Source organism: Burkholderiales bacterium (genome assembly GCA_036262035.1).
Lineage (GTDB): Bacteria > Pseudomonadota > Gammaproteobacteria > Burkholderiales > SG8-41 > JAQGMV01.
Map to the genome: position 1 here is coordinate 111917 of DATAJS010000018.1, position 57671 is coordinate 169587.

Below are 57671 nucleotides of genomic sequence, written 5' to 3' on the forward strand. Positions count from 1 at the left end.
CGCTCGGCTGCGTAGAGGTCGAGCAGGTTGACCGCGTCGAGATGAGGGCCCGGCATCGCAAGGTCGGCTCCGACCATCACCGCGGTGAACGGCAGGCCCCATGCCATGACATGGAACATCGGCACGACGGGCGTCACGGTGTCGCGGTTGGCGAGGCCGAGGTAATCGGCGAGGCCGGTCGCCAGCGAGTGCAGCACGATCGAGCGATGGCTGTACACCACGCCCTTGGGCCGCCCCGTGGTGCCCGAGGTGTAGCACATGCCTGCGGCGTCGTTCTCGGCGAGCGGCGGCGGCTCGAAAGGCGCGCGCTCGTCGAGCAGCGCTTCGTAGTCGAGCGCGCCCGCCACGCGCCGTCCCGTCAGCGGCACGACGATGACGCGCTCGAAATTCGTCTGCGCCCTGAATTTCTCGTACAAAGGCAGCAGGGCATCGTCGACGATCAGGAAGCGGTCTTTAGCGTGGTTCGCGATGAACGCGATGTCGTCGGGCGCCAGCCGCAGGTTCAGCGTGTGCAGCACCCCGCCTGCACACGGCACCGCGAAATACGCTTCGAGGTGCGCGTAGTGGTTCCACATCAGCGTCGCGACGCGGTCGCCTTTCCGCAGGCCGAGCTTCTGCAGCGCGCCCGCGAGGGCGTGGGTCCGGCGGTGGAAGTCGGCGTAGGTGCAGCGGTGCAGCGATCTGTCCGGCAGGCGCGAGACGACGCGCGACGCGCCGAAGAGACGCCCGGCGCGCTCGAGCAGGTGCGCGAGCGTCAGCGGGACCTGCATCATGGTCGCTGCGATCATGTGTTCCTCCGGTCGACGCTCGATGCGTTGTTCGATAAGAGCCAGATGACATGCGCCCGCTGCAGATAATAAAGCCACCCTCCGAACAGACCGGCGGCGACCAGCAGCACCCCTCGCGCCGCCGACGCGCCGTGCAGATCGAAGCCTCGCGCCGCCTCGACGGCGATCGCCAGGCCGACGCCCCACGCGATGAGACGCGGGAAGGCATCGCGGTAGCCCTTCACGTCGCGGCCTCGCAGCTCGGTGGCGATATAGCCGAGCAGCGTGAAAGCGGCGCACAACTCGAGCACCTGCGCGGTTTCCACCCGCGACGGAGCGACGGCGGGAAAACCGATTCCGCCCCGCCACGCGCCCATCACCCCGAAGAGGGGCGCGATGGCGAGGACGACGAGGTACACCGCGAACAGCGGCAGCGCCGAGCGCAGCAGCGGAACTTCGAAGCGCCGGTTCGATCCGGCATCGTGCAGCGGCCGCCGCCCCTGCCACCAGCATAGGGCTGCGACGCCGAGCGTACCGGCCGCGAGCCCGAGCGGCTGCCACACCAGCAGCGCGAACGCGCCGGCCACGAACCACAGCGCCGCGAAAGCCGCCGTATGGTGCGGCTCGGCCGCTCTGGAAGGTCCGAAGTAATGTCGCTGGAGCCCGCCCAGAAGCATGGCGCCGAAAGCGCCTATGAGAAACGTCGTGCCGATCGGCACCCACTCCCCGCGCGCCGCCAGGGAGTTCGCCCAGCGAAGGGGCACCAGCAGATACACGAGCGCCATGAGCGGCATCTCGAGCCCCAGCCAGCCGATGGCGCGTCCGGCGAGGCCCGCCGAGCGCGCGATGCGTTCGAAGGCCAGCGCACCGATACCCGCGCCGAGCGTATTGCCGACGACGTCGAGGATCGCCGAGACGCGCGTCGGATCGAAAAGCTGCAGCGCTTCGATCATGACGCTGATGAGCGTCGCGGTCCAGATCGACACCGCGACCGACTCCGGCCGTCCCCGCGGCGTCGCGAACCTGAGCAGGAATCCGAGCGGAATGAACAGCACCACGCTGACCGCGAAGTCGTAGGCATCGCCGCCGACGGTCACCTCCCACTGCTCGGGCCACACGAAGTGGAAAGGCAGCAGCGTGACGATCAGCATCACGCCGATCATGTAGAGCAGCAGTGCGGTGCCGAGGCGTGCGCCGGTATCCACCGGCCGGGGTGGGGAATGCCCGTCGTCTTCAGCGCTCATCCAGGGCCAGCCGACGTGTATCGTCGGCGCTCATCTCTTGCAGCAGGTTGATTCCGGCGGACACGAACCTTCGCGCCGCCGCCAGCGGGCGTTCGTCGCTTTCGTGCGTCAGCGCCCATTGCGCGTGACGCGCCAGCAGCGCGGCGGCGAAGCTGCGTCCTGTCGTCAGCGCGAAGCGCCGCGCGCCGGCCTCGACCAGCGCCGGCGAGCCGCTGCCGAGCCATCGGCCGGCTTCTTCGAGCGTCGACTCTATACGGGCGGAGAGGCGGATCAGATCCGGATGTTTGACCGTTTGCAGCAGGAAACCCGCTTCGCGGCGGATCGCTTCGATCCCGCGGCCGCCGGCGAGCGCGCGCAGCGCGTCGAGCGCGAGCACGTTGGTCGTGCCCTCCCAGATCGGCAGCACCTGCGCATCGCGCAGCAGCAGCGGTATACCGGTGTCTTCGACGTAGCCCGCGCCGCCGAACGCTTCCACCACCTCCGAGAGCACCGCGACGCACTGGCGCCCGGTCGTGAGCTTGGCGATCGGCGTCAGCGCGCGCAGGAGCTCGAGCTGCTGCTCGCTCGCCTCGCCGGCGTCGCTGCGCCCGAGCAGCTCCACGACGAAAAACGTGAGATGGAAAGCGGCTTCGAATTCGGCCTGCAAGCCGGCGAGCGTATCGACGTGCAGCGGCTTCGCGGCGAGCGGCGCGCCGAACGCGATGCGCTTCGCCGCGTAGTCGCGCGCGAGCGCGAGCCCGCGGCGCATCAGCGCCGTCGCGCTCACGCTGTTCCACGTGCGCGTGACGTTGAGCATGGGCGCGATGTTGCGGACACCGTCCGAGGTGCCGCACACGAGCTCGGCAGGCGCGCCTTCGAGCTCGAGCTCGGCGGTGGGCACCTTGCGCGTGCCGAGCTTGTCTTTCAGGCGATTGACGACGATGCGGTTGGGCCGCCCTTGTCCGTCGCGCGTCTCGACGTAGAACAGCGCGAGGCCCTTGCCGCCGGGCGGATTGCCTTCGGGCCGCGCGAGCGTCAGCGCCATCTGTGACGCGATCGCGGAGGTGAACCACTTGCGGCCATAGAGCCGCCAGACACCGTCTTCGTTCTTGGCGACGCTGCGCGACAAGCCCACGTCCGAGCCGCCGGTCGCTTCGGTCATCCACTGCCCGCTCGTCCAAAAGCTTGCAGGGTCGCGGCTGGTGAGATGCGGCACCGCGCGCGCGATCAGCGCTTCGTTGCCCGCCGCGATCAGCGCGCTCGCGGCGCCGTCGGTCATCGCGAGCGGACAACTGTAGATGTCGGTGGAGGGCGTGAAGAGATAGGCGAGCGCGAGCTGGTGCACGCGCGAGAGCGCGCCGTGCGCGCGCTCGTACGCGGTCGCGACCAGACCGCTGTCGGCTGCGATGCGCTCGGCCTTGCGCCACAGCGGCGTCACCTCGATGCGGTCGATGCGGCGGCCCCACGCGTCCCAGTGCGTGACGGTGGGCTCGTTCAGTCGGTCCGCGAGCTGGTCTCGATAGAGCTCGCCGCCGGCGAGCTCGCCCATGGCCGCGAGCGCCGGCTCTATCGCGGCGAGCATCTCCGGCGGCAGCGTGCGATCCAGATACGACCGCAGCACACGATCGCCGTCGTACTGGTTGCCGAGCTCGGGCGGAGTCTGGGTGAACACCGAGCCATTATGTAGCCGGCGCCGTCCGTACGAAAGCCTGCGGGTCGCTACGCCCGATGCGCGGAGCACCGATTCAAGATCACGCGCGTCAGCCGCGCAGCAGCGACAGATCGAGCGGCCCGTCGAAGAGCTTCGGCGCGGCCTTGAGGAACGCGTCGGCACGCGCCTTGTCCCAGCCGCCGAACTCGACGTTGCGACGGAACTTGTCTTCGATCTCCTCGCGCGTGAGCGGCTCGTGCGCGCCGCCGCGGATGTGCGGCTGGCGCTCTTCGACGACGGTGCCGTCCTTCAGCGTCATGCGCACGTGCCCGGTGTACGCCTTCGGATACGGGTTGTTCGGGTCGACCACGTAGCGCACCTTGCTGCTGAGCGCGAGGATGCGCGGATCGCGCACGGTCTCTTCGGTGAACGCGGCAAGGCCTGCGCCGCCGGTGATGAACGCGACCGCGATGTTGAACGGCGCGCTGAACTTCGCGCCGTAATCCGTCGCCGGCTTCTGCTTCGCCTCGAGCGGGTCCCACAGCCGGTGCACGTAACCTTCGGCGGTCTCGCAGAGCACGTCGACGACGTCGTCCGGGTTGATGCCTTTCTTCGAGAGCCGCAGCGCGCAATCGATGTACGGCTGGTTCATCGTGCCCGTCGCATACGGCTTGAACGTGATCGCGTCGATGTACCACTTCCTGCCGAAGTCCTCGAAGAGTACGTCGTAATCGCCTTCGCGGTTGTGCGCGAACGCCTGGAACACGCCGTGCGTGCCCTCGAACACCGTGCGCGGGCCGAGGAAGCCGTTCTCGCCGACCCGCACCGCCTGCACCGCCGCCTGCGCGGCCCAGCCCGCGTGCAGGCGTTTGGTCCATGCGCCTTCGGCGAGATACTCGATGATGCCCGCGGACATGCTGCCGGCGTTGCCGAGCGCGTCGACGGCCTGCCGGCGATCGAGACCCCGCGCCACCGAAGCGCCGAGGGTCGCGCCGAGGGTGCCGAGGATGCTCGTCGGATGGAAGCCCGATTTGTGGATCGCCTTGGGTATCACCATCGACATCCGGCACAGCGTCTCGATGCCGATGGCGAGACCGGCGAGCGCGGCGCGGCCGTCACGCGAGAAACGCTCGCAGATCGCGAGCACCGCGGGAGCGACCACGGCGCTGCTGTGCACCGGCCCGCCTTCGAACGTGTCGTCGAAGTCCTCGCCGTGCGCCGCGGTGCCGTTGATGAGCGCCGCCTGGTCGGGCGAGTACGTCGTCGCGTGGCCGATCGCGGTGCAGTGGCCGCTCGCGTCGACGCTGCGGGTGACGGCCTGCATGTAGTCGGTCTTGCGCGCGGCGACGCACAGGCCGACGACGTCGATGAGCAGCTCTTCGGTGCGGTTGCGCACGCTCTTCGGCAGCGCCGATGCGGCGACCTGTGCGGCCTGGTCGACCAGCTTTTCGGCGACCGAGACTTTGGGGAGGGAGGATTTATCGGCCATGTTCCGGGGTGATGAAAGTGATGAGATGAAGGTGATGAGGTGAAGGTGATGAGGTGAAGGTGAGGAAATGAAGGTGAGGAAATGACGGTGAGGCGGTGAAGGTGGGCGTCATTCCCGCCAAGGCGGGAATCCATTTTCACGCCTCATACCCGGCCTCCTTCAGCAGCGCCTTCGCTTGCTCCGTCTTGAACCGCGCCACGAAATCCTGCGCGAGTCCCGGCTCAGCCGCGCTCGCCGCGACGCCGATCGAATACGTCGCTTTCATCTGGTACTGATCCGGCAGCGGCCCCGCAAACGCGACGCCCTTGTTCGGCAGGATCTCGGTCACTTGCGTGATGCCGAGCTCGCCTTCGCCCGACGTCTGCGCGAGCCACGCCATCGCGGCGTAGCCGTTGGGAAAATACTTGAAGCGGCCGCGCACTTCGTCGAGCACGCCGAGCTTGTCCATGAGGCTCATCACGACCTTGCCCGCGGTCGCGGTGGCCGGATCGGGAAAGACGATGACGCTCGCGCTGCGGATACGCTCGCGCAACGCCGCTTCCGATACGTCAGGCACCTGCGTTCCTGCGCGCACCGCGACGCCGGTGCCGACGCGGCCGAGATCGAAGCGCGAGCCCGGCTGCACATGGCCCGATGCGCTGAGCTCGTCGATCATGGGATGCGTGAGCGTGATGACGTCGACCGGCTGTCCGCCTTCGACCCTTGCTTTCATCGCGCCGACCGCGCCGAAATCGGCGACGACATCGGCGCCGGTGTCGCGCTTGAACGCCTCGATGATGCGCTCGGTCACCGCCTGCGCCGCACCCGCGCTCAGAATTCTCAATGTAGCCAAAGGCTCTTCCTTCAAAAGCGTTTTAACCGCCAAGGACGCAAAGGACGCCAAGGAAAGCTAAACATCGCGCACGCCTGACCACGCGACGTTGATTAACCTTTGCGTCCTTGGCGTCCTTTGCGGTTCATTTGCTTCTTAAACAGCCGCAGCGACGGCGTCGCCCATCTGGCTCGTCGACGCCTTGCCGCCGAGGTCGGGGGTGAGCGTCTTGCGCTCGGCGATGACCTTCTCGATCGCTCGCTCCATGAGCTTCGCGGCTTCGACCGCTTTCGGCTCGTCGTGCTTGCGGCCCAGCCATTCGAACAACATCTGGCCGGAGACGATCATCGCGTAGGGATTGGCGATGCCTTTGCCCGCGATGTCCGGCGCCGAGCCGTGGGTCGCCTGCGCCATCGCGCGCTCGGGACCGGCGGACAGGCCGGGTGCGAGGCCGAGACCGCCGACCAGACCCGCCGCCGCGTCGGAGAGGATGTCGCCGAAGGTGTTCGTCGTGACGATCACGTCGAACTGCTGCGGCTTCATCACGAGCTTCATCGCCATCGTGTCGACGAGCACTTCGTCGTACGCGACGTCGGGATATTCCTTCGCGAGCTTGCGGCACTCCTCGGCGAACATGCCGCAGGCGAGCTTGAACACCGTGTCCTTGTGCACCGCGGTGAGCTTCTTGCGCGGACGCGTGCGCGCGAGCTCGAACGCGGCGCGCGCGACCTTGCTCGAGCCCTGGCGCGTGATGACGCGCACGCCGATCGTCATGTCGGGCGTGGGCCTGAACTCGCCGTTGCCCATGAACACGTTGCGGTCGGGCGGCATGCCTTCGTTGTTCTCGCGGACCATGATGAGATCGACGTCGTCGTAGACGCACGGCACCCCGGGCAGCGATTTGGCGGGACGGATGTTCGCGAAGAGGTCGTAATGCTTGCGCAGGATCGGATGCGGGTTGATCGCGTTGGGCTTGCCTTTCGGATAGGCCTGGTGCCCGATGGGGCCGAGCACCCAGCCGTCGTAGGTGTCGAGCTTCTCCAGCGTGCCCGGCGGCAGCGTGTAGCCGAGCTCGTCGTACGCCTTGCGCCCGATCGGCATCGGATACCAGTCGATGGCCAGGCCGACCTTCTGCGCGGCGGCCTTCATGATCTTGATCGTCTCGGGAACGACCTCGAGACCGATGTCGTCGCCTTCCAGGATTCCTATCTTCAGAGCTCGATTCACTTCGATTCCTCAAAAAACCTTTTCAACCGCCAAGGACGCAAAGGACGCAAAGGTTATTCAGCGTCGCGTCGTCATGCGTGCGCGACGTTTAGCTTTCCTTGGCGTTCTTTGCGTCCTTTGCGGTTAATTACGCAGTTAAAAAACCGGCGGCACCGGGTCGACCTTGTCCATCTCCACCCCCAGCTCGCGCTCGATCGCTTCCATCTCGGTCAGCAGCGTCGACAGGCGCAGCCGCACGTTCTCGACGTCGTACTCGGGAATTTCCAGCCCGACCGCTTTCGCCATCGCCGCGATGTCTTCGCGCGTGAGCTCCATCAGCCTGCCTCTTTCAGTCGCTGCGCGAGCGTGCGCTCGAGGTCGGGGTGCTTCGTGTGCCACTCGGTCGCCTGCTCGTATGCGTGGCCGATGCGGTAGACCGTCGCTTCGTCGAAAGGCCTTCCCGCGATCTGCAGCGACAGCGGCAGGCCGTCGCCGCTGAAGCCCATCGGCAGCGCCAGCGCGGGGACGTTCGATGCGCCGAAAGTATGCGTGCCGATGCGCCTCAGGATCAGGCGCTCGGCGACGTCGGCCTTGCTCTCGACTTTTTCTTTCGTCTCGTCGATGAGCCCCGCGGGCTTGTTGTTCGTCGGGCAGATCAGCGCGTCCCACTGCGACAAAGCGTCGAGCACCTGCTGCCGCACCACCGCCCTCGCGCGCATCGCGCGGCTGTAGACCGGCGCGGGCACCAGCAGCGCGGTGGCCATGCGCGTGCGCGTGCCGACGTCGAAGACGTCCCACTGGCTGCGCAGCGCTTCGATGTACATCGACGCCGCGTCGGCGTCCGACGTGAGCATCTGCAGCGGGATCGCGTGCTTCGCCCACGGCAGAGATACTTCGCCGATCTCGGCGCCGAGCGATCTCAGGGTCTCGACGGAACGCTCGAAAGCATCGGAGACGTCGGGATGCACGCCGTCGACGCGGGCGATCTCGCGCACGACCGCGAGACGCAGCCCGCGCAGGTCGCGCCCGAGCCCAGCGGAAAAATCGGGCACGTCGCGCGCGCTGCTCAACGGATCGCGCGCATCGCGCCCCGCGATCGCCGACAGGAAAAGCGCGTTGTCCTGCACCGTGCGCGTGACCGGCCCTATGGTGTCCGAATGCCACGCGTACATCACCGCGCCGTAGCGGCTCACGCGCCCGTAGGTCGGGCGCAAGCCCACGCAGCCGTTCGCCGCCGCGGGACCGCGGATCGAGCCGCCGGTGTCCTCGCCGATCGACGCCGAGCACAAGCCGGCCGCCGGCGCGATGCCCGATCCGCTCGACGAGCTCGACGGCGTGCGCTCGGGATTCCAGGGGTTGCGCGGCTGGCCGTACGGAAAGACGTTGGTGCCGCCCTTGCCGCACTCGTGCAGGTTCTCCTTGCCGATGAGGATCGCGCCCGCACGCTTCAGCTTCTCGACGACCGCCGCATCGATGTCTTTGACGTGGCCGGTTTCGACGCGCGTGCCGCACGTCGTGCGCACGCCGCTCGTGCAGATCTGATCTTTGGCGCCGAAGACGAGGCCGTGCAGCGGGCCGCGGTAATTGCCCGCCGCGATCTCGCGCTCGGCTTCCTGCGCCGCGGCAAGCGCCTGCTCCGCGGCGACCGTGATATAGGCGCGCAGGACAGGGTTATAGCGCTCGATGCGCTCGAGGTACGCGCGCGCGAGCTCCACGGGCGACAGCCGACGCGCGCGTATGAGCTCGCCTTGCGCGGCTGCGCTGAGAAAACAAAGCTCGGCGTCGCTCGATTTCACGTGGGGATCGGCCGTGGATGGAGGAACAGCGTGGTGAAGCTGAACGCGGTGAGTGCGCGCGATTCTAGCATTCGTTACGATGGCGCGATGAAGCTCCTCCATCCGGCGCGCCACGCGTTCGAGGCCCACATGATCCGCGGCTTTCTCGATTCACACGGTATCGAGGCCGTGGTGCGCGGCGAATACCTCACCAGCGGCTGGGGCGAGCTGCCCGCCGACGTGTGCGCGGTATGGATCACCGACGATGCGCGCTTCGACGAAGCCGACGCGCTGCTGAAGGCGTTCCTGAACGGAAGCTACGCGACCGGGCTCGGCACATGGCGCTGCGAGGCCTGCGGCGAGACGCTCGAAGGACAGTTCACGACCTGCTGGAAGTGCGGTACACCGCGTGGTCCGTAAGGTGCGTTAACGATAGCGTAACGCACCGAAAAAAGGGCCCTTCTGTCGGTGCGTTACGCCGCTATCGCGGCTAATCGAACTGTGTCATCGCGAGGCTCGCACAGCGAGCCGTGGCGATCTCGTGGCGCACGAGCCGTCCCGAGCGCCTCGGGATTGCTTCGTCGCCGCGCGCGCGGCTTCTCGCAATGACACAGTAGGACTAATGCACCCTACGAAGAACAGATCAGGAAGCGAGCTGCTTCATGACCCTGTACAGCGCCGACTTGGCCTCGAACCCCACCCCCGGCACGTCGGGCATGCGCACGTAGCTGTCCTGGACCGGCACGTTGTCGGCGAAACCGCCGAACGGCTGGAACACGTCCGGGTACGACTCGTTGCCGCCGAGCCCCAGCCCCGCGGCGATATTGAGCGACATCTGGTGGCCGCCGTGCGGGACGCACCGCCGCGCCGACCAGCCGTGCTCCTCGAGCATTCTCAGCGTGCGCAGGTATTCGACCAGACCGTACGACAGCGCGCAGTCGAACTGCAGCCAGTCGCGATCGGGGCGCAGGCCGCCGTGGCGTATCAGGTTGCGCGCGTCCTGCATCGAGAAGAGGTTCTCGCCGGTCGCCATCGGCCGCGTGTAGTGCACCGCCAGCTCGGCCTGGAGATCGTAGTCGAGCGGATCGCCCGCCTCTTCGTACCAGAAGAGGCCGTACGGCTCGAGCGCCTTGGCGTACTCGACCGCGGTGTCGAGATCGAAGCGGCCGTTGGCGTCGACGCACACGCGGTCGGGCGAGCCGACGACGTCGATCACCGCGTCGATGCGCCGCAGGTCGTCCGACAGCGGCTCGCCGCCGATCTTGAGCTTGACGACGCTGTAGCCGAGGTCGAGGTACTTGCGCATCTCGTCCTGCAGCGCCTGCACATTCTTTCCGGGGTAGTAATAGCCGCCGGCGGCGTAGACGAACACCTTGTCGTCGACCTCGCCGCCGTTATAGCGCTCGGCGAGCAGGCGGTACAGCGGCTTGCCTTCGATCTTGGCCACCGCGTCCCACACCGCCATGTCGAGCACGCCGACGGCGACCGAGCGCTCGCCGTGGCCGCCGGGCTTCTCGTTCGCCATCGCCGTCGCCCAGATTCGGTGGGGATCGAGATTGTCGCCGGCGTCGTTCAGCAGGCTCAAAGGATCGGCCTGCATGATGCGCGGAATGAAGCGCTCGGCGAGCAGCCCCGCCTGCGCGTAGCGCCCGTTCGAGTTGAACCCGTAGCCGACGACGCGCCTGCCGTCGCGCACGACGTCGGTGACGACGGCCACGACGCTCGCGGTCATCTTGGAGAAGTCGATGTACGCGTTGCGGATGGCCGAAGCGATCGGCTGGACCGTGGCGTGGATCGCGGTGATTTTCATGGGGAAGAAAGGGCGGGCGAAAGCGCGGCGATTCTAGCATGCGCCCTGTCCGGGACCCCCTGACAGCGCCGCCTGTTCCGGCTTGCCCGGCCACGCTGATACCGCGCTAGAATCGTCCGGCGCGTCACCCATAAGAACACATTCCGAGCAACCGCCAGCGCAGGAGAAAACCATGGCACGCCTCAATATCAACGGGAAGGTACACGACGTACAGGTGGAGGGCAGCACCCCCCTGCTCTGGGTCATCCGGGAACAGGTCGGGCTCACCGGAACCAAATACGGGTGTGGCGTCGCAGCATGCGGCGCATGCTCGGTGCATATCAACGGTGAGGTACGCCGGTCGTGCTCGATCCCGGTCAGCGCGGTTCAGCCGAACGACCGCATCACCACCATCGAAGGCCTCGCGCCCAATGCGTCGCACCCGATCCAGAAAGCCTGGCTCGAGCACGACGTGCCCCAGTGCGGCTATTGCCAGTCGGGCCAGATCATGGCGGCGGCGGCCCTGCTCGCCAAGAACAAGAATCCCAGCGACAAGGACATCGACGACGCGATGACCAACATCTGCCGCTGCGGGACGTATCAGCGCATCCGCGCCGCGATCCACACCGCGGCCAAGGCCAAGGCGTAAGGGGAGGACACGATGAAGACCACCGCACACAGCAACATCAAGAGCCTCTCCCGCCGCAAGTTCATCGTCAATTCGGCGCTCGTCACCGGCGGCCTCGCGATCTCTCTCAAGCTCCCGTTCGGAGGCAGCGCCCATGCGGCCGCGGCGACCGGCGGCGCTGCCGCGCAGGGCGCGGAGATCAACCACTGGGTCGTCATCAAGCCCGACGAGTCGGTCGTGATCCGCGTCGCCCGCGCCGAGATGGGCCAGGGCACGCACACCGGCCTCGCGCAGCTCCTCGCCGAAGAGCTCGAGTGCAACTGGAGCAAGGTCTCGGTCGAGCCGATCACCGCAGGCCAGAACTACGGCCGCAAGCGCGCGTGGGGCGACATGTCCACCGGCGGCAGCCGCGGCATCCGCACTTCACAGGACTACATCCGCCAGAGCGGCGCCGCCGCGCGCGGCATGCTGCTGCAGGCCGCCGCCGACGAGTGGAAGGTGCCGGTCGGCGAGGTTACCGTCGAGAACGGCGTCATCTCGCATAAAGCGTCGAACCGCACGACGACCTACGGCAAGGTCGCCGCGGCCGCGTCGAAGCTGCCCCCGCCCGATCTGAAGTCGGTCAAGCTCAAGGACCCGAAGCAGTGGAAGATCGCCGGCAAGCCGGTGAAGCGCGTCGACACCGCGCCCAAGCTCGACGGCAGCCAGATCTACGCGATCGACATCAAGCTGCCCGGGATGCTGAACGCCGCGATCATGCAGTGCCCGGTGTTCGGCGGGAAGCTCGTCTCCTTCGACGAGGCGAAGATCGCCAAGATGCCGGGCGTGGTGAAAGCGGTGAAGGTGGACGACGGCACGGTCGCGGTGGTGGCCGACACGTGGTGGCACGCCAGCACCGCGCTCAAGGCGCTGCCGATCAAATGGGACGAAGGCGAGAACGCCAAGGCCAACACCGCGTCCATCCTCGCCCACCTGAAGGAAGGTCTCACCAACGCCGACGAGAAATACGCCGACATCAACGAGGGCGACGCGATCAAGGCCTACGCCGCCGCGCCGAAGAAAGTGGAAGCGACCTACAGCGTGCCGTTCGTCGCGCACGCGTGCATGGAGCCGATGAACGCGGTGGTGCGTCTCACCGCCGACAAGGCCGAAGTGTGGGTCGCCACGCAGAACGCCGAAGCGTCGCTCGCCGCGCTCTCGACGGCATCCGGCCTTCCGCTCGCGCAGTGCGAAGCGTATCCGCAGACGCTCGGCGGCGGGTTCGGACGCCGCGGCGGCACGCAGGACTACGTGCGCCAGGCGACGCTCATCGCCAAGCAGCTCCCGCCGGGAACGCCGGTGAAGATGATCTGGAGCCGCGAAGAGGACATGACGCACGACTTCTACCGCCCGATCACGCAGTGCCTGCTGCAGGGCGGCCTCGACGAGAAGGGCAATCTGCAGAGCCTGCGCATCCGCGTCTCGGGACAGTCGATCAACGCGTACCTCAATCCGTCGGCGATCAAGGGCGGCGGGGACAAGCGCCAGCTCCAGGGCTATTACAAGGAGCCCGGTGACGCGCAGCTCGGCTATTCGGTGCCGAACCTGCGCACCGAGTACGCGATGCGCAACACCCACGTGCCGGTCGGCCCGTGGCGCGGCGTCAACACCAACCAGAACTCGATCTTCCTCGAGTGCTTCATGGACGAGCTCGCGAAGGCCGCGAACAAGGATCCGGTGGAGTTCCGCCGCGCGCTGATGAAGGAGCATCCGAAGCACCTCGGCGTGCTGAACGCGACCGCCGAAGCCGCGGGCTGGGGCAAGCCGCTGCCGAACGGTGTGTATCGCGGGGTCGCGCAGCACATGGGCTACGGCAGCTACACCGCCGCGGTCGCCGAAGTGTCGATGGTCGGCGGCAAGGTGAAGGTGCACCGTCTCGTCATGGGGACGAACTGCGGCCATGCGGTCAGCATCGACCAGATCAAGGCGCAGGTGGAAGGCTCGGTCGCCTACGGTCTGGGCGCCGCGTACTACCAGGAGCTCAACGTCGACAAGGGCCGGATCGTGGAAGACAACTTCCACACCTACAAGATGATGACGATGGCCGACTTCCCGAAAGTCGAGACGGTGATCGCGCCGACCTACGACTTCTGGGGCGGCGTCGGCGAGCCGACGATCTGCGTCGCAGCGCCGGCGGTGATGAACGCGATCTTCGCCGCCACCGGCAAGCCCGTGCGCTCGCTGCCGATGAAGAACCTGAAGCTCGTGTAAGACGGTCGGGTCTGACCCCGGCTTCATCGGGGTCTGACCCGGGTTTCGCCTTACGAGACCGGCCGCGAGGCCGGTCTTTTTTTAGGGGCACACATGGACCTGAACCTCAAAGGACTCACCGCGCTCGTCACCGGCGCCTCGCGCGGCATCGGCTTCGCGATCGCACAAGGCCTTGCGCGCGAGGGCTGTCACCTGCATCTCGCCGCGCGCACCGCGGCGGACCTCGAAGCGGCCCGCAAGAAGATCCTCGACGAATGCGAGGTGCGGGTCGGCTGCCACGCGCTCGATCTCTCCGAAAGCGCGAGCATCGCCAAGCTCGCCGAGCGCTGCGGCCAGGTCGACATCCTCGTCAACAACGCCGGCGGCATTCCCGCGGCGCGCCTGTCCGAGATCGACGATGCGCGCTGGCGCAAGGCCTGGGACCTGAAGGTCTTCGGCTACATCAACCTCACGCGCGAGATCTACAACGCGATGAAGGCGAAGCGCCGCGGCGCGATCGTCAACGTCATCGGCATCTCGGGCGAGCGGCTGCGCCAGGACTACATCGCGGGCTCGACCGGCAACGCCGCGCTGATGGCGTTCACCAGGACGCTCGGCGGCGAGAGCGTCGATCACGGCGTGCGAGTGGTCGGCGTGAATCCCGGACAGATCGACACCGACCGCCTGCGCTCGCGCTACGAGGGGCGCGCGAAAGCCGAGCTCGGCGACGGCAATCGCTGGCGCGAGCTCATCAGGAACGCGCCTTTCGGCCGCCTCGCGCGCGCCGACGAGATCGCCGACGCGGTCGTGTGGCTGGCGTCGTCGCGGGCGTCGTACGTGAGCGGGACGATACTCACCGTCGACGGCGGACGCGCGGTGAGGAATACGTGATGGGACCGTCATTGCGAGGAGCGATAGCGACGAAGCAATCCCGAGACGCTCGGTGGTTTTCGTTCGCAACGAGATCGCCGCGTCGCGCTTACGCGCTCCTCGCGATGACCGTTTGGGGTTTCTGCGCGCCCGCGCTTGCGCAGACGCCCTACCCCGCCAAACCCCTGCGCATCGTCGTCCCCTTCCCGCCCGGCGGCGGAGTCGATCTGCTCGCGCGCATCGTCGGCGGGAAAGTCGCGGAGACCTGGGGCCAGCCGCTCGTCGTCGATCATCGTCCCGGCGCGTCGGCGACGCTGGGCGCCGATCTCGTGGCGAAGTCGCCGCCCGACGGCCACACGCTGGTGCTCGTCACCACGAGCTTCGCCATGACGCCGGGCTTGCAGAAAGTGCCTTACGACCCGGTGCGCGACTTCACGCCGCTCACGCTGATCGCGGTCGTGCCGAACATCGTCATGATCCATCCGTCGCTGCCGGCGCGGAACCTGAAGGAGCTCGTGGCCCTCGCGCGCGCCAGGCCGGGACAGCTCACCTACGCCTCGTCGGGCTACGCGAGCGTGCCGCACCTCGTGATGGAGATGCTGCGCATGACCGTGCGGGGGCTCGATCTGACGCACGTGCCGTACAAAGGCAATTCGCAGGCGCTGACCGCGCTGCTCACCGGCGAGGTCACCATCGCCGGCACCGCGCTGCCTTCGGCGATGCCGCATATCGTCAACGGCAGGCTCAAGCCCATCGCGATCACGAGCGCGAAGCGCTCGGGCGCGGTGCCGCAGGTGCCCACGCTCGCCGAGTCGGGCGCGCAAGGGTACGAGTACGCCTCCGACTTCGGCCTGCTGCTGCCCGCGCGCGTGCCGCCCGAGGTCGTCGCCAAGCTGCACAACGAGATCGCACGCACGCTCAGGATGACCGACGTCGCCGACAAGCTGAACGCGCAGGGTTACGAGATCTCGGGCGCAGGGCCGGAAGAATACGCCGCGAAGATCCGCGCGGACCTCGTGAAATGGGCGAAGGTCATACGCGCGGCGAAGCTGCGGCAGGAGTGAGCCGGCGGTCTAGCGATCGGGCCGCGCCCCGGACGCGACGACCGCCTCGCGCATCTTCTTCATCTGTACAGCGAGATACGCCGCGAGCTCTTGCGGCGTGCTCGTCTGCGGCTCGATGCCGATGTTGGCGAAGTGCTCGCGCATGTCAGCCGGCTGCAGCGCCTTGACGATCTCGTCGTGCAGCCGGGCCACGGTCGCCTGTGGGGTGCGTGCGGGAGCGAAGATGCTGTACCAGCCGATGAACTCGTAACCGGGCACCGTCTCGCCGATCGGCGGTACGTCCGGCGCCAGCGGGGAACGCTGGGCGCTGGTGATGCCGAGCGCGCGCAAGCGGCCCGCACGTACCGAAGGCAGCACCGCCGGCACGACCGAGATGAGGGCGTGCACCTGTCCGGCGATCGTATCGGTCATCGCCGCGGTCACGCCCTTGTACGGCACGTGCTGAAGGTCGATGCCGGTCATGCTTTTCAATATCTCGAACGACAGGTGCGGCGGCGACCCCGAGCCGCCCGAGCCGTAACGGAGCTGGCGCGGCTTCGATCTGGCGACCGCGATCAGCTCCTTCACCGAGTTGGCAGGGACACCGGGATGGACCACGAGCAGGAACGGCGTCGTGCCGACCATCGTGATCGGCGCGAAGTCTTTCGCGAGGTCGTAGCGGAGCTTGTCGTACATCTGGGACACGATGACGGCCTGCGACGTGATGATGACCAGCGTGTAGCCGTCGGGCGCGGCGCGCGCCGCGATCTCCGAGCCGATGATGCCGCTCGCGCCCGGCCGCGTGTCGACGATGACCTGCTGGCCCAGCGCGTCGGTGAGCTTGCCGCCGACGAGGCGCCCCACGATGTCGGGACCGGAGCCCGGTGAGCTCAGCGCGATGAGCCGGATCGGTTTTTCGGGATAAGCGCCCGCGGAAGACTTCTGCGCATGAGCGGCGCAGGCGAGTAGCGTTCCCGCGCAAGCCGTCATCGCGAGGCGCCGAAGGCGCCGTGGCGATCCCGTGGCGCACGGAAATCCTCTACGGACGCTCCGGGATTGCTTCGTCGCTTCGCTCCTCGCAATGACGGCAGTTACTGTTACCGCTTCAGCCCGCGCCGCCCGGTCTCGCGCGCGCGATAGAGACCGCCGTCCGCAGCCGTGACGTACAGGCTTGCGAGGTCCGCATCGCCGAACGCGCAGCGCATCGGCGCATCCGCGGGGGCGGGATGCGTCTGCAGTATCGTCCCGCCCGGCGATATGACGACGACCGCAGGCGCCGTGCCGCTCTTCTTCCAGCCCATGCACGCGACGATGTTGCCTTCGCTGTCGAGGCACATGCCTTCGATGCCGCGTTCGTTCGCCTGGAGATTGAGCAGCACCTTGCGCGGTCCCACGACGCCGTGCGGGTCGAGCGGATACGCGAAGAGCTGGCACACATCGCCGCGCTCGACGTCGCCGTCCGCCACGTACAGCGTTTTCTCGTCCGCCGAGAGCAGCACCGCACGCGGCGCCGCGGTGTCGTGCGTGACGCGCGACAGGCGATACAGGCCCGGGCCGTAGCCGTCCATGCGCAGCACCGAAGCGTGCGGCAGGAACGGATAAGCCGGCGGTCCGTACGGCGGCTGAGAGTTATAGGGATCGGCGATCCACAGACGGCCTTTGCTGTCGATGGCGAGATCGACGGGCTGGTTGTGATGCGCGCCGTCGAGCAGCTCCTGGGTCGGCGCGGTCGAGCCGTCCTCGAGAAAGTGAATCACGCGGCGGCCGCCTTCCTGCGCGCCGAACACGGTGCCGTCCTTCGCCACCGCGAGCCCGTTGGTGCGGCCCGTGAACCAGCGGAACAGCTCGGTTTTCCCGGTCGACGGGTCGTAGCGCAGGATGCGCTCTTCGGCGACCGCGCTGAACAGCATTCCCTTGCCGTCCCACGCGAGGCCTCCCGTTCTGCCTTTGCAGGGTCCCGCCACCAATTCGAATGTCCAGTCCATCCTCTTCTCCTCAGCGCGACGGAACGCCGGCGATGTTGATGCGCGTGCGCACCACCGAGCCGATCATCGTGATGTACAGCGATTTCCAGTCATCGTCGCCGAACGCGAGGTTCGTCGGATGGTGTCCTTCGGTCTTGATGCGAACGATGGGTTTGCCCGAAGGGTCGTGCACCCAGATGCCGCCCGGAGCGGTGCACCACACGTTGCCGGCGGTGTCGCACTTCATGCCGTCGGGGACGCCGCGCTCCGGACCGGTGTAGCGATAGAACTCGCGCGACTTGCCGACGGTGCCGTCGGCCTTCACGTCGTAGGCGCGGATCACGCGCTCGCGGCTGCAGTTCACGTAGAGGATCTTCTCGTCGGGAGAGAAGCACAGGCCGTTCGGATAGACGTTGTCCTCGGCGACGGCGGTCATCTCGCTGCCGTCAGCCGAGATGCGGAAGACGGGCTGCGTCTCGAGATAGCGCTGGAGATCGTGACCGACCATGCCGACGTTGAGCAGGCCGCCCGGCGGATCGGTGAACCAGATCGAGCCGTCCGACTTCACGACGATGTCGTTGGGGCTGTTGAGCTTCTTGCCCTGCCATTTATCGGCGAGCGTTTTCCACGCCCCGTTCTTTTCCTGGCGGAACACCGTGCGCCCGCCCCAGCCCGCGACGACGAGCCGGTTCTCGAGGTCGAGGCAGGTGCCGTTCGCCTTGACCGAGTTGCTCATCACCACTTCCTGGCCGGTGCCCGGCTTCCACTTCCAGATGGTGTCGCCGATGATGTCGGTGAAGAAGAGCTGTTTCCCCTTCGCGTCCCAGGTCGGGCCTTCGCCGAAGATGATGTCGCGCGCGAGAACCTCTATCGGCGGGCTCGGATCGATGATCTTCTGCCACCCCGGTGCGCACAAGTCGACTTCCACGCCTATCGTTTCCAGTGATCCGTGCATAGGTTTGTCTCTCTTATGATGCTCGGCGGGTCTCGAGCCCCGCCCAATATACTAAACCGTCCCTCCTTACGTCTTGATCGACCTCGTCCGCACCGACGGACGGCCTCTCGCGAGCCGCTCGTACTCGGAGATCACCTGCGCGCCCAGCAGCAGCGCGGTCGCGGCGATCTCGAGGCTGAACAGCACGACGATCGACGTGGTGAGCGAGCCGTAGACGCGGCCGACCTGCGACAGCGTCGCGAAGTACCACACCAGGATGTGCCGCGTGACCTCCCACAGGAACGCCGCGGTGACCGCGCCGATCAGCGCATGCCGCAGCGAGAGCCTGCCCACCGGCATGACGAGGTAGATCGAGGTCAGCAGGAAGATCTCGCCGGCCACGCCCACGAGGTAGAGCAGCACGCCCGACACGCCCGACAGCGACCAGAGGTGTCCGAACAGGCGCACCTGCTCCTCGCCCACCGTCTGCAGCCCCGCCGATACGAACGTCACGACGAGCAGGCCGGCGCCCAGCAGCAGGATGTAGCAGTACGGCAGCAGCGCCGACACCAGGAAGTGCCGGTGCCTCACGCCGAAGCGGTGCAGGAAGATCACGCTCATCGCTTTTTCGAGCATCGAGAACGCGAGCGAGCTGAAGAAGACCATCGTCAGCAGCAGCACCCAGCCGAGCACCTGCGGGTTGGCGAGAAAGCTCGAGAGCTCGCGCAGGATCGCGCGCGACTGTCCGGGCACGAGCCATTCGAGGTAGTGCCCGAGCGTGTGCAGCAGCTCCTCCTGGCCGATGAGGTGGGAGAGCGCGATGACGATCAGGATGAGCAGCGGGATGAGCGACAGCAGCGTGTAGTACGCCACCGCCCCCGCGAGCAGCAGTCCCTGGTTGGCCTGGAACGCCTTCAGCGTCTGCTTGATGAACGTCCAGGGATGCTGGAGCACGTACGCCGCGGGGCTGCCCGCGACCGGGCGCTCTTCCGCGGCGTGGTCCGCGCTCATTCGGCGCGTATGCCCGCGGCGCGGATCACCTCCGCCCACGTCCTGCGCTCGTCGCGGATGCGCGCGGCGAGCGCCTGCGGAGTGCTCGTCTCGCTTTCCAGGCCCTGCGTCGCCATCACCTGCTGCACGTCCGGCCTTTGCAGCGCTCGCCCCGTCTCGTCACGGAGGCGGTTGACGATGGCCTGCGGCGTGCCGGCCGGGACGAGCAAGGCGTACCAGCTCGTCACGTCGAAGCCCGGAAAGCCCGACTCGGCCATCGTCGGCACCTCCGGCGCCACTTTCGAGCGCTGGAGACCCGTCGTGGCGAGCGCCCTCAGCTTCCCCGCTTTCACGTGCGGCAGCGACGACGCGACGCTGCCGAAGATGAGCTGCGCTTCGCCCGCGAGCACCGCCGCGGCCGCAGGACCGCCCCCCTTGTAAGGCACGTGGGTGAGCCGTATGCCGGCACGCTTCTGGAACAGCTCGCCGGCGAGGTGCAGCGGGCTGCCCACCCCGGCGGAGGCGAAGTTGAGCGCGTCGGGCTTCTGCTTCGCCAGCGCGACCAGCTCCTTGACCGAGGCCGCGGCGACGCTCGGGTGGACGACGAGCAGGTACTGCGCGGTCGCGAGCAGCGTCACCGGCGCGAGGTCGCGGCTCACGTCGAACGGCAGCTTGTACAGCGTCGGATTCACGGTGAGGACGGTCGAGAAGCCCATCAGCACGGTGTGCCCGTCGGGCGCGGCGCGCGCGGTGGTCTCGGCGGAGATGTTGCCCGCCGCGCCCGCGCGGTTATCGACCACCCACTGCTGGCCCATCGCCTCGGTCAGCTTGGGCGTGATGATCCGCGCCAGGGTGTCCGCGCCGCCGCCGGGCGCGAAAGGCACGAGGAGCCGTATCGGCTTGCTCGGATAGTCGGCAGCGTAGGCACCCACCGCCAACCACCACGCTGCGAGCACCCACGCCACTTTTTTCGTCACCGCTTTATCCGTCACCGCCTCACCCGTCACCGTTTCATCCGTCACTTCTCAACCCGGCCTGGGTCAGCCTAACGACCTCTCCCGCATCCGGCATCTCCTCCAGCCGCCACAGCGCCGCGAGCAGGCGGGTCGTCTGCGCCTCGTCCAGGACCTCGCGCGCGAGCTTGCGGAATTTGTTTTCCAGCTCGCCGTCCGACATCGGGTTCTTCCAGTGGCCCTTGTGATATTCGACCACCGCTTCATGACGTTCGCCGCCGGTCGTGACCAGCGTCATGCGGCAGAGCATGGCTTCGGGCATGCGGCGGTCGGCTTCCTCGGTCGCGGTCGCTTTCACCCGCCGCGTCAGCGCGCGCAGCTTCGGGTCGTTCAGGTAGCGCTCGCCGAAATGCTTCTGCTCCACTTCACCATGCATCAGGGCGACCGCGACGGTGTACGGCATGCTGTGATCGGCCGATTCGCGCGTCTTCGGTTCCCACTTGTCGGGGTCGCCGGCCATGAGCCGGATCGCGGTGGTCACCGTTTCGATCTCGACCGCGGCGATCTCCTCCGGACCGCCGACCTTGCTCCGGAGCTGAAGCGCGGCCTCGACCACGGTCTGCGAATACTGCCCGAGCGGAAAGCGCTTCACGCTGCATTCCATGATCTTGAAGGAGTGCCCTGCCTCGCCGCCCAGGGTTCGCAGCTCGAAAGGCTGGCGGGTCACCGCCTTGAAGTATCCGCCCACGCCTTCGAAGACCGGCGAAGGGCCGGTCATGCCGCGCGACGCCAGCATCGCGGCGAACACCGCATTGCGGCTCGCGTTGGCGTAGGCGCAGCCTTTCCACATCGACACGTGGCCGATGCGCGTCTGGTAGAGCGCGACGTTGGGGGCGATGCCGAGGTTGAACGCCTGCGCGATCTCGGGCTCGGACAACCCCAGGAGCCGTGCCGCGGCCGCGGTGCTCGCCATACCGCCGACGGTGACATGGTCGAAGCCGAGCGGCTTCAGGTCGACTTCGTCGCAGACCCGGCAGAACACTTCGTAGGCGAGCACGGTCGCGACGATGGCGTCCCGGCCGCTGCGGCGCCTGAGCTCGGACGTCGTCAGCACTGCCGCGATGCTGTCGCTCGGATGGCCCGATTCGCCGGTGCTGGTGTAACCGTCGTTGTAATCGAGGAAGCGGATCATCACCCCGTTGGCGAAGGTCGCGAGGTCGAGGCTGGTGTGCTCGCCGCTGCCGATGAGCGTCACCGGCTCGCTGCTGCGCACGGTCGCCGCGAGCTCGCGCGCGATGCGTGCCGGCTCGCTCCAGTAACCGCCGAGCGCGCAGCCGATCGTATCGACGATGAGCCGCTTGGCCTGGTGCACCACTTCGGGAGGCAGCGCCTCGAAAGTAAGGCCGCTCGCGTAGCGGCTCAATCGTTCGACGAGTGTCATTGCAGCCTTCAGTCGATGGGAATGCGTCTATGTTAATCGCGGACCGAGGCTTTTCGCACACCTCGAGGATGTCGCCTGTATGTTTTGCGCAACCGTTCGTGGATTGCGCTCGTTATTTGCCAAAGATTCCGCGCGGTTTCACGTAAGCCGTGGGTAGAATGAAAAACAGATATGTCTTGCACATGAGGCAGTACCCAGAATGTCGCAGACGCACGCGCCGGGTGGGCTGAGGCGCTCTGCGCCGTCGCCCGCAGCGAAGCCGCCGGCCCAGCCGCCGGCTCGTGGATCGAAGCTCTTCTATTGGGTTTTGATCGTCCTGGCGTTTCTGGTGTTCGGGTACGCCGTCTACAGCGAATTCCAGGCGTCCCGCCTGCAGGCGCGCTACTTCTCCGGCCTGGCGCGCGACATGAAGTTCGTCGTCGAGCCCGGCGCCAGCGCCTCGATCCGCTTTCCCCAGCACGGCCCGTACGACCAGCGCCTCGGTTACAGCGAGATGCCGGGGTTCATCAAGCGCCTGACCGCCAAAGGCTACGAGATCGACGCGCAGGCGCGGGTCACGCACAAGCTGGCGCACCTCATCGAATCGGGCTACGCGCCGCCATACGGCGAGAAGACCCAGGCCGGCCTTGCGGTGCTCGACTGCCGCGGCGAGCCGCTCTTCAACTTCAGCTACCCCGAGCGCGCTTACAAGGATTTCGAGTCCATTCCCGGACCGGTCGTCCACAGCCTGCTCTTCATCGAGAACCGCGAGCTCCTCGACGCGACCTATCCCACGCGCAACCCCGCGATCGAATGGACGCGCTTCGGGCGCGCGATCGGCGCGCAGTTCATGAAGATCGTCGACCGCGATTACGACGCGCCCGGCGGCAGCACGCTCGCCACCCAGATCGAGAAATACCGCCACTCGCCCGGCGGCATCACGGCCTCGGCGATGGAGAAGCTGCGGCAGATGTACTCGGCAACCCTGCGCGCCTACTCCGCCGGGCCGGACACGTCCGGCGCGCGCCGCCGCATCGTCCTCGAGTACCTCAACACCGTGCCGTTCGCCGCGGCGCCCGAATACGGCGAAGTCACCGGCATCGGCGACGGCCTGTGGGCGTGGTTCGGCGCGGATTTCCGACGCGTGAACGCGCTCCTGTCCAAGCCCGCCGTCGCGGGCTCGAGCGAGCTCGCCGAGCAGGGCCGGGCGTACCGCCAGGTGCTCTCGCTGCTCATCTCGCAGCGGCGCCCGACGTGGTTCCTCGGACCGGGCCGCGAGCAGCTCAACGGGCTGACCGAGAGCTACATCCGCCTCGCCGCGCTCAACAACGTCATCACGCCGGAGCTGCGCGACGCGGCGCTCGACAGCAAGCTCACCTTCCGCACCGAAGGCACCCAGCCGCGCGCCTTCGTGCGCTCGTGGAAAGGCGCGACCGCGATCCGCAACCGGCTCGCCGCGACGCTGGATACACCGCGGCTCTACGACGTCGACCGGCTCGACGTGCAGGTCGCGAGCACGCTCGACGCCGAGATGCAGGACGCGGTCACCGACGTGCTGAAGCGCCTCGGGGACCGCGCGTACGTGAAGTCCGCGAACCTCGCGGGCGAGCGCCTCCTCGGCGCGGCCGATCCGGGCTCGGTGCTCTACACCTTCACGCTCTACGAGCGCGGCAAGGACGCCAACTTCGTCCGCATCCAGACCGACAACTCCAGCCAGCCGTTCGACACCAACGAGCAGGCCAAGCTCGAGCTCGGCTCGACCGCCAAGCTGCGCACGCTCGCGACGTACCTCGAGATCGTCTCGAACCTGCACGAGCAGTTGTCCGAGAAGCCGGCGAAGGAGCTGCGCGCGATGGAGGTCGACCCGCGCGACCACATGACGCGCTGGGCGATCGAGTACCTGGCGAGCGGCCGCGACAAGAGCCTGGAAGCGATGCTCGACGCGGCGCTCGAGCGGCGCTACTCGGCGAGCCCGGGCGAGACCTTCTTCACCGGCGCCGGCGCGCACACCTTCTCCAACTTCAAGCGCGAGGACGACTTCAAGCAGCCGAGCGTGAAAGAAGCGCTGCGCGAATCGATCAACCTCGCGTTCATCCGCATCATGCGGGACGTGGCGTATCACTTCATCTACCGCGGCCCCGATTCCAGCGGCAAGGTGCTCCAGGACCCGCGCCACCCCGAGCGCGCGGTGTATCTCTCGCGCTTCGCCGACCACGAAGGGCGCGTCTTCATGCGCCACTTCTACCGCAAGTACCAGGGGCTCGCGCGCGACGACATCCTCCCCGAGTTCCTCGACAACGTCCGCCCCGCACCGCATCGCTACGCGGTGATCTACCGGACGGTGGTGCCGGAAGGCAATCTCCAGCAGTTCGCGCAGTTCATGCGCGCCCAGATGCCGGGCTCGACGCTGACCGACGGCGACCTCGCTGCGCTGTACGAGAAGTACGGCATCGACAAGTTCAGCCTCCAGGACCGCGGCTACCTCGCGCGCGTGCATCCGCTCGAGCTGTGGCTGGTCGCGTACATGCGGCAGAACCCCGACGCGAAGTTCGACAAGATCGTGGAAGCGAGCCGCGACGAGCGCCAGGCGGTCTACCAGTGGCTCTTCAAGAGCAAGGCCAAAGCGGCGCAGAACACGCGCATCCGCACCTTGCTCGAAATGGAAGCCTTTACCGAGATCCACAAGCACTGGAAGCGCCTCGGCTACCCGTTCAACTCGCTGGTGCCCTCCTACGCCACCGCGATCGGCGTGTCCGGCGATCGTCCCGCCGCACTCGCCGAATTGATGGGCATCATCCTCAACAACGGCGTGCGTCTGCCGACCTCGCGCATCGAGGAGCTGCACTTTGCCGCCGACACGCCGTACGAGACCATCGTCCGGCGCGGCGGAGTGAAGCCGGAGCAGGTGATGAAGCCCGAGGTCGCCGCGGCGCTGAAGAAAGCGGTGACCGACGTCGTCGAGAACGGCACCGCGCGCCGCGTGAAAGGCGCGTTCAAGCTGAGCGACAAGACCGAGCTCACGGTCGGCGGCAAGACCGGCACCGGCGACAACCGCGTCGAGGTCTTCGGCGCCGGCGGCCATCTCATCAAGTCCAAGGCGGTGAGCCGCACCGCGACGTTCGCCTTCTTCATCGGCGACCGCTGGTTCGGCGTGATCACGGCCTACGTGCCCGGCGCGACCGCGCAGAACTACAACTTCACCAGCGCGCTGCCGGTGCAGATCCTCAAGAACCTCGCGCCCGAGCTCAACCCCTACCTCGATCCGGCGACCGCCAGGGGCTGCGGCATGAACCCCAGCGCCGCCCGCCTCGGTGAGAAGAACCGCAAGCAGGCGGCGAACATCCCGCCGCCCCAGCCCGCGCCCACCGTCGGCGCCTCCGCCGCATCGAACTGACGCGCGCCAGCGCGTCATCCCGGACCTGTGCGCGGCAGCGCACGCGATCCGGGATCCAATTCGACCTTAACTCAGGCATGGCGGGTGCTATCCTCGCTCGTCGATGACGACGGGATAGCAGGAGGCTCGCCATGCAGCGCTACATCGCGGAATTCGTAGGTACCTTCGTCCTCGTCTTCGCGAGCTGCGGCGCGGCGGTCATCGCGGGGGAAGTGATCGGCTTCGTCGGCGTCTCGTTCGCCTTCGGGCTGTCGCTGATGGCGATGATCTACGCGATCGGTCCGATCTCGGGCTGCCACATCAACCCCGCGGTGACGCTCGGCATCATCCTGTGCAAGAAGATGGACGCGAAGTACGCGCCGGGCTACATGCTCGCGCAGGTGCTCGGCGCGATCGCCGGCGCGGCGGTGCTGATGGCGATCGTGCAGGGCGCGCCGGGCGGCTACGACGCGGCGAGCGCCGGATTCGCGGCCAACGGCTACGGCGAATACTCGCCGGGGCGCTACAGCCTCACCGCCGCGCTGATCACCGAGATCGTGCTCACCTTCATCCTCGTCTACACCGTGCTCGCCGCGACCGACCTGCGCGCGCCGGTGGGCTTCGCGGGTGTGGCGATCGGCTTCGTGCTGACCCTGGTCCATCTCGTCGGAATCCCGATCGACAACACCTCGGTCAATCCCGCGCGCAGCATCGGCCCCGCCCTCTTCGTCGGCGGCTGGGCGCTCGAGCAGCTCTGGCTCTTCATCGTCGCACCCTTCGTCGGCGCCACCCTCGCCGCGATCGTCTACCGCACGACCCACACGCCGGGCGAAGTGATCCCGGTGCGCGAAGCCGAGCAGGCGTTGAAGTCCGAGCAGGCGGAACGACTTTCGTAACGCGTGACGCCTGAACCGTAGGCTGCGTGCAAACGCACCGCGCCTTTTAACCGTCATTCCCGACCCGCGATAGCGGAAGCGCCTTTGTCACCGTCATTCCCGACCCGCGACAGCGGAAGGGATCGGGAATCCATTTTGACTTTCTAAGCGACGACCGTCGCGAACGCCACGCCGCGCGATCGGGCACGGCCTTTTCGCCCGACCCAGGCGCCGCTACTGCGCTACGCTGCGTAGCGGTTGGCGCGCACGCGTGCGCGTGCGCGACCCTGCGGTGCTCGCCGAGGGCGGCTCCTGCGGAACCGACGCGACGCAATGTCGCGTCGTCCCGGACCTGTGCGCGACAGCGCACGCGATCCGGGATCCATCTTGACTTTAATTAGGGCAGCCCTCTTGAACCCCGCCCTCGGCTGCGCTCCTCGGACGCCTTCACGGGCTCAAAGCCGCCCGACCGTGCGGCTGCAATCGTGGCACGCGACAACTGTAGAGGAACTGCTGCAAGCGACCCTGAAGAGACATTCACTACGCCTACGCCGACGTCCGGTATTCGGCCGATGCTGCCATTTCACCGTGCGCTGTTCCGGTCGGCAATGCATTGGTTAGCTGCCGTTCAGCCGTGAATCGATTCGAACGGCAGCTTCTCGACCAGGCGGACGCGAACCTTCCGACCCAATATAGTCACTCCGTCCTGCATTCAGTGATACTCGTCGCAGCTGGCAGGTAGCTGTCAGCCGAACCAGGACATGTGCCTGCGGATTACGAATGAACCGACCCGAACATTCGATGTTTTCCGCTTTGGATTCGAATCTGCGGGCGCACTCGGGTTCATAAACGAATACTCAGGGCTCGCCGAGCGCCGGCTCCTATATTGGCTTCGCCGAACCCGAGGCCGCATGTTCCATTCGCGTCGGGAGGGCTCTGATGAAGCTTCAACCACACGATTCGTTCGCAGCCTACGTCGGCATCGATTGGGCCGACAAGAAGCACGACTTCTGCTTGCAGGCATCTGGTTCGAGCCGCAAAGAGGCGGGCGCGCTTATGCACACGCCGGAGGCGATCGCAGACTGGGCGAGCTCATTAAGGAAGCGCTTCCAAGGGCCGATAGCAGTCTGCCTGGAGATTGCGAAGGGTCCGCTGATCAACGCATTGCAGCGATACGACTTCTTCGTGATCTTCCCGCTCAATCCTGCGATGCTCGCTAAATACCGCGAGGCGTTTACGCCCAGCGGTGCTAAGGATGATCCATCCGACGCCGCACTTGCGCTCGAGCTGCTGCTGAGCCACCGCGACAAACTGAAGGTGCTGAAGGTGCAGAGCCCTGCCATGAGAACGCTGGCGCGGCTCGTAGAGGACCGACGGATGCTCGTGGACGATAAGACGAGAATCACCAATCGGCTCGGTAAGACTCTGAAGGAGTACTTCCCTCAAGCACTGCTCTGGTTTGAACATCGAGACACCATGGTGTTCTGCGACTTCCTGTCCCGCTGGCCGACGCTCAAGCACGCGAAGCGCGCGCGGTCAGGAACGCTGCGGTCGTTCTTCCATGACCATAACGTCAGATTCTCGACCGTGATCGACGACCGGATTCGCAGCATACGCGATGCCATGACGCTCACAGATGACGAGGCCGTGATCCAGCCTTGTCAGCTCGTGGCGCAGCTGCTCGTGGCGCAATTGCGCACAACGCTCGACGGCATCAAGCGCCTGGATGACGAAATCACCAGCGTTGCTAAGACACTGCCCGACTACAAGTTGTTCGCCGCACTGCCTGGCGCCGGTCCGATCCTCGGGCCGCGGCTGCTCGCCGCCTTCGGTGAGGAGCGCGGGCGCTATTCAAGCGCGGCTGAGGTTCAGCAGTATGTGGGCGTTGCCCCAGTGGTCGAGCGCAGCGGCAACAAGTGCTGGACACACTGGCGGTTGGCGTGTCCGACATTCCTCCGTCAGACCTTCGTCGAGTGGGCTGGAGCGACGATCCCACGGTCCTTCTGGGCAGCCGCCTATTACCGCCAGCAACTCGCCAAAGGCTGTTCTCACCGCGTCGCCATTCGCGCCTTAGCATACAAATGGATCCGCATTCTCTATCGATGCTGGAAGGACCGCGTCGCGTACGATGAAATCACCTACTTGAACGCGCTGCAGCGACGCGGCTCGCCCCTACTGAAAACTGCTTGACGGACTGGCTCAGGGCGTAAAGCGGATGTTCGCGCGAACGCTGCCGTGACGCGTTTGCTTTTTCCTTTCAGGACTTAGTGTTTCGTGCCAAACCGCTGAAACTGTGCGACGATTTCTGCTTCTTTACAATTTATACAGTCTCGACGACGCTTTAGATCGCGTCGTTTAGGACGTCTACTTGTAATGAGAGCTCAGCATGGCGAAGGCCCCGCGGCTTAAAGGTAATCCGGTGGCATGCCCTATGTGCAACGAGAAGCTTTCCCGTGTGGCTAGCGTGGTTCGAGCGCATTTTGCGGATCGTCACGGAATGCAGCCTACGTTGGCTGACGTGCATCGTCTTATCGCACCGAAGGGCTTCCGTGGCACTCCTTATTCCGAAGGCGTGCCCAAACATCGACGCGAGGTCAGTGGTGGATTACCGACCCTGGGAAAGCGACGATGACCGCTAAATCCGACGTGGCGGAACCCTGCTTCTTGTGCAATGCAAATGCTAGGTGGCAAGAATCGGAAGGTGGCCGGCGACGCCACTATTTGTGTTCCAGTCCGTCTTGTGGGGAATATGAAATCTCGTTGGGGGCGATGGAGCGCTTGAAATTCGACATTGAGTTTAGAAAACGCGCCTCAGCAAAAGCGTCGCGAATCAAAAATCCCGGGTTGATCCTTGAAATTCGAATACATCCGGGCCCCACCAGAACAGTTTCCGCCACAGCGGTGAAACGGCGCCCGTCCCTAGGAGGCACAGCTTGAGCTGTAACTCAGGTTGCAGCGGACGTCGGTTAGAGTTACGCGCTTCCTGTCGCCGCTGAACATGACTTTGGGCGTTACACGAAGGCATGCGACTATGCAACTCAGGGAGGATCGATGGCTGACCTAGCCGACAAAGTAAAAGAACTCGCTGCGATTGCTGCGCTCGTTCCGGAGAATCTGCAGGCGATATGTTTTGAGGTCCTTCTCAAAGACCACCTATCATCAGGTGCTAGCGGAACGCGGCCGTCGAATGAGGCGAAGGGGCAAGCCGCTGGAGCAGCTACCGTCGAACCAGTCGTGCCAGCGGCCAGTTTCGAGGAAGTAGCCAAGACACAGGCCGATTTGACCCTAGCGGACCTTCATGTGAAGGCGCGCAAATTCCTAGAAAAATACGGACTTTCGATCGCTGAGATCAATAATCTCTTCTACAAGGAAGGCACGGAGATCAAACCCTTGTATGAAGACCTCAAGACGACGCGGATGTCGGAGGCACAGATTCGCGTTACGCTTTTTCAGGCCCTGCGGCGGGGACTGTCCGATGGCGAGTTCACCGCCCAAATCGAGAATGTTCGAGCGGAATGTCGGGATCGCAAGGCGTTAGACGGCGCGAACTTCGCTGCCAACTACAAGAACAACAATTCGCTGTTTGATTTTGACAAATACGATAAGGACACCAAGATCCTCCGATTATCGGAGGATGGGAGGAAAGAGCTAGCGCAGCTCATTAAAGAACTACAGTAGTTACCGTGGAACAAGAGCTGACGCAACTGCTCGACGACCTTAAGGGCCTTCGCAAACTTGCGAAGGCTGAGAGAGTCGCGCAAATCGGGAAAAAAGCAATTCGAAACCGAGCCAACGACCTGGGTTCTCGGTGGCATCGCAATCTTCGTCCGAAACTGCAGTCAGCGATCCCAGCTGAGATTTGCGATCGTTACGACGCGGCGTTCACCCGGCTGATCAAACTCAGCGGGCCATATAACCTCCGTGCGAGTTATCTCGAGACGCTGAACTCGCTCATCACACCGTTTCGAGATGATCTTATTATCCCCGCCAAACAAGGCGCGCTTTCAGCTCCAAATCCAAGTGCGTTCGATAGCTTCTTTGCTGCGCTCGTGAATCCGGAAGAGAGCGACTATTTGAAGGAAGCGATCGCATGTGCAAGAGCGGGATACTTTCGTGCTGCGACTGTCCTGGGCTGGAGTGCGGCTGTCGATCGAGTTCACCGCAAGGTAGAAGCGCTCGGCTTCCGGCAGTTCAACGTTGCCTCTGCTCAGATGGCAAGTCAGCAGGCAGGACGGTATAAGAGGTTCAACCAAGTCCAGAACGTTAACAGCATCAGTGAAATGCGAGAAGTATTCGACACCATTGTGTTATGGATCATTGAAGGCATGGGGCTCATCGACTCCAATCAGCACACTCGCCTTAGAAGCTGCTTCGACATGAGGTGTCAGTGTGCGCATCCGGGAGATGCGCCCATCACGCAATTCAATCTATTATCTTTCTTCTCCGATCTCGACCAGATCATTTTCAGTAATTCCAAGTTCAAACTCTGAGACAACGGATTTCTTGGGATTTGACGACGCTGGGGAAGCTGAGGTGGTGAAGTGAAGGAAGAAGCCACAACAACAGATCCGACGCGTGGCCACAACACGTTCGAGGAATTTGCGGCGTCATTACCAGACGTATCACGTGATCAAGCCGAGGCGGTTTGGGAATTTTTCCGTTGACCGCAAGGTACCACAGCAGTCATGCACCCGGCCTCGGTAAATGCGAGCGCTAAGAAGCGTACCGGTAGTCGCTGGATGGCCGTCGCGGCTATTGCCGCGTGGATCGTCGTGGGGCTAGTCGCGAGCGTACAAAAGACACTTGCCGCGCTTCTTGGCATTGTCGCCTACGGCGTGTCAATCCACGCTGTTTACGAATACTCCAGAAGCCATTGCTCTAGTACAGCACGTGAGATCCCGACAAGAGTGTCGATCGTAATCGCGTTGTGGCTTGCTCTACATTTTTTACCGTTTGAGCTGCGCGAACGCGCGTTGCTGAGACTGTATAACCATGCCGAGACCCACGGCTGGTTTGTCGCTGTTATGTTCGCATGGGGTATTATTTGCATCGCCTTATTTCTCGACAAGACCAAAAACGCACGCGCAAAAGCAACTTCGCTGATTTTTGTTCCGCTCGTGTGTTTTCTTGCCTTCGGCGTAATCCACGGCGCTCTGCCTGAAGGCTCTGGTCCCTTCTACTTTCTTGGCGGCATTCTGGTCGCTTACGTGGCGGTATTTATCTCGAGTCACCTCGCGGAAGAACTCGAGGCGCGTTTTGTGCGTAAGCCCCCTTCTAGCGAGGATCCGACGTGACGTCCAACGATTCGTCCGGGCGGAGCGCCCGGCAGCGTTGCTGCCGCGCGCCCTCCTCGGCTCGCTCCTCGGCGCCCGCTCAACGTGATCGCTAGCGCCAGCGGAACATCCGCTTCTGGCCGGGAGCACGCGCTCGACCGCGTGCCAGAAAGCGGCCGCACGTCTTGATCGATGCGGCCGCCCCCGCAAGCCAGGTTAGATTTCGGTTTGCCCGGAAATCTTAAGCGCGTCGTCGACCTCGACTCCGAGATATCGGACAGTGCTCTCCAACTTCGTATGACCAAGCAACATGTTAACCAAAGGTAATTGGCGTAACGGCCTCGCTCCCATGGCTGGAATCAACGGCACGAAACAAACCGCACACGCCACGGGAGCCGGTGATCGCGAAGGGCGGCTTAGGGTCGGAAGTTCGGGTTCGCCTCATCGAGAAGCTTCCGTTCCGAATCGGTTGCACGGCTGACCGGCAGGTAACCAGTTCATTCCAGACCGGAACGACGCGCGGTGGAACGGCGGCACTGGCCGAGGAGCAGTCATTGCCGCAAGCGACGTTAACCGTCCGAAGTTGGCCGACAGCGGCACCTGCAAGTTTGTGCGATCGCTTTTCTCCCCCAGCACAAGCGACGGGTCGGGCACGGGCTTTGAGCCCGTGAAGGCGTCCGAGGAGCGCAGACGAGGGCGGGAATTCGACGAGGACTGTCGAGCTTCCCCGGTGGTTACAAGCGCGATGCTCTCACCGAGTTGATGGGCGGTTGATCGATAGTCGAGCCGGTGCGCGAGTTCCGCAGGAGCCGCCCTCGGCGAGCACCGCAGGGTCGCGCACGCGCATGCGTGCGCGCCAACCGCTACGCAGCGCAGCGCAGTAGCGGCGCCTGGGTCGGGCGAGAAGGCCGTGCGCGACTCGGCGCGAGGGTGTGATGATTACGGGTCACTTCAAGGCGGCGTTCACCCTTCGACTTCGGCCCCTTCGGCCTACGCTCAGGGCGAACGGTTGGCGATGCTTCGTCAGCCGGTACTTTGCATCGCCGCCGCGATCCCCATGATCGACAGCAGCATCGCGTCCTGCCACACAGCGTCAGGCTCGGCTTCCGTGTCGAGGCGCTCGAGCAGCGCGACCTGCAACATCGACAGCGGGCGCAGCGCGGGATTGCGCAGCGCGACGGTCTGACGCACGACCGGCGCGTGGCCGAGGAGCTCGTCCTGCTCGGTGATGCGCAGCACCCATACTCTCGACAGCGCGTGCTCGGCGGCGAGCGTGTCGTGGATGCGCTCGCCGAGCTCGCGCGGCTCGACGCGCGCGGCATACCATGTGGCGGTGTCGATGTCGGCGCGCAGCAGCTCGAGCTGGGCGTTGTTGACCACCATCCTGAAGAACAGCCACTCGCGGTACATGCCGGCGAGCAGCTCGACGTTGCCCGGGCTGTCTTCGGCGAACGCCTGTAAAGCGCTCCCGAGGCCGTACCAGCCGGGCACGACATAGCGGCTCTGCACCCACGCGAACACCCAGGGAATCGCGCGCAGCGCTTCTACGCTGGTGAGCTTGCGCGAGCGCGACGCGGGGCGCGAGGCGATCGGCAGGCGGCTGATGTACTTGATCGGCGTCGCCTGAGCGTAGAACTCCCAGAACTGCGGATCGTCGTGCACCAGCGCGCGATAGACCTCGAGCGAGCGCGCCGCCATCTTCTGCAGCGCATCCAGCCATTCGGGCTTCACGTCGGGTTGCGACGTGTGCTCGCTCGCCGCGAGCAGCGCCGCGCTGACGATCTGCTCCATGTGACGATGGCCGAGCGGCGGCACGCCGTAGCGGAACGAGATGACCTCGCCCTGCTCGGTGAAGCGTATGCGCCCGTCGAAGCTGCCGGGCGGCTGCGACAGGATGGCGCGGTTCGCGCGTCCGCCGCCGCGCCCCACCGTGCCGCCGCGGCCGTGGAAGAAGCGCACCGCTACACCGGCATCGGCGCACGCGCGCGCGAGCCTCGCCTGCGTGTCGTAGAGCGTGAGGTTCGCCGCGAGGAAGCCGCCGTCCTTGCTGCTGTCGGAGTAGCCGAGCATGATCTCCTGGAACGTCCCGCGCGCTGCGAGGTGCAGCCGATACGCGGGCTCCTCGAACAGCTCGCGCACGAGCTTCTCGCAGCCTTTGAGGTCGTCGATCGTCTCGAACAGGGGCACGACGTCGATATCGCTCGTCAGCAGCGGCCCGCTCTCCTCCGCTTTCCAGCGCACGAGGCCCGCTTCCTTCGCCAACAGCACCACTTCGAGGATGTCGGAGACGCCGTGCGTCATGCTGATGATGTAGGTGTCGACCGAGTCGGCGGAGAGATGGCGCTGCGCTTCGCGCACCACGCGGAAGACGTCGAGGACGCTCCTCACCTGATCGGACAGCGCCTGCTCGGGCGCGAGCAGCGGTCGCGGATTGCGGATCTCGCGCGAGAGCAGGCGGACCTTCTCGTCCTCGGGCATCTCCTCGTAGCTCGCGCCCGGCCCGATCAGCCCCGCGGCGCGCAGCATCTCCTCGAGCGCCGCGGAGTGCTCCTCGCTGTGCTGGCGGATGTCGAGCGCCGCGAGCTGGAAGCCGAAGCTCATCACCTGCGAGACCAGGCGCGCGAGCGGTCCTGCGTCCGCGAGCACCGCACCGCGGTTCTCGCGCAGGCTTCTCCGGATGAGCTGCAAGTCGTCGAGCAGCGCGCGCTCGGTCGCATACGCGGCAGCCGGCGGCACCGCGTTCGCGCGCGCGGCGTGCATGTCGGACAGCGTGTCGAGCCGCTCTACGGTCGCGATCAGCCGCGCGCCGACGTAGACGAGCTTCAGCGCGTACGGCTCCAAGCGATAGCGGCGCAGCTCTGCGGCGGTGAGCGGTACGAGGTGTCCGTCGGCTTCCAGCGATTGCAGCAGCTCGTCGCTCGCCGCGACCAGCCGCGTGCTCTGGGTAAGGTCGCGGCGCAGCGCCTCGACCTCGCCGATGTAGTGCCGCAGGATACGCGCCTTGTGACGCCGCAGCGTCTCCCACGTGATCGCCGCGGTGACGTTGGGATTGCCGTCGCGGTCGCCGCCGACCCACGAGCGATAGCGCACGAAGCGGCCGATGCGGAAAGCCTCGCCGGGATACGCGTGCGCGAGCGCGGTGCGCAGGTCCTCGTGCAGCCACGCGACGATGTCGAAGATCGACTTTTCGAAAAAATAGAGCGTGTTGGTCGCCTCGTCGACGACGGTGAGCTGCGAAGCCCGCAGCTCGTCGGTCTGCCATAACAGGGTCAGCTCGCGCGCGAGCTCGCGCTCGGCCGACGCGTGGGCAGCGAGCGGCGCGTCGAGGCGCGGCGCGTCGCGCGGCAGGGCGCGCTCGACCAGCGCGTCGCCGATGCTCTGCAGCTTGTCGAGCACCGAGCGGCGGCGCGCCTCGGTCGGGTGCGCGGTCAGCGTGGGACAGACGTCGAGCCGGTCGATGAGCGCCTGCATCTGGGGCGCCGATACGCCGGCGCCGCGCAGCGTATCGACCGCGTCGGCGATCGACTCGGTCCTCGGAGCAGCGCCGCCGCGCACCTGGCGCTCGCAGTTCACGCGCACGATCTCCTTCTGCTCCGCGGTGTTCATGAGCTGGAAGAGCAGCGTGAAGGCGCGGATCACGCGCTGGAGCAATCGCGGGTCGCCGAGCTCGGGCATGCGCTGCAAAAGCGTGCGCGGATCGCTCGCGGTGTCGGCGTACAGCCGGCGCGCGAGATCGAGCACCGCGGTCTCGTCCTGCTCGGACAGCACCTGCCCGAGCAGGGCGTCCACGAGCGCGATGTCTTCGGACAGCGGGCCCGAGAGCGCGTGACGCTGCGGCTGGAGATCGAGGAAGCCCGGGTTCAAGCTTTTTCCTTGTGGCGTGAGCGCGTAGCCGGGTGCGGCAATGCAATACCCGTGCTCACCCGCGTGCGCTATATTGCGCCCGGTTCATGACGGGAGAAATCATGGAGGCCGCCCAAACCGCAACGACCGGAAAGCGCGCGTGGGCCTTGCTGGCCGCGCTGGTGGTGCCGCTCCTCGCGCTGCCGCTGCTGCCGCCGGTCGCGCAGGACCCGCACTATCACGCTTTCGCCGACGGCCGCACCGCCTGGGGCATCGCCAACTTCCAGAACGTCGCTTCGAACGTGGGCTTCCTGCTCGTCGGCAGCGTGGGGCTCCACTTCTGCGTTCGGCGCTGCCGCGACCTGTCGTGGGTCGTGTTCTTCGCCGCCGTCGTCCTGGTCACCTTCGGTTCGGCCTACTACCACCTGCTGCCGGGCGACGACCGGCTCGTATGGGACCGCCTGCCGATCACGGTCGCGCTCATGGCGCTGTTCACCGCGCTGATGAAAGAGCACCTGACGGTGCGGCGCGAGGGCTGGCTGCTCGCCGTCTCCATCGCGACCGGCGTCGCGAGCATCGCGTGGTGGCGCATCACCGGGGATCTCAAGCTCTACGTCTGGGTGCAGGCCGCGCCGTTCCTCGCGATCGCGGTGCTGCTCGCGCTCTACCGCGGCCGCTTTACCGGCCGCTACTGGCTCGCATACGGGCTGCTCTTCTACGCGCTCGCCAAGGTCGTCGAGTTCAGCGACGCGCGCATCTACGCGATGACCTCCGAAGCGACGAGCGGCCACGCGCTGAAGCACCTGCTCGCGGCGCTCGCACCGCTGTGCGTCTACTGGATGCTCAAGACCCGCGTGCCGTCGGAACGGCGGACGCCGGCGCCCGCCGCATGAGCGGCGCATCGCTGCGCACGCGCCGCCGTCGATTCCTGCTCTCCGCCGCCGCCCTGGCGGCCTGGCCGCGGCTGGCACGCACCGCCGAAGCGCACACCGTCAACGACGTCTCGCAGCTCAATCCGGTTCGGGTCGCCGGCGAGCGGCGGCCGCGCTCCACCGAGGACGTGCAGGAGATCGTGCGCGGCTCGCGCGGTCCGATCAGCATCGGCGGCGCGCGCTACAGCATGGGCGGGCAGATCGCCGAGCCGCGCTCCGTGCACGTCGACACGCGCGCGATGAACGCGGTGCTGCGCCTCGATGCGCAGACACGAGTGATCCGCGTGCAGGCCGGCGCGACGTGGCGCGACGTGCAGGACGTCATCGATCCTCTCGGACTGTCGGTGCGGATCATGCAGAGCTACAGCAACTTCACCGTGGGCGGCTCGATCGGCGTCAACTGCCACGGGCGTTACGTCGGGCGAGGTCCGCTCGTCAACGCACTGCGCTCGCTGCGCGTGGTCACCGCCCGCGGCGAAGCGATCGAGGCGAGCCGCGGGTCGAACGCCGATCTCTTCCGGGCGGTGGTCGGCGGCTATGGCGGCCTGGGCATCGTGACCGAAGCGGAGCTCGATCTCGGCTCCAACCTGCGCATCGGGAAGATCGTGCGCGACGTGCCGCTGGACGATTATCCCGCCTGGTTTCACAGCGAGGTCGCGGCCAACCCGCACGCGGTCCTGCACAACGCCGATCTCGTCCCGCCGCGGTTCGCGACGCCGCGCGCGATCACGTGGGTGCGCAGCGACAAGCCGCTGACGCGCGAAGAACGGCTCGTGCCGCGCGGGCTCCCGTACGAGCACGAGCAAAACGCCATCTGGGCGATCACCGAGTTGCCGGGCGGCGGCTTCCTGCGTCACGCCGAAGCGCAGCGCGCGCGGCGCGAGCCCGCCGTCGTGTGGCAGAACTACGAGGCGAGCCTGGACACCGCGTCCCTGGAGCCGCGATCCCGCCGCTTCTCCACCTATCTGTTGCAGGAGTACTTCATCCCGGTCGAGCGCTTCACGGCTTTCGCCCGCGTGCTGGCGCACGTGCTTGCGGCGGCGAACGTGCAGGCGCTCAACGTTTCGATCCGCCATTCACCCGCGGACACGGTCTCGCTGCTGCGTTGGGCGCCGGGCGAGGTGTTCTCGTTCGTCCTCTATTACAAGCAGGCGACGACACGCAGCGCCGATCTCGACGCCGAACGCTGGACGCAGGCGCTCGTCTCGGCGGCGCTGCAGAACGGCGGGCGCCATTACCTGCCGTACCGCCTCCATGCGACGCGCGAGCAGTTCGCCCGCGCCTATCCCGAGCACCGCACCTTCGCGCGAATCAAGGCCGAGTACGATCCGCAGCGGCGATTCCGCAACCTGCTGTGGGACAAATACCTGCCGCGGTGATTCAGATCGCCGCGCTCTGCCTCAGCACGGCGATCTCGTCGGCGCCGTAGCCGAGGCCCCGCAGGATGACGTCGGTGTGCTCGCCGACCCTCGGGATCGGGTCCATGCGCGCTTCCACCCCTTCGAGCGTCGCGGCCGGCAGCGGGGCCGGAATCGGGCCGGCGGGCGTATCCACTTCGCGCCAGCGCTGGCGCGCTTGCAATTGCGGGTGGTTCCAGACCTCTTCGGGAGCGTTGAGCTTCGCGTTGGCGATACCCGCCGCGTCGAGCCGCGCCACGACCTCGTCTGCGCTGAGGTCGGCGAACACGCCTTCGATCAGCGCGATGACCTCCGCGCGCGCCGCATTGCGCTTGGTGTTGTTGTCGTAACGCGCATCGGCGCCGAGCGCAGGTTGCTTCAGCACGCCGGCGCAGAACGATGCCCATTCGCGCTCGTTCTGGATGCCGAACATGACGAACGTGCCGTCGCCGGCGCGAAAGCGCCCGTAGGGCACGATGGTCGCGTGGTCGGTGCCCGCGCGTTTGGGCGCCTGTCCGCCGAAGTGGGTGTAGTACAGCGGATGCCCCATCCATTCGACCATCGCGTCGAACATCGTCACTTCGATGCGCCGACCCTTGCCGGTGCGCTCGCGGTCGTAGAGCGCGGCGAGGATGGCCGCATAAGCGTGCAGGCCGGTGCCGATGTCGGTGATGGAGATGCCGACCTTGGCCGGCGCGTCCTCGGTGCCGGTCAGCGAGAGCACGCCCGCTTCGCTCTGCACCAGGAGGTCGTACGCCTTCTTCTGCGCGTACGGGCCGCTGTCGCCATAACCCGAGATGTCGCACATGACGAGCCGCGGATGCTTCGGCAGCAGCGCGTCGGCGGAGAGGCCGAGCCGCTTCGCGGCGCCGGGTGCAAGGTTCTGTATGAACACGTCCGCGGATCCGATCAACCGCGACAGGATCTCGGCCGCGCGAGGATGCTTCACGTCGAGCGTCAGGCTCTCCTTGGAACGGTTGAGCCAGACGAAGTATGCCGACTGTCCTCTCACGGTCTCGTCGTAGCCGCGCGCGAAATCGCCCGCGCCGGGGCGCTCGATCTTGATCACGCGCGCGCCGAGATCGGCAAGCTGCCGCGAAGCGAACGGCGCAGCGACGGCCTGCTCGAGCGAGACGACGGTTAAGCCGGAGAGTGGAAGCATGCTTGGATAACGTCAAAAAGCTATTTAACCGCAGAGGACGCAGAGGACGCGGAGGAATGATGCAGACGCGAATCGTCGATGCATCGCGCGCAAAACCAACACGGCTCCGACTGACACGACGCTGCAAAGCTCACCGACCGCCGACGTTTTTCCTCTGCGTCCTCTGCGTCCTCTGCGGTTCAAGCGCCTTTTTAGAAGGATCGAGGCATGCCCAACACGTGCTCGCCGACGTAGGAGAGGATCAGGTTGGTGGAGATCGGCGCGACCTGGTAGAGCCTTGTTTCGCGGAACTTGCGCTCCACGTCGTATTCCGCCGCGAAGCCGAAGCCGCCGTGGGTCTGCAGGCACGCGTTCGCCGCTTCCCACGACGCGTCCGCGCCCAGCAGCTTGGCCATGTTCGCTTCCGCGCCGCAGGGCTTGTGCGCGTCGAACAGCGCCGCGGCCTTGAAGCGCATCAGGTTGGCGGCCTCGACGCTGCAATAGGCGCGCGCGATCGGGAACTGGATGCCCTGGTTCTTCCCGATCGGCCGGTCGAACACCACGCGCTCGCTCGCGTAGGTGCGTGCGCGGTCGATGAACCAGTAGCCGTCGCCGATGCACTCGGCGGCGATCAGGATGCGCTCGGCGTTCAGCCCGTCGAGGATGTACTTGAAGCCCCGCCCTTCCTCGCCGATCAGGTTCTCCACGGGCACCTCGAGGTTGTCCATGAAGATCTGGTTGGTCTCGTGGTTGACCATGTTGCGGATCGGCTTGATGTCGAGCGCCTTGCCCGCCTGCTTCACGTCGACGATGAAGATCGACATGCCTTCGGACTTCCTCGCCACCTGCTCCAGCGGCGTGGTGCGCGCGAGCACGATCATGAGATCCGAATGCTGGAGGCGCGACGTCCACACTTTCTGCCCGTTGATGACGTAGCGGTCGCCTTTGCGCACGGCCACCGTCTTGATCTTGCTCGTGTCGGTGCCGGCGGTCGGCTCGGTCACCGCCATCGACTGCAGGCGCAGCTCGCCGGTCGCGATCTTCGGCAGGTAAGCCTTCTTCTGCGCCGCGGAGCCGTGACGCAGCACCGTGCCCATGTTGTACATCTGGCCGTGCACCGTCCCGGCGTTCGCGCCCGAGCGGTTGATCTCTTCCATGATCACCGACGCCTGCGCGAGCGTGAGGCCGGACCCGCCGTACTCCTCGGGGATCAGCGCCGAGAGCCATCCGGCCCCGGTGAGCGCGTCGACGAACGCTTCGGGATAGCCGCGCTCTTCGTCGATCTTCTGCCAGTACGCGCTGTCGAACTGCGCGCACAGCGCGCGCACGCCTTCGCGGATCTCGCGATGCGGATCGTCGGGAGTATCGAGAGGTTTCATGATGCCGCGGGGGATGTTGCAGGGCCCGTCAGCATATAGATGGCCGCCCGCGCGGGCAATCCCGGGCGGGCGGCGCGGATCAGCCGATTCCCAGCATCGAGGCAGCCTTCTCGATGAGGTCGACGTCGTAGTTCACGAGATCTTCGTACGTCGGCGCGTGGAATTCGTCGGCCTCGACGCCGAAATCCTCGGGGACTTCGCCCGCGTGCGCCAGACCGCGCACGGAGCGGCGGATCGTCACGCCCAGGTCGCTGTCGTCCTGCCGCAGCGGGGGATAAGCATTCTCCTTGGACGCGAGCCGCTGGATCTTCGAGTATGTCCAACGGTTGCTCCCGCCCCCCGCAGTCGTCGGAGACGTGCCGAGAATCCTGCCGACGCCCGCGTCCTGGAAGCCCGCCGCGAAAAGATCGCTGGCGCTGTAGCTCAGGGCATTCACGATGAGCACGACGGGTTGCTCGTCACGCCGGCGAAAGCGTTTGAACGGCAGGTTCTCCATCTTGAGCAGCGGCGCGGAGTACGGTTCCCCTGCCGGCAGTCCTTGATCGATCGATCGCACCCAGCGCAGGAGCGTGTCGTCCGAATCCTTGGCGTCGCGTTCGCACAGCGCAAGGTTGGCCGGCGTATTGCGGAACTGGAACAGGGACCGCTCGACCGGTTTGCGAGTCAGCGCGCGAAGCAGGACCTCGTGGTTTTCGACCTTGCCGCCGTTGTTGTCCCGGATGTCGATGATGAGCGGCAGACCGGCGAGCTCTTTCCGAAGCAGCCGCACGAACGCGGACCCGAGCGAAGGACGATGCAGGTCGTCGCCGAAGTCGAGGATGCCGATGTAGCCGAATTCGCGCTCGCCGCGGCGGTAACGGCGCGCGGCCAGAAGCGGTGCGATGTCCTTTTCGATGGCGAGGCTCGTGAAGCTTCCCCAAGGCAGCTTCACCTCGTTGCCGATTTCGCCGGAATCGACCTCGGGCCGCTCGTCGAGATCTCCGACCTGCCACGTGAACTCGTGCGAGCGGGATGCCTTACCTTGCGCACGATACTCGATGACCGTCGTCATGCTTTCCGGTGGGAAATCCTGGTCCAGCCAGCGCAGCGACGCCTTCGTCACCGCGGAAAGGCGGCGAGCATCGGCATTCCCGTAGCGCTGCCATTCGGCGAGCTTCGCGATATGCGCCTGTACCGGCTTGCGGTCCACCGTCATTATTTCGGCGCCCGCCGAAAATTCCGGCACTTCGAGTCCCTGCTCGATCCCGGTGACTATATAACGGCGTGCGTGCTCATCGCCGATCTCGGCCATATCGAAAGGCAGCCACATCCCGCGAGGCTTCCATTCTGCGGGCAGCACGTACTTCGTGTGCTGGTCGCGCAAAGCGCAGAAGATGTGAAGCATCTCGGTGTGAAACCCGTAATCGGGCGCCTTGGACCACTTGGAATCCAGTTCGTCGCGCATGCGCTTCAACCGGGCGACGGCGCAGGGGCGGTGAAGCGCCTCTTTACGATACAGGTGCACGTAATGCTCTTCGAGCAGGCGAAGCAGCGCCGTGACGATGTCGTGGCGGTCCTTGTCGGAGAGCGGAGCGTCGCTTTCAGACACGGCTTCGAGCGCCTCGGCGACCGAGGCTTCGGGTCGCTTCGGTCTTACGCGCCTCGCGCTCGCTCCCGGATAGAGCCGTTTTTCCAGTGATGCCATCGCGTTCCCCCTGTGTCCAGAGCGGGCGTCGACGCGCCCTATCTCAATCCGCGCACCTCGTACGCCGCCTGCGGCCGCTGGAATCCCTTCAACGGGAGCTCGCCGATCGGCGTCGCATCGACGAGGTGCTCGACGGCGGCCATGACCCGCTGCGACACGAGCGTCTGGGCGGCTTTGGCGTGCGCGCACAACCGCGCCGCGAGGCTGCACACCGCTCCTACCGCGCCGTAGTCCAGCCGCCCCTCGAAGCCGATGGCGCCCAGCGTCGCGTAGCCCTGCGCGATGCCGATGCCCATGTCCAGGCTGTAGCCTCGTTTGCGCCACTTGTCCGCCACGCCCCTGAACTCGCGCTGCATGTCGAGCGCCATGCGCACCGCGTGCTCCGCCGGCGCCGGCACCGGCAGCGGATCGTTGAAGAAGATCATGATCGAGTCGCCGGCGAAGCGCTCGAGCGTGCCGCGGTACTCCGTGATGTAACGGCCCATGGCGGCGTGGTAGTCGCGCAGCGCGCTCATGACTTCCCCGGGATCGGCGGTATCGGTGAACTCGGTATAACCGCGCAGATCGAGGAACACGACCGCGATCTCGCTGCGATGGCTGCGCAGGGGATCTGCGGCGTCCCCGCTGATGATGAGGTCGGCCACCTGCGGCGAGAAGAAGCGCTTCAGGCGCGACAGGCGTTCGAGCTCCGCGATGCCTTCCGCGACTCGTCGTTCGAGGGTGCGGTTCCAGTCGGCGAGCTGCTCGCTCTGGCGCTGCACCTCGTCGTGCAGCGACTTGATGCGCACCAGCGAGCGGACCCGCGCCAGGAGCTCGGGGGTGTTGATGGGCTTGGTGAGGAAATCGTCGGCGCCCGCTTCGAGGCCGTTGATCCGCTCCGCCGGATCGAGCGCGGTGACCATGACGATCGGAAGCAGACGATGGGCCGGATCGGCGCGAACGATCCTGCACACTTCATAGCCGCTCATGTCGGGCATCATGACGTCGAGCAGCACGAGATCGGGAGCCTCGCGCCGTATCGCGTCCAGCGCCCCGGCACCGCAATCGGCGGTGCGCACGTCGTATCCCTTCACCGTCAGGATGTCGGCGAGCAGCTTGACGTTCCTGGGCACGTCGTCGACGACGAGCACGCGCGGCATGGCCTCTAGCGTCCTTCGGCTGCGGCGGTGAACCGCTCGACGGTCTCCACGAAGCCGCGAATGTCTATGGGTTTGGTGATGTATGCGTCGAAACCGGACTCGAGGATTTTCTGGCGGTCGTCCGGCATGGCGGACGCCGAAACCGCGAGGACCGGGATGTCCCGCGTGCGCGGGTCGGCGCGCAGCTTCAGGAGCGCCGTGATGCCGTCGAAGTCCGGAAGCTGTATGTCCATCAGCACGAGCATCGGCAGCTCGGATTGCGCGAGGCGCACGCCTTCGCCGGCGGTCATCGCCTCGATCGTTCGATAGCCCTTGAACTGCAGAACGTCGCGCACGAGCTTCAGGTTCTTTTCGTTGTCCTCGACGATCAGTATCGGCTTCATGCGGGCTCGCCGGTCACCGCGGGAAACGTGCAGACGAAGGTCGAGCCCCGCCCGATCTCGCTGCGCACGTCGATCCTGCCGCCGTGCAGCTCGACGAACTTTCTGGCGAGAGGCAGTCCGAGGCCCGTTCCTTCTTCCCTGCCCGGGCCGGCAACCTGGCGAAACTCATCGAAAATCACTTCCTGGTCCCCCTTGGCTATTCCCACTCCGGTGTCCGAGACGGCGATCTCGAGGACGTCGCCGACCTGCGCGGCGCGCACCGTGACCTCGCCGCCCGCCGGCGTGAACTTGATTGCGTTGGACAGCAGGTTGAGCATGACCTGCTTCAACTTGCGCTCGTCGGCGATCCAGCTTCCGAGATCCTCAGGCTCTTCGAGCGCGAGCGCGACGCCCTTGCTGTTCGCGCGCTCGCGCACCAGGCTCACCGCGTTCTGCAGGGCGTCGGGCACGTCGACCGTCGAGAGCTCGAGCTCCATGTGTCCCGCCTCGATCTTGGCGAGGTTCAGGATGTCGTTGATGAGCGAGAGCAGATGCCGGCCCGAGCCGTGGATGTCCTCGACGTACTCGGCCTGTTTGTCGTTGAGCTCGCCGAACATGCGCTCGCGAAGCACGTCGGAGAAACCGATGATGGCATTCAGGGGCGTGCGCAGCTCGTGCGAGACGTTCGCCAGGAACCGCGACTTGTGGAGGTTCGCGCGTTCCAGAGCGTGGGTTTTCTTCTTGCTTTCGTCGAGCAGGCGCACGTTCTGGATCGCGATGCCCGCCTGGTCGGCGAACGTGGCGACGAGATCCACCTGCTTGTCGGTGAAGCGCTTCTTCTCCGCGTTCAGCACCACGATCACGCCGATGGGATCGCGATCCTTGAGGATCGGCACGGCCAGCACGGTGGAGAAGCCCGCCTGCGGCCACAGATAATCCGGCTCGGCGGATACGTCGACGATCTGGGCGGGGTGTCCCGTCACGATCGCGCGTCCGGTGGCGGAGTTCGGCCCGGGTGCGATCTCCGAAATCATGGACGACATGAGATCGTGCAGGCCGGGGTGGCTGCTATAGGCCGTCTGCAGCTTGAACGCCCGCTCCGAATGGCGTAGGTAAAGCGCGCCGGCATCGGCGTGAGCGAGCGCGGCGGCGCACTGGATCAGCTCGTCGAGCAGCACGTCGAGATCGAAGCTCGAGCGGCTGATCTTCTTCAGCACCTCGCTGGTGGCGGTCTGCTGCTCGAGCGCTTCGGCCAGATCGCGCGTACGTTCCGCGACCTTGCGCTCGAGGCCCGAGTACGATTCGTTGAGCTGTCGCGCCATGACGTTGAACTCGCGCGCGAGCGCTTCGAGCTCGTCGCCGGTGCGCACGTCGAGGCGCTGGTCGAGGTGGCCGGCGGCGATGCGCCCGGCGCCGGCCTGTATGGTCCGGATCGGCATCACCATGTGGCGCGCGAGAGCCACGCTGAACAGGACCGCGACGGCGAGTCCGGCCAGGAGGAGAAACAGCGTGCGCGCGAGCGACGCCTTTATCGGAGCCATGGCGTCCGACAGCGGCTGCTCGACGAACACGCGCCAGCCGAGCCGCTTGACCGCCGCATTCGCGACGAGGACGTCATGTCCTTTTTCGTTGCGCGCGACCCGTCCCGGCAACGCCTCGTCCACGCCTCCCAGAGCCTCCATAACGTACGAGACCTTTTGCGCCTTCCGCTTCAATACCCTGCTGATGTCGGCGTCGGCGATCAGCTCGCCGCCGCCGTCGACGACGTAGATCCGGGTTTTGTCGGTTCGCTCGATGTCCGAGAAGCTGGTCGCGAGATCGCTGAGGTCGACCTGGCCGATGATCGCGTCTTCAGGGTTCGTCCTGATCGAGATGCTCAGGTACGGCACGCGATCCTTCCTGAAGTAGAACCAGTCCGATTCGCGCGTGCGCGTAGCGGCGTAGCCGCGCCTTTCCTCTTCGTTGAGCTCGACCGGAGGCTCCCTGGCGCCGAGGACGAAGCTGCAACCTCTTTTGAAATCGTTGATGCCGGAAAAGCGAAGAAGCAGGCAGCCCGAATTATGGACGGCGGAGATCTCGGTGATGATCTCGCGCATCGGGGCCCTGATGCGCTCGAACTGCGTGCGCCGCTCGTCTTCCGACGCGACGAATTGCGCCCATTTGATCTGCTGCTCGATCCGCTGCAGGTAGGCTTCCACACGGGCGGCCGCCACCATCGCCTTTTCGCGCTGCAGGTTCAATCGCGCGGCCTTGCTCTCCTCGTAGGTGAAATACAGGCCGACGAGGCCGCTGACGAGCAGCACCGAGCTGACGAGCGCGACGAGATAGGCGATGTACTTCTGCAGCAGAGACCGCTCTTTGACGGCGCCGGGAGCGGACGCGCCGTCGGTCTTTGCACCGGCGTCGAATCGCGGCGATTCCACGGAACCGAGTGTCGCGATGGTCTTCAATTTTTCTTTAGCGCATCCCGTGCATGTCCGCGCGGCGGACCGGTGACGTCAGATTAGTGCGGATATGGAACGCCGTATGTGCAAAAACGCACCCGGCGGGCGCCGCGCCGGCTGCGGAGCCGCTCAGGCGTCGCGCCGCCCCTCGCTGATGAGGCGCTCCAGCCGCTGCACGTCCGGCACGACGAGCGTTTTGCCGCTGCGCTCCAAAAGACCCTGTTTGACCATGGCGGTGATCTCGCGCGTCACCTGCTCGCGGTAGGTCGCGACTTTGCTGGCCATGTCCGCGTGTTTGGGCGCCGGATCGATCCGGGCGCTGTTTCCGTCGATCCCCGCCTCTCGCGCGAGCCGCAGCACCTCGGTCTGTATGCGCGCGGACACGCTCAGCGTGCTGAAGTCGAATACGCGCTCGGAAAGGTCGCGCACGAAGCCCGTGAGGCGCTCCAGCACGCGATCGCAGACCACCGGATGGTCGTGGACGAGCCGCTTGAACAGAACCGGCGTCATGACTGCCAGCACCGTGTCTTCGAGCGCTTCCACGTCGGCGGAACGCGACAGGCCGTCGATCGCCGCCAGGTCGCCGAACCAGTCCGCGGCGGAAACGTCGCGATAGGTCACCTGGCGCCCACCGCCGGAGAAGGCGGTGATCCGCACGCGGCCCGAGACGATGAGGTAGACGTCGTTGTCCCGGGCGTCGCGAGAGATCACGCGCTGGCCGGCGACGTATCGCCGCCAGCAGCACTCCGGCGCGAGCGCCTCGAGGACCGTGTCGTCCAGGCCGGAGAGCAGCTTCATCGCGCGCAGGCCGATGACCGAGGCGCGGGCTTCCTTCCCGTGGTTATCCATGTCGACGTCGAACGGCGGCGATTCCTACGGGTTTGCCGTCACCTGCGCAGTTCGTCGCCGCGCCCGCCGGCGGCCGCAGGTACGCGCCGCCCTACCTCACGCCAGACCTCAGGCAGGCTCAAGCCGAGCGCCCTCGCAGTCTCTTCGTTATACACCAGCTCGGTCCTGGTTCTCGCTTTCTCGATGGGGATGTCTTCGACTCTGGACCCGGTGAGGAGCTTATGGACGATGCGCGCGGCTTGCTCGATCTGCGCCGTCAGCGAGGTGTTGTAGCTTGCAAGTGCCCCTGCTCTCACGATCGCCGGTCGCGCGCCCATGAGCGGGAGCTCGCGGTCGTTCGCAAGCCGCACCAGCTGCCGCGCACGCTCCGGCGACATCGTCACGTGCGTGACGAGCACCGCCTGCACGCGGGCCCTGACGAGCTGATCGAAAGCGTCTTTCGCATCGCCGCCGGGCTCGACCAGCGCACGCACCACTTCGACGCCCCGCCGATCGGCCGCCGCCTTGATCTCGAGGTACTCGCGCAGGTTTCTCGCATCCGTGATGAGCACGCCGACATGCGAGAACTTCTGTTTCGGTTTCTTCTTCTTCGCGTTCTGGTGCATGACGTCGTACAGGTACTCGAACCGCTTGCCCCCGACGTTGGGGCCGACGTTGACGACGCCGGTGAGATTGCGTTCGGGAGACTCCTGGTTCGAGACGAGCTTGCCGTCACCCGTCAGGATGCGCACGCTCATGGCCGTACCGACGATCGGAATGGTCTGGGTCGCACCCATCGCCGCCCGCGCCACCGACGAAGGCCCGACCCAAATCACGTCGGGCTTCGCGGCGACGATCCTGCGGGCCGCCTCCGACAGCGCCGCCGCGCTCGCACGCCCGCCCGTGACATTGGCGGACTCGTAGAGGTATTCGACCGGCTTCTTTTCCGCAGCGGCGTAACGGTTCATCGCCGCCTTGAACGGCTTGATCCAGTCCTCTTCCTGATCCTCGTCATGAGGATGGCCCATCAGGATCCCGATGCGCCATTTCGCGGACGCCGGTGCGTCCGCCGCGGGAGCGGCCGGCGCCACGAGAAATGCAAGCGCCGCCAATACGGCGCCCGCAGTCGCACGCAGCCGGCGAATCATATCCGCCGGCCAGCCGCGACGGGCTGCGCCCCCTTCCATAGATCACGAACCGGCACGCAGTGGTGCGGCGTGGAGAATCGCTCTCCGCCGACACCCCGCGTGCGATGCAGCCTCGTACTCAACCGTTGCCGTCGAGCTTTCGGCGATAGCGCATCTTCTTGCCACCGTCGGCATCGTCGTCGTCGCAGACGTCGACGTCGACGAAGTAGCTCTTCTTACCGGCCTTGCGGAAGATCTCGTCGAGCTTGTCGAAGTCTATCGACACACCCGGTATGTCCTCGTTGTCGACGCGCTTCTTTTCGGTCTTCGGCTGAGCCATGCGGCCTCCCCTGGATGAATGATGTCGTGTGTGGACGAACAAGTGCTACAGAGTGCGAATAAAGCCTACACTAGGCACTCGTTCACACACAAGGGCCGCATGGACGATGTGCTGAACCCCAAAAGACAGTAGAGCATGCGGCTGGGAAACAACGTCGCATCGATAACGAATCCAGGGGAGACAATGGCCGCGCGAAGCCTGCTGCAACGTATTCTTCATCCGTTGAGCGTATCTGAGTTCGTCGACGAGTACTTCCAGCGCCGTCCGCTCGCCCTGTCACGAAAACGTCCGCGGCTCGGACGTTTCGATTTTCTGTTTCGCGAAGACGAGTTCGTGCACAACCTCGATCGCGTACAGAGCATACGCGCGGTGTTCGTAAAGAACCGCCAGGCGCAGATCAAGCCGACCGAGATCAAGGACATGATGGGCGCTGGTGCGACCATCTGCGTCACCGGCATGGAAGGCGCGCACCCCCGGCTCGGGGAAGCCGCGAAACGCATACAGGCCGAGCTCGCGTACTCGGGCCGCGTGAGCTTCCGCGCGTACCTCTCGCCGCCGGGCAAAGGCTTCGCCGTGCATTTCGACGCGCGCGTCGCGACGACGCTCCAGATCTCCGGGACGAAGAAGTGGTGGTACTCGGAAGAGCCCGCCATCCCCTTCCCCGCGTTCAATTCGGGCAAGGAGCCCTCGGGCTTCTCGGCCGAATACGAGCGCCCGGACCTCTCCGGCATGCGACAGGTCGTGCTCAGGCCCGGAGACGTGCTGTGCCTGCCGGCCGGCGTGTGGCACGCGGCGGAAGCGGGGCCGCAGGGATCGCTCGCGCTGAACATGGCGTTCGATCACAACTTCGGCAGTGCGTTCGACGCGGTCATGCGATTGCTCCAGCCCCGGCTGCTCAGGCAGGCGGCGTGGCGCGAGCCGCTGCCGCTGACGGCGAATGTCCAGGGCCGGCGATTGCCGGCGAAGGTCGCGTCGGTGTTGCAGCAGCGGCTGGACACGCTTTGCAGCGAGATACGCTCGATCCGCGACGACGATGCGGCCCTCCGCCGCGCGTGGAGCGAGCTCATGGAATCGGAGCGCTGACCGACCTACCCGGCGACGCTCGTGAGCAGAATCATCACGATCGACGATCCGGTCGTCGCGGCGGTTGCCCGACGCCTGGCACGCGCGGCCGCCATGCGCCATACCGGTCGCACTTTTCTCGAGCACCTGCTGCTCACCTGGCGCATCCTCGCCGACTGGAAAATGCCGGTGCCGGTATGCCGCGCCGGACTCATGCACAGTGTCTATTCCACGTCGCGCTATCCGCACCAGCTGTACGGCTTCGACGATCGGCGCAGCGTTCGCCGCATGATCGGCCGCGAAGCGGAAGCCCTGGCGTACCGCTTCTGCGCGATGGAGCGGCGCGGATACTGGGACTACGTCGCAAGACATCGGGACGCGGCGACGTTCACGTATCGCGACCGGTTCAGTGACGGCGCCTCCAGCCGCGTCGCGCGCGACACGATCGAGACGCTGCTGATCATCGACAGCGCGAACGTCGCCGAGCAGCGCAAGGCGCGCGACGGCGGACCGATGCCGTGGATGTCGCGCGTGCTGCGCTGGTGGCGTTTTCTCGACGACGGCAGGGTTCCCGTGCAGCTCGGCGCGCGGGCGCGTCTCACGGTGCGCGAAGACGAGCTCGCGATCGAAGCTTATCGACTGGCCCTGTCGCGCAGCGCGCGCGAAGCGCTACCGCTGCTGGAGCTCGCGAGGCGCTCCAATCCGTGGGCGGCCGAGCCGTGTATCGCCCTGGCGCTTTGCCGCCTCGAGCTCGACGTCGACGGCGCGACGGACGACGCGGCACGCGGGGCCGAGCTGCTGCGCGCGTGGGCGGTCGCGTGGGACAAGCGGCTGACGCTCGACGGCTGGAAAGCGCTCGCCGAGCGTGCGCACCGCCCGCGCCGGCGCTCTTCGCCGCCTCGATTCCGCGATCTCGCCGACATCCTCGAAGGCCGCAGCAAAAAGCCGCGCTGGCTTGCGATCTGACGCGTTAACATCGCACGCTCCTTCCTGCTCACGTCCAACTCATGAAGGTCGCGGAATTCCTGCTGCACACGCTCGAGCTGAACGGCGTCGATACGATCTTCGGCAATCCCGGAACGACCGAGCTGCCGCTCGTCGCGGCGTGCGAGCGTCGTTCGACGCTGCGTTACGTGGTGGCGCTGTCCGAGATCGCCGCGGTGCCGATGGCCGACGGTTACGCGCGCGCGTCGCGCAAGCTCGGCGTGGTCAACCTGCACGTGGCGCCGGGCCTGGGCAACGGCATGGGCACGCTGTATACGGCGGGCATCGCCGGCACGCCGCTGCTCGTGCTCGTCGGCGGACAGGATCGGCGCTTCCTCCACACCCACCCGATTCTGTGGGGACCTCTGGAACAGATGGCGCGCACCGTGTGCAAAGCGGTCTACGGCCTCAACACCGCGTACGACGTCGCGGCGAACGTGCGCCGCGCGCTGCGCGCGGCGCTGACGCCGCCTTACAAGCCGGTCGCGCTCGTCTGCCCGCCGGACCTGCTCGAGCGCGACATCGACGAGACGCCGGGCGCCGTTCACGCGCCTCGGCTCGGCGCCATCGACGCAGCCTCGGCGGAGGCTTATGCGCAGTTCCTCGCTTCGGCGAAGCGCCCCGCCATCGTCGCCGCCGAAGACGTGCACTGGAGCGACGCGTCCGGCGTGCTGGCGGCGCTCGCCGAGCGCCTGCATGCGCCGGTGTATGCGGCGCCCTATACCGGCGTCCTGCCGATCGCGGCGACGTCGAAGAGTTACGCCGGCTACCTGCCGCCGAGCATCCGCCAGATCGCGGAGCGGCTCGAGGAAGTCGACGCGGTCTTCTTCGTCGGCGGCCGCGGCTTGCGCACGACGCTCTACAGCGAGGCCGACCTGCCGCGCCGCATGGCCTGGCTCGGAGCCGATGCCGGCGTGCAGCCGGCCGAAGGCGAGCTCGAGCTCGCGTGTATCGCCGACGTGAAGAGCTCGCTCGCCGCGATCGCGGACCGATTGAAGCCTACACAGGCGCAGGCGCGCGATCTCAAGTCTCCCCTCGATGTGCCCGCGGCAAGTCCCGGCGTTCTGCACCCGACGCGAGCGGTGGTCGCGTTGCTCGAGCGCTACGGCGACGCGATCTGGTACGACGAGTCCGGACTGTCGACTTCCGACGTGCGCCAGTGGATGAAGCTCGCCGCGGGCGAATACATCATCAACGGCAGCGGCGGCATCGGCTGGGGCCTGCCCGCGGCGGTCGGCGGGGCGATCGCCCATCCGCATCGGAAGATCGTCGCGGCGATCGGCGACGGCTCGGCGCTCTATGCGTCCGAAGCGCTGTGGAGCGCCGGGCGCCAGCAGACGACGAACATGCTGCTCGTGGTGTTCTCGAACCGGCGTTACGCGACGCTCAACGAAGCGGCGAGCCGGTTTGCCGGCGGCGCGCTGGAGTCGTTCACGATAGAGCCGCCGGTGCTCGACTTCGGCGGCCTCGCGAAGCTCTACGGCTGGCGTTACGCGCGCGCGTCGACCGAGGACGAGCTGCACGCATTCCTCGACGCTGCGCAGGCGCCCCCGGCGAACACGCTGCTCGAGCTCGTGCTGGATCCGGCGGTCAAACCCGTCACCGCTTCACGTCACTTCTAAGAAGAACAAGGACGCCAGGTAAACACCAAGGGCGCAAAGGGACTACCCGATGATCGACGTCGCCGACACGATTGCACGCGGAGGGCGGGGCCGCGTCGATCTCCTGCGCTACTGCGTCATGTCGATCGCGATGGAGCCGCTGTTTCTGTTTCTCGCGGGCGAGTATCGCCTGCGCCCGACGCACGCCGGCGCGCTCGCGCTGTTCGACGTGTTCTGCGATCCGCACTCCCCGGCGCGCCTGAGCGCGCACGAGCTGCTGCCGCCTCGCGAGCTCGCGCTCGCCGCCGGGATCGCGCAGATTCGCAGCCGCTGGGCCGCGCTGCAGGCGCCGCGGCCCGCGGAAGACGACCAGGCACCGCGCAGCGTACCCGCGGGACCCGGCCGCAGCCTGTTCGACGCGCTCGTGCGCGGCGTGCTCGCGGACGCCAACGGCCGGATCAAAGCGTTGAGCGCTTCGTACGATCCTCATCTGTCGCCGGCGGAGAACCTGCCCGGCGGCCGCATGAACGCGTCGCAGCGCAGCTTCGTCGACAACGTCTGGATACCGTTCGCGCGGCCGCGGCTCGCCGCCGCGGGCTTCTGGCAGATCGCCACCGTCGGCTGACCGTCGCCGAGCGGCGACGGAAATTCCGCGTCCTTTGTCACGATCGTCTGCACGCCGTGCGAAACGGCGGCGAAAACCCGGGTATTTCCGATAGCGCATGCAGCGCCGCATGGCGCATTCTGTCCGCGTGACCGACACGCACCGCTTCCTCATGCTGAACATCGCCAAATCGCTGAGCCGCCACATCGCCAAGTCGCTGGGCCGCGAATACGCGCGTGCATCCGATCTCGGCATCGCGCTCGGCTTCGCGCTGCTGCTCGTGCTGGTCGTGGTCAGCGCGTCGCTGTCCGCGTCGAAGCTGTTCGATCTCATCCGCGCGTCCGATGCCGCGCGCCATTACGAGACGGTGCTGCAGAGGCTCGACAAGGCCGCGGACGACGTCACCGAAGCCGAGCGGCAGCAGCGCACCTTCTTCATCACGTCGGATGCGACCTACCTTCCGCTCTACAAGCAGTCGCGCGAGAAGGTGCGCGACAGCTTCGACGAGCTGCTCAGGCTCACGTACTCCGACGGCGCCAGCGGCGAGCTGATCCGTGAGACGCGCAAGATCATCGACGAAAAGCTGTCGCTGCTCGCGCATCCGTCGATCGTGACCGCGGAGCTGCAGGAATACCTCGATCTGCAGCAGATCGCGGGCGCGCAGCCGCTCTCGGTGGAGATGCGGCAATCGTTCTCGGAGGTGGTGCAGCGCTACGAGCAGGGGCTCGCTCACGCGCGATCGAGCTTCGACGACGCGCGGCAGGGCCTGCGCAGCGCGTTCGTGTGGAGCTCGCTCGTCACGGCGATGATGATCTTCGTGCTCGCCTCGGCGGTGCTGATCGAGCGCCGGTTCGCGCGAGGCCTGTCGCTCACGCTGCTGCACAAGTCGCGTCACGACGACTTGACCGGCCTGCCCAACCGCGCGCATCTCACCGAATCGCTCGAGCGCGCGCTCGCCGCTGCGCAGCGCAACGGTCACAAGGTCGCGCTGCTCTTCCTCGACCTGAACGGATTCAAGGCGGTCAACGACACGTTCGGCCACAAGATCGGCGACGAAGTGCTGATCGAGTTCTCGAAGATCATCCGCGCGCTCGCCCGCGGCGGCGATCTCGTCGCCCGCCTCGGCGGCGACGAGTTCGCAGTCCTCATCCCCGAGGCCGACGACGGCGAGCAGATCGAAAGCGCCACCAAGCGCTTTCGCAGCGTGTCGCTGGCGCGCGAGCACCTCCCGGTCACGGCCAGCGTGGGAACCGCGGTCTATCCCGACGACGCCGCGGACGCGGCGTCGCTGATCAAGCTCAGCGACGCGCTGATGTACCAGCAGAAGCGCGCGCGGCCGGGCGCGATCAGCGCCACGGCCCCGCAAGCTCGCGCGGCGGCTGGGCAATTGACTGGAAGCGCATGACGCGCACCGCGTTGCGGTTGGCGTAGGAGAGCAGCGGCACGAGGCCGCGCTCGATCAGGGCCTGCCCTGCCCGCTCGCTCAGGTAGGTTTCGGCGCACGCCTGCATGCGCTTCTCGCCGTCTTCCTCGTACGTGTGCGCGGGAAGATCGTCGACGTCGAGCGCGTCGCCGGGCGTCATCTCCCAGCCGTGCTCGGTGAACGCGCGTCCGATGAGCAGCGCGCACGCGAAAGCGGCGCCGCCCCAGAGATACGATTCGTGCGTGCGCTCCGCGCCGAGCTCGTCGAGATCGAAAGCGCTCACCCGGTCTGTGCTCTTGCCGTACGGAAGGCGCATGAGCACGCGCGGCGCGGCGAGCGCGATGTGCGGCGCCATCGCGCTGCGCCGCAGGGCGTTCCACGCCGCATAGCGGTCGCCCTCGGCTTCCTGCCATGAGGAAGGATCGGCGTTCGCGTAGGACGGCGCGCCCGCGAGCTCGGGGCTCGCCGAGGCGATGAACGCCGCCCCGGCCTGCGCGGCGATCGCGCCCACCGTCGCGAGCACCGCGATGTCCTCGACGTGCGGGCCGAATTCATACGCGCCGACGACGAGCGACCACGGCTCGGCGCCGGCGACCTGCGCGGCTTCCACGAGCGTCTTGTAGGTCACGGTCCGGCTCAGGTCATCCTGGTTCGCGGTGAGATCCTCCAGCAGCTCGGCTTTCGTCGCGTCCAGCAGCGAGAGCCGGAGGGTCTCGCCGAGCTCGAGGTTGGAGACGAGCCAGTACACGCCGCGCCACGCCGCTTCGAGCGACTGGAAGCGCGGATCGTGCAGGATCGAGTTCATCTCGGCGCCGATCGCCGCGTCCGCGGCGGCGACATACTGCGACTGATGCGCCGGCGCGTCGGGCTGGACGTGCTCCGCGACGACGTCGCGGATGAAGGCGTTGATGCCCGACGCCGCAGAAGCCGCCGGCGCCGCGCCCCCGCTCCCGCCGAGCAGACGCGACAACGTGTCGCTGTCGTTCTCGCTCGGCGCAGGAGCCGCGCGCGACGCCTCGACGGCAGGCGCGTTGAGCTGCGCGCGGAATTCCTCGGCCGCCGCGGAAAACGTCGCGCTGTTTCCCAGCCGCTGCTTCAGCTCGCGCAGCCGCTCGAACGCGCGCACGCGCTTCACCAGCGCATCGGGATGGAAGTCGTCGAGTTCGCCGAATGCGATCTCTTCACCGCGCGGCGTGGTGTAGCGCGGGGCGATGCGGCGCAGCACCTGATCGAAGCTGTCGATATCGACCTCTAGCGGACGCCGCGCAGCCAGTCCGCCACCCGCGCCGCCGCCCGCGCCGCCGCTGAGATCGCCGATCACGAGGATGCGCAGCGGCGACTCCTCGTCGAGCCGCCTCGCGTCGGGTGCGGCTTTACCCAGGTTGAATTCGAAGCTCGTGCGTGCCATGGCGGCCCTCTCTTAGACCGGCGGCGTGAAACCCGGCGGCAGCGTGTCCTGAAACGATTTGCGGCGGGTGACACGCTCGTGCCATCCGGACAGTTCGGACGCCTCCGCCCGCCAGTCGTGCGGAAAGCGGAAATCGACGTACTGGAGCGCCACGCCCAGGATGAGATCGGCGAGCGTGAAACGGTTGCCGACGAGGAAGGTGCCGCCGCCGAAGCGCTGCGCGGCGAGCGCGATCGCGCGGCGGATGCGCGCTTCCTCGCGCCCGATCTTCTCGGGCATCTGCTTGTCGGCGGGCCGGCGCGATTCCAGCACGCGCGCGACCGCGGCGTCGATGATGCCGTTGCCCAGCGCCTGCCACCACTGCGCCTGCCAGTAACCCGCGGGATCCCTGGGCGTGAGGGTCTTGCCGTCGACGTGATCGAGGTAGTGCACCACCAGCGTCGACTCGAAGAGGTAGTTGTTCGGTTCGATCTCGAGGGCCGGGACCTTCCCGAGGGGATTGCGCGCCGGAATCGGGCTGTCGGCGGCCCACGGGTCTTCGTCGACGAACTCGACCGCCAGCTTTTTCTCGGCCACGAGCACCCGCGCCTTGCGTACGTAGGGCGAGGTCGGCGAACCGTAGAGCTTCACTTGTCGCTCCTCCTTCTTTTTGAGGAGCCATTGTAGCCGCTGCGTCGCGGCGTTTTCGGCGTGCCGGCCGCAGCGCCGACGCTTGTACGGACAAGTTGACAGCCGGGGGCGACCGGCCTATGATTCTACTTGTCCGGACAAGTTGCTCCGCGTCCCCCTTTCCTTCAGGAAACCCCCATGATCACCGTGAACCGCCTCGGTAAGCACCTAGGCGCCGAAATCTCCGGCGTCGACCTCTCCAAGCCGCTCGACGACGCGACGTTCGAGCAGATCCACAAGGCCTTCTTCGACAACGAGGTCGTCGTCTTCCGCAATCAGAAGATCACGCCCGCGCAGCAGATCGACTTCACCCGCCGCTTCGGCACGCTCGAAGTGCACGTGCGCAAGGAGAGCCGCCTCGAAGGCCATCCCGAGATCCTGATCGTCTCCAACGTGCTCGACGCCAACGGCAAGGCGATCGGCGCGCAGGACGCCGGACGCTTCTGGCACAGCGACCTCTCCTACAAGAAAGAGCCGAGCATGCTCTCGGCGCTGTATGCGGTCGAGGTGCCGGTCAAGGACGGACGTGTGCTCGGCGACACCGCTTTCGCGAGCACGACCGCGGCATACGAAGCCCTGCCCGAAGAGACCAAGCAGCGCATCGCCAAGCTCAAGAACGTCCACAGCTACCGCTTCTACCGCAACAAGAACATCGCGGCGCAGAAGGAAGAGCAGGCGCGCGGCCTGCGCGTGGTGCAGGAGCACATCCTCACCGACGAGCAGCTCGCGAGCGTGCCGGACGTCGAAGTGCCGATCGTGCGCACGCACCCCGTCACCGGCAGGAAAGGCCTCTTCATCAACGAAGCGCACAGCCCGAGCATCGTCGGACTGCCTTCGGCCGAATCGGACAAGCTGCTGAACGAGCTGTGCCAGCACGTCATCAAGCCCGAGTTCCAGTACGTCCACCACTGGCAGCCCGGCGACCTCCTGATGTGGGACAACGCCGCGGCCCAGCACAAGGCGAAGTTCGACTACGACCTGCCGCTGCGCCGCCTGATGTACCGCACGACGGTGCGCGGAACGGCGGCGGTCTGACATGGCGCGCGCGGACGGGCTGATCACGGTCTGGCTCGACGTTGCGGACTCGCACGACGAGGAATTCAACGACTGGTACAACCTGGAGCACCTGCGGCAATGCGTCGACCTGCCCGGGTTCGTCCGCGCGCGGCGTTACAAGGTGGACGACGCGCCGCTGCGCTACCTCGCGTGGTACGAGACCGCCGACGAGAACGTGGAAAGCGGCGCGGACTTCCAGGGCATCGTCGAGAAGCCCACGCCGTGGTCGCAGCGCGTGCGCAAGCTCTACGGTGACAAACGCGAGCGCATGAACTTCAAGCTCATGCGCGACGTCGGCGATACGAGCTCGACCGACGCGCCGTGGCTGTACATCGTGCACACCGACATCCCCGACGACGTCGTGGACGAGTACAACGCGTGGTACGACAACGAGCACCTGCCGCGGCTCGTCACTGTCCCCGGCGTGGTGCGGGCACGCCGCTACGCCGCGACCGCGGGCAATCCCCGCTATCTCACGGCCTACGAGCTGACCGATCCGGACGCGTTCGAAAGCCCCGAAGGCCTGAAAGCGCGCAAGACGCCGTGGACGGCCAAGATGCGCTCGCTCTTCACCAACACCCGCCGGCGGATGTGCCGCCTCATCACCCCGACGATCACGCACACGACGAGCGTTTGAGCGTCATTCCCGCGCAGGCGGGAATCCATTTTCGAACCGTCAAAGTCAAAATGGATTCCCGAACGCTCCCGCTGCCGCGGGTCGGGAATGACGCTCTTACTCGCGCTTTCTGTGCGCGCCTCTGCGTCCTCCGCGGTTAAAAACGCCTTTACAATCGGGCCATGAAGCCATGGTCCAATCCAAACGTCATTTCGTTCGCGCGCGCGGCCGAGGCGTTCCGTGACGGCAGCGACACCCCGCGCGACTTCCTCGAGCGCTGCATCGCCAATGTCGAAGCGCGCGAACCGATCGTCAAAGCCTTCGTAACGCTCGACCTCGAGGCGGCGCGCAAGGCCGCGGACGAGTCGG

48 protein-coding genes and 1 pseudogene (2 of these 49 running past the window's edge) are annotated in these 57671 nt (G+C 66.4%); 21 read left to right on the forward strand and 28 right to left on the reverse strand.

The window, feature by feature from the left end:
• The 8 genes from VHP37_21005 to VHP37_21040 all read right to left on the reverse strand — a co-directional run.
• On the reverse strand, positions 1-788 hold the 5' portion of the coding sequence (locus VHP37_21005) for a long-chain fatty acid--CoA ligase (protein HEX2828843.1). 817 nt of this gene lie to the left of the window's left edge; 788 of the gene's 1605 nt are visible here — the first part of the coding sequence; its start codon is at positions 786-788; its stop codon lies off the left edge, out of view.
• Positions 785-2011, reverse strand: a complete 1227-nt coding sequence (locus VHP37_21010) for a VanZ family protein (protein HEX2828844.1) — start codon at positions 2009-2011, stop codon at positions 785-787. The genes VHP37_21005 and VHP37_21010 overlap by 4 nt, the downstream gene beginning before the upstream one ends.
• The gene (locus VHP37_21015; GenBank protein ID HEX2828845.1) at positions 2001-3662 is read right to left on the reverse strand and encodes an acyl-CoA dehydrogenase family protein; all 1662 of its coding nucleotides are present in this window, start codon (positions 3660-3662) and stop codon (positions 2001-2003) included. The genes VHP37_21010 and VHP37_21015 overlap by 11 nt, the downstream gene beginning before the upstream one ends.
• Before the next feature lie 88 nt (positions 3663-3750).
• On the reverse strand, positions 3751-5130 hold the full coding sequence (locus VHP37_21020; protein HEX2828846.1) for an MmgE/PrpD family protein: 1380 nt from the start codon (positions 5128-5130) through the stop codon (positions 3751-3753).
• 136 nt (positions 5131-5266) lie between these two features.
• Complete coding sequence (locus tag VHP37_21025) at positions 5267-5962, reverse strand: substrate-binding domain-containing protein (protein ID HEX2828847.1); 696 nt, start codon at positions 5960-5962, stop codon at positions 5267-5269.
• Between the two features lie 135 nt (positions 5963-6097).
• Positions 6098-7168, reverse strand: a complete 1071-nt coding sequence (locus tag VHP37_21030) for an isocitrate/isopropylmalate dehydrogenase family protein (protein HEX2828848.1) — start codon at positions 7166-7168, stop codon at positions 6098-6100.
• A gap of 135 nt (positions 7169-7303) precedes the next feature.
• Positions 7304-7483: a hypothetical protein gene (locus VHP37_21035; GenBank protein HEX2828849.1), complete on the reverse strand. Its 180-nt coding sequence runs from the start codon at positions 7481-7483 to the stop codon at positions 7304-7306.
• On the reverse strand, positions 7483-8943 hold the full coding sequence (locus tag VHP37_21040) for an amidase (protein HEX2828850.1): 1461 nt from the start codon (positions 8941-8943) through the stop codon (positions 7483-7485). The genes VHP37_21035 and VHP37_21040 overlap by 1 nt, the downstream gene beginning before the upstream one ends.
• 30 nt (positions 8944-8973) lie before the next feature.
• Between VHP37_21040 and VHP37_21045 the strand changes: the two genes are divergently transcribed.
• Positions 8974-9342: a DUF2007 domain-containing protein gene (locus VHP37_21045; protein HEX2828851.1), complete on the forward strand. Its 369-nt coding sequence runs from the start codon at positions 8974-8976 to the stop codon at positions 9340-9342.
• Between the two features lie 223 nt (positions 9343-9565).
• Here the strand turns inward: VHP37_21045 and VHP37_21050 are convergent, their stop codons facing one another.
• Positions 9566-10732, reverse strand: a complete 1167-nt coding sequence (locus VHP37_21050) for a mandelate racemase/muconate lactonizing enzyme family protein (GenBank protein HEX2828852.1) — start codon at positions 10730-10732, stop codon at positions 9566-9568.
• A 172-nt stretch (positions 10733-10904) separates the two neighbouring features.
• Between VHP37_21050 and VHP37_21055 the strand changes: the two genes are divergently transcribed.
• The 4 genes from VHP37_21055 (at position 10905) to VHP37_21070 (ending at position 15502) form a co-directional block, all read left to right on the forward strand.
• A complete protein-coding gene (locus VHP37_21055; protein HEX2828853.1) occupies positions 10905-11360 on the forward strand; it encodes a (2Fe-2S)-binding protein in 456 nt (151 codons plus the stop codon).
• A gap of 12 nt (positions 11361-11372) precedes the next feature.
• A complete protein-coding gene (locus tag VHP37_21060; protein ID HEX2828854.1) occupies positions 11373-13589 on the forward strand; it encodes a molybdopterin cofactor-binding domain-containing protein in 2217 nt (738 codons plus the stop codon).
• Between the two features lie 93 nt (positions 13590-13682).
• Positions 13683-14459: a short-chain dehydrogenase/reductase gene (locus tag VHP37_21065; protein ID HEX2828855.1), complete on the forward strand. Its 777-nt coding sequence runs from the start codon at positions 13683-13685 to the stop codon at positions 14457-14459.
• 104 nt (positions 14460-14563) lie between these two features.
• A complete protein-coding gene (locus VHP37_21070; GenBank protein HEX2828856.1) occupies positions 14564-15502 on the forward strand; it encodes a tripartite tricarboxylate transporter substrate binding protein in 939 nt (312 codons plus the stop codon).
• A gap of 9 nt (positions 15503-15511) precedes the next feature.
• On the opposite strand, the gene VHP37_21075 is transcribed toward VHP37_21070, so the two are convergent.
• From VHP37_21075 to VHP37_21100, 6 genes are all read right to left on the reverse strand, one after another.
• A complete protein-coding gene (locus tag VHP37_21075) occupies positions 15512-16471 on the reverse strand; it encodes a tripartite tricarboxylate transporter substrate binding protein (GenBank protein HEX2828857.1) in 960 nt (319 codons plus the stop codon).
• 107 nt (positions 16472-16578) lie between these two features.
• Positions 16579-17466 carry an SMP-30/gluconolactonase/LRE family protein gene (locus VHP37_21080; protein ID HEX2828858.1) on the reverse strand — a complete coding sequence of 296 codons (888 nt, stop codon included), beginning with the start codon at positions 17464-17466 and terminating at the stop codon, positions 16579-16581.
• A gap of 10 nt (positions 17467-17476) precedes the next feature.
• Entirely contained in the window at positions 17477-18373 is an 897-nt protein-coding gene (locus VHP37_21085; GenBank protein HEX2828859.1) for an SMP-30/gluconolactonase/LRE family protein, read from the reverse strand.
• Between the two features lie 93 nt (positions 18374-18466).
• Complete coding sequence (locus tag VHP37_21090; protein HEX2828860.1) at positions 18467-19390, reverse strand: YihY/virulence factor BrkB family protein; 924 nt, start codon at positions 19388-19390, stop codon at positions 18467-18469.
• Positions 19387-20346, reverse strand: a complete 960-nt coding sequence (locus VHP37_21095; GenBank protein HEX2828861.1) for a tripartite tricarboxylate transporter substrate binding protein — start codon at positions 20344-20346, stop codon at positions 19387-19389. The genes VHP37_21090 and VHP37_21095 overlap by 4 nt, the downstream gene beginning before the upstream one ends.
• A 34-nt stretch (positions 20347-20380) precedes the next feature.
• Entirely contained in the window at positions 20381-21763 is a 1383-nt protein-coding gene (locus tag VHP37_21100; protein ID HEX2828862.1) for an MmgE/PrpD family protein, read from the reverse strand.
• A 199-nt stretch (positions 21764-21962) separates the two neighbouring features.
• On the opposite strand from VHP37_21100, the gene VHP37_21105 reads away from it, so the two are divergent.
• From VHP37_21105 to VHP37_21130, 6 genes are all read left to right on the forward strand, one after another.
• Positions 21963-25136 (forward strand): transglycosylase domain-containing protein, encoded by a 3174-nt coding sequence (locus VHP37_21105; GenBank protein HEX2828863.1) that lies wholly within the window; start codon positions 21963-21965, stop codon positions 25134-25136.
• 131 nt (positions 25137-25267) lie between these two features.
• Complete coding sequence (gene aqpZ, locus VHP37_21110; protein ID HEX2828864.1) at positions 25268-26011, forward strand: aquaporin Z; 744 nt, start codon at positions 25268-25270, stop codon at positions 26009-26011.
• A 915-nt stretch (positions 26012-26926) separates the two neighbouring features.
• Positions 26927-28180: an IS110 family transposase gene (locus VHP37_21115; protein HEX2828865.1), complete on the forward strand. Its 1254-nt coding sequence runs from the start codon at positions 26927-26929 to the stop codon at positions 28178-28180.
• An 861-nt stretch (positions 28181-29041) separates the two neighbouring features.
• Positions 29042-29668 (forward strand): hypothetical protein, encoded by a 627-nt coding sequence (locus VHP37_21120; GenBank protein HEX2828866.1) that lies wholly within the window; start codon positions 29042-29044, stop codon positions 29666-29668.
• 5 nt (positions 29669-29673) lie between these two features.
• Complete coding sequence (locus VHP37_21125; protein HEX2828867.1) at positions 29674-30480, forward strand: hypothetical protein; 807 nt, start codon at positions 29674-29676, stop codon at positions 30478-30480.
• Positions 30481-30729: 249 nt separating this feature from the next.
• Positions 30730-31284 (forward strand): hypothetical protein, encoded by a 555-nt coding sequence (locus VHP37_21130; GenBank protein HEX2828868.1) that lies wholly within the window; start codon positions 30730-30732, stop codon positions 31282-31284.
• Positions 31285-31479: 195 nt separating this feature from the next.
• On the opposite strand, the pseudogene VHP37_21135 reads toward VHP37_21130, so the two are convergent.
• Both VHP37_21135 and ppc read right to left on the reverse strand, forming a co-directional pair.
• Positions 31480-31581, reverse strand: a pseudogene (locus tag VHP37_21135) (integrase).
• 705 nt (positions 31582-32286) lie between these two features.
• On the reverse strand, positions 32287-35127 hold the full coding sequence (gene ppc / locus VHP37_21140) for a phosphoenolpyruvate carboxylase (GenBank protein HEX2828869.1): 2841 nt from the start codon (positions 35125-35127) through the stop codon (positions 32287-32289).
• A gap of 101 nt (positions 35128-35228) precedes the next feature.
• Between ppc and VHP37_21145 the strand changes: the two genes are divergently transcribed.
• Positions 35229-35999: a ceramidase domain-containing protein gene (locus VHP37_21145; protein ID HEX2828870.1), complete on the forward strand. Its 771-nt coding sequence runs from the start codon at positions 35229-35231 to the stop codon at positions 35997-35999.
• Positions 35996-37417: an FAD-binding oxidoreductase gene (locus tag VHP37_21150; protein HEX2828871.1), complete on the forward strand. Its 1422-nt coding sequence runs from the start codon at positions 35996-35998 to the stop codon at positions 37415-37417. The genes VHP37_21145 and VHP37_21150 overlap by 4 nt, the downstream gene beginning before the upstream one ends.
• A gap of 1 nt (position 37418) precedes the next feature.
• Here VHP37_21150 and VHP37_21155 read toward each other — a convergent pair whose 3' ends face one another.
• The 9 genes from VHP37_21155 to VHP37_21195 all read right to left on the reverse strand — a co-directional run bounded on the left by VHP37_21155 (position 37419) and on the right by VHP37_21195 (position 47879).
• Complete coding sequence (locus VHP37_21155) at positions 37419-38597, reverse strand: CaiB/BaiF CoA-transferase family protein (GenBank protein ID HEX2828872.1); 1179 nt, start codon at positions 38595-38597, stop codon at positions 37419-37421.
• A 191-nt stretch (positions 38598-38788) separates the two neighbouring features.
• Positions 38789-39955 carry an acyl-CoA dehydrogenase family protein gene (locus VHP37_21160; GenBank protein ID HEX2828873.1) on the reverse strand — a complete coding sequence of 389 codons (1167 nt, stop codon included), beginning with the start codon at positions 39953-39955 and terminating at the stop codon, positions 38789-38791.
• Between the two features lie 79 nt (positions 39956-40034).
• Positions 40035-41639: a S41 family peptidase gene (locus tag VHP37_21165; GenBank protein HEX2828874.1), complete on the reverse strand. Its 1605-nt coding sequence runs from the start codon at positions 41637-41639 to the stop codon at positions 40035-40037.
• Between the two features lie 38 nt (positions 41640-41677).
• Positions 41678-42778 (reverse strand): response regulator, encoded by a 1101-nt coding sequence (locus tag VHP37_21170; GenBank protein ID HEX2828875.1) that lies wholly within the window; start codon positions 42776-42778, stop codon positions 41678-41680.
• Positions 42779-42783: 5 nt separating this feature from the next.
• Entirely contained in the window at positions 42784-43161 is a 378-nt protein-coding gene (locus tag VHP37_21175) for a response regulator (protein ID HEX2828876.1), read from the reverse strand.
• Positions 43158-45563, reverse strand: coding sequence for an ATP-binding protein (locus VHP37_21180; GenBank protein HEX2828877.1), 2406 nt, complete (start codon positions 45561-45563; stop codon positions 43158-43160). Before VHP37_21180 ends, VHP37_21175 begins: the two co-directional genes overlap by 4 nt.
• Before the next feature lie 150 nt (positions 45564-45713).
• The gene (locus tag VHP37_21185; protein ID HEX2828878.1) at positions 45714-46382 is read right to left on the reverse strand and encodes a Crp/Fnr family transcriptional regulator; all 669 of its coding nucleotides are present in this window, start codon (positions 46380-46382) and stop codon (positions 45714-45716) included.
• Positions 46383-46471: 89 nt separating this feature from the next.
• On the reverse strand, positions 46472-47524 hold the full coding sequence (locus tag VHP37_21190) for an ABC transporter substrate-binding protein (GenBank protein HEX2828879.1): 1053 nt from the start codon (positions 47522-47524) through the stop codon (positions 46472-46474).
• 154 nt (positions 47525-47678) lie between these two features.
• Positions 47679-47879, reverse strand: a complete 201-nt coding sequence (locus tag VHP37_21195; GenBank protein ID HEX2828880.1) for a hypothetical protein — start codon at positions 47877-47879, stop codon at positions 47679-47681.
• A gap of 222 nt (positions 47880-48101) precedes the next feature.
• On the opposite strand from VHP37_21195, the gene VHP37_21200 reads away from it, so the two are divergent.
• The 5 genes from VHP37_21200 to VHP37_21220 all read left to right on the forward strand — a co-directional run bounded on the left by VHP37_21200 (position 48102) and on the right by VHP37_21220 (position 53535).
• Positions 48102-48962 carry a cupin domain-containing protein gene (locus tag VHP37_21200; protein HEX2828881.1) on the forward strand — a complete coding sequence of 287 codons (861 nt, stop codon included), beginning with the start codon at positions 48102-48104 and terminating at the stop codon, positions 48960-48962.
• Positions 48963-48983: 21 nt separating this feature from the next.
• Complete coding sequence (locus VHP37_21205; GenBank protein HEX2828882.1) at positions 48984-49907, forward strand: hypothetical protein; 924 nt, start codon at positions 48984-48986, stop codon at positions 49905-49907.
• Between the two features lie 41 nt (positions 49908-49948).
• Positions 49949-51547: a thiamine pyrophosphate-binding protein gene (locus VHP37_21210; protein HEX2828883.1), complete on the forward strand. Its 1599-nt coding sequence runs from the start codon at positions 49949-49951 to the stop codon at positions 51545-51547.
• Between the two features lie 49 nt (positions 51548-51596).
• Positions 51597-52151: a hypothetical protein gene (locus VHP37_21215; GenBank protein ID HEX2828884.1), complete on the forward strand. Its 555-nt coding sequence runs from the start codon at positions 51597-51599 to the stop codon at positions 52149-52151.
• A 109-nt stretch (positions 52152-52260) separates the two neighbouring features.
• On the forward strand, positions 52261-53535 hold the full coding sequence (locus tag VHP37_21220; protein HEX2828885.1) for a diguanylate cyclase: 1275 nt from the start codon (positions 52261-52263) through the stop codon (positions 53533-53535).
• Here VHP37_21220 and VHP37_21225 read toward each other — a convergent pair.
• Together VHP37_21225 and VHP37_21230 are read right to left on the reverse strand one after the other, a co-directional pair.
• Positions 53477-54961: a type VI secretion system contractile sheath large subunit gene (locus tag VHP37_21225; protein HEX2828886.1), complete on the reverse strand. Its 1485-nt coding sequence runs from the start codon at positions 54959-54961 to the stop codon at positions 53477-53479. The genes VHP37_21220 and VHP37_21225 overlap by 59 nt on opposite strands.
• A 12-nt stretch (positions 54962-54973) precedes the next feature.
• Positions 54974-55591, reverse strand: coding sequence for a glutathione S-transferase N-terminal domain-containing protein (locus VHP37_21230; protein HEX2828887.1), 618 nt, complete (start codon positions 55589-55591; stop codon positions 54974-54976).
• 177 nt (positions 55592-55768) lie between these two features.
• Between VHP37_21230 and VHP37_21235 the strand changes: the two genes are divergently transcribed.
• The 3 genes from VHP37_21235 to VHP37_21245 all read left to right on the forward strand — a co-directional run.
• Positions 55769-56665, forward strand: coding sequence for a TauD/TfdA family dioxygenase (locus VHP37_21235; protein ID HEX2828888.1), 897 nt, complete (start codon positions 55769-55771; stop codon positions 56663-56665).
• Position 56666: 1 nt separating this feature from the next.
• Positions 56667-57323: a hypothetical protein gene (locus VHP37_21240; GenBank protein ID HEX2828889.1), complete on the forward strand. Its 657-nt coding sequence runs from the start codon at positions 56667-56669 to the stop codon at positions 57321-57323.
• 161 nt (positions 57324-57484) lie between these two features.
• Positions 57485-57671 carry the 5' end (the start) of an amidase gene (locus VHP37_21245; GenBank protein HEX2828890.1) on the forward strand. Its footprint extends 1184 nt past the window's final position, so only the first 187 of its 1371 coding nucleotides appear in the window; the start codon lies at positions 57485-57487; the stop codon falls past the right edge of the window.

What these genes read in the sequence shown, in the direction of transcription:
- VHP37_21055 (HEX2828853.1), top strand. Translation starts at nt 10,905, where the DNA reads ATGGCACGCCTCAATATCAACGGGAAGGTACACGACGTACAGGTGGAG.
- VHP37_21240 (HEX2828889.1), top strand. Translation starts at nt 56,667, where the DNA reads ATGGCGCGCGCGGACGGGCTGATCACGGTCTGGCTCGACGTTGCGGAC.
- VHP37_21120 (HEX2828866.1), top strand. Translation starts at nt 29,042, where the DNA reads ATGGCTGACCTAGCCGACAAAGTAAAAGAACTCGCTGCGATTGCTGCG.
- VHP37_21225 (HEX2828886.1), bottom strand. Translation starts at nt 54,961, where the DNA reads ATGGCACGCACGAGCTTCGAATTCAACCTGGGTAAAGCCGCACCCGAC.
- VHP37_21155 (HEX2828872.1), bottom strand. Translation starts at nt 38,597, where the DNA reads ATGCTTCCACTCTCCGGCTTAACCGTCGTCTCGCTCGAGCAGGCCGTC.
- VHP37_21035 (HEX2828849.1), bottom strand. Translation starts at nt 7,483, where the DNA reads ATGGAGCTCACGCGCGAAGACATCGCGGCGATGGCGAAAGCGGTCGGG.
- VHP37_21065 (HEX2828855.1), top strand. Translation starts at nt 13,683, where the DNA reads ATGGACCTGAACCTCAAAGGACTCACCGCGCTCGTCACCGGCGCCTCG.
- VHP37_21100 (HEX2828862.1), bottom strand. Translation starts at nt 21,763, where the DNA reads ATGACACTCGTCGAACGATTGAGCCGCTACGCGAGCGGCCTTACTTTC.
- aqpZ (HEX2828864.1), top strand. Translation starts at nt 25,268, where the DNA reads ATGCAGCGCTACATCGCGGAATTCGTAGGTACCTTCGTCCTCGTCTTC.
- VHP37_21165 (HEX2828874.1), bottom strand. Translation starts at nt 41,639, where the DNA reads ATGGCATCACTGGAAAAACGGCTCTATCCGGGAGCGAGCGCGAGGCGC.
- VHP37_21235 (HEX2828888.1), top strand. Translation starts at nt 55,769, where the DNA reads ATGATCACCGTGAACCGCCTCGGTAAGCACCTAGGCGCCGAAATCTCC.
- VHP37_21060 (HEX2828854.1), top strand. Translation starts at nt 11,373, where the DNA reads ATGAAGACCACCGCACACAGCAACATCAAGAGCCTCTCCCGCCGCAAG.
- VHP37_21170 (HEX2828875.1), bottom strand. Translation starts at nt 42,778, where the DNA reads ATGCCGCGCGTGCTCGTCGTCGACGACGTGCCCAGGAACGTCAAGCTG.
- VHP37_21090 (HEX2828860.1), bottom strand. Translation starts at nt 19,390, where the DNA reads ATGAGCGCGGACCACGCCGCGGAAGAGCGCCCGGTCGCGGGCAGCCCC.
- VHP37_21185 (HEX2828878.1), bottom strand. Translation starts at nt 46,382, where the DNA reads ATGAAGCTGCTCTCCGGCCTGGACGACACGGTCCTCGAGGCGCTCGCG.
- VHP37_21075 (HEX2828857.1), bottom strand. Translation starts at nt 16,471, where the DNA reads ATGACGGCTTGCGCGGGAACGCTACTCGCCTGCGCCGCTCATGCGCAG.
- VHP37_21010 (HEX2828844.1), bottom strand. Translation starts at nt 2,011, where the DNA reads ATGAGCGCTGAAGACGACGGGCATTCCCCACCCCGGCCGGTGGATACC.
- VHP37_21105 (HEX2828863.1), top strand. Translation starts at nt 21,963, where the DNA reads ATGTCGCAGACGCACGCGCCGGGTGGGCTGAGGCGCTCTGCGCCGTCG.
- VHP37_21050 (HEX2828852.1), bottom strand. Translation starts at nt 10,732, where the DNA reads ATGAAAATCACCGCGATCCACGCCACGGTCCAGCCGATCGCTTCGGCC.
- VHP37_21195 (HEX2828880.1), bottom strand. Translation starts at nt 47,879, where the DNA reads ATGGCTCAGCCGAAGACCGAAAAGAAGCGCGTCGACAACGAGGACATA.
- VHP37_21160 (HEX2828873.1), bottom strand. Translation starts at nt 39,955, where the DNA reads ATGAAACCTCTCGATACTCCCGACGATCCGCATCGCGAGATCCGCGAA.
- VHP37_21020 (HEX2828846.1), bottom strand. Translation starts at nt 5,130, where the DNA reads ATGGCCGATAAATCCTCCCTCCCCAAAGTCTCGGTCGCCGAAAAGCTG.
- VHP37_21145 (HEX2828870.1), top strand. Translation starts at nt 35,229, where the DNA reads ATGGAGGCCGCCCAAACCGCAACGACCGGAAAGCGCGCGTGGGCCTTG.
- VHP37_21070 (HEX2828856.1), top strand. Translation starts at nt 14,564, where the DNA reads ATGACCGTTTGGGGTTTCTGCGCGCCCGCGCTTGCGCAGACGCCCTAC.
- VHP37_21150 (HEX2828871.1), top strand. Translation starts at nt 35,996, where the DNA reads ATGAGCGGCGCATCGCTGCGCACGCGCCGCCGTCGATTCCTGCTCTCC.
- VHP37_21130 (HEX2828868.1), top strand. Translation starts at nt 30,730, where the DNA reads ATGGCCGTCGCGGCTATTGCCGCGTGGATCGTCGTGGGGCTAGTCGCG.
- VHP37_21215 (HEX2828884.1), top strand. Translation starts at nt 51,597, where the DNA reads ATGATCGACGTCGCCGACACGATTGCACGCGGAGGGCGGGGCCGCGTC.
- VHP37_21220 (HEX2828885.1), top strand. Translation starts at nt 52,261, where the DNA reads ATGGCGCATTCTGTCCGCGTGACCGACACGCACCGCTTCCTCATGCTG.
- VHP37_21080 (HEX2828858.1), bottom strand. Translation starts at nt 17,466, where the DNA reads ATGGACTGGACATTCGAATTGGTGGCGGGACCCTGCAAAGGCAGAACG.
- VHP37_21210 (HEX2828883.1), top strand. Translation starts at nt 49,949, where the DNA reads ATGAAGGTCGCGGAATTCCTGCTGCACACGCTCGAGCTGAACGGCGTC.
- VHP37_21175 (HEX2828876.1), bottom strand. Translation starts at nt 43,161, where the DNA reads ATGAAGCCGATACTGATCGTCGAGGACAACGAAAAGAACCTGAAGCTC.